Source organism: Candidatus Zixiibacteriota bacterium (genome assembly GCA_035574315.1).
Classification (GTDB): Bacteria; Desulfobacterota; Binatia; order UBA9968; family UBA9968; genus DATLYW01.
This window is the reverse complement of sequence record DATLYW010000009.1, coordinates 1-56,946: the sequence shown is the minus strand read 5'-3', so window position 1 is coordinate 56,946 and position 56,946 is coordinate 1. Positions and strand designations below refer to the sequence as shown.

54 protein-coding genes and 1 tRNA gene (1 of these 55 only partly in view) are annotated in these 56,946 nt (G+C 64.7%); 31 read left to right on the top strand and 24 right to left on the bottom strand.

Annotated features, from left to right (window positions below; all coding sequences use genetic code 11):
• Both VNN77_01945 and VNN77_01940 read right to left on the bottom strand, forming a co-directional pair.
• On the bottom strand, positions 1–503 hold the 5' portion of the coding sequence (locus tag VNN77_01945) for an undecaprenyl-diphosphate phosphatase (protein HXG50154.1). The gene continues 322 nt to the left of window position 1, outside the view; the window shows 503 of its 825 coding nt (coding positions 1–503); the start codon lies at positions 501–503; its stop codon lies beyond the left edge, outside the window.
• Positions 504–540: 37 nt separating this feature from the next.
• A complete protein-coding gene (locus tag VNN77_01940) occupies positions 541–2,283 on the bottom strand; it encodes a glycosyltransferase family 39 protein (protein ID HXG50153.1) in 1,743 nt (580 codons plus the stop codon).
• A 250-nt stretch (positions 2,284–2,533) separates the two neighbouring features.
• On the opposite strand from VNN77_01940, the gene VNN77_01935 reads away from it, so the two are divergent.
• The 5 genes from VNN77_01935 (at position 2,534) to VNN77_01915 (ending at position 7,018) form a co-directional block, all read left to right on the top strand.
• Positions 2,534–3,685, top strand: a complete 1,152-nt coding sequence (locus VNN77_01935) for a hypothetical protein (GenBank protein HXG50152.1) — start codon at positions 2,534–2,536, stop codon at positions 3,683–3,685.
• A gap of 49 nt (positions 3,686–3,734) precedes the next feature.
• Positions 3,735–4,892, top strand: coding sequence for a hypothetical protein (locus VNN77_01930; protein ID HXG50151.1), 1,158 nt, complete (start codon positions 3,735–3,737; stop codon positions 4,890–4,892).
• A gap of 3 nt (positions 4,893–4,895) precedes the next feature.
• The gene (locus VNN77_01925; GenBank protein ID HXG50150.1) at positions 4,896–5,888 is read left to right on the top strand and encodes a TonB family protein; all 993 of its coding nucleotides are present in this window, start codon (positions 4,896–4,898) and stop codon (positions 5,886–5,888) included.
• A gap of 75 nt (positions 5,889–5,963) precedes the next feature.
• Positions 5,964–6,584, top strand: coding sequence for a MotA/TolQ/ExbB proton channel family protein (locus VNN77_01920; GenBank protein HXG50149.1), 621 nt, complete (start codon positions 5,964–5,966; stop codon positions 6,582–6,584).
• A gap of 11 nt (positions 6,585–6,595) precedes the next feature.
• Positions 6,596–7,018 carry a biopolymer transporter ExbD gene (locus VNN77_01915; GenBank protein HXG50148.1) on the top strand — a complete coding sequence of 141 codons (423 nt, stop codon included), beginning with the start codon at positions 6,596–6,598 and terminating at the stop codon, positions 7,016–7,018.
• A gap of 10 nt (positions 7,019–7,028) precedes the next feature.
• Here VNN77_01915 and VNN77_01910 read toward each other — a convergent pair whose 3' ends face one another.
• Positions 7,029–8,297: a VWA domain-containing protein gene (locus tag VNN77_01910; protein ID HXG50147.1), complete on the bottom strand. Its 1,269-nt coding sequence runs from the start codon at positions 8,295–8,297 to the stop codon at positions 7,029–7,031.
• Positions 8,298–8,431: 134 nt separating this feature from the next.
• On the opposite strand from VNN77_01910, the gene VNN77_01905 reads away from it, so the two are divergent.
• Entirely contained in the window at positions 8,432–9,151 is a 720-nt protein-coding gene (locus tag VNN77_01905) for a hypothetical protein (GenBank protein ID HXG50146.1), read from the top strand.
• On the opposite strand, the gene aroQ is transcribed toward VNN77_01905, so the two are convergent.
• From aroQ to VNN77_01855, 10 genes are all read right to left on the bottom strand, one after another.
• A complete protein-coding gene (gene aroQ / locus VNN77_01900; protein ID HXG50145.1) occupies positions 9,148–9,618 on the bottom strand; it encodes a type II 3-dehydroquinate dehydratase in 471 nt (156 codons plus the stop codon). The two genes, VNN77_01905 and aroQ, sit on opposite strands and share 4 nt — an antisense overlap.
• Entirely contained in the window at positions 9,615–10,691 is a 1,077-nt protein-coding gene (gene aroB, locus VNN77_01895) for a 3-dehydroquinate synthase (GenBank protein HXG50144.1), read from the bottom strand. The genes aroQ and aroB overlap by 4 nt, the downstream gene beginning before the upstream one ends.
• Positions 10,692–10,695: 4 nt before the next feature.
• Positions 10,696–11,355 (bottom strand): shikimate kinase, encoded by a 660-nt coding sequence (locus tag VNN77_01890; GenBank protein ID HXG50143.1) that lies wholly within the window; start codon positions 11,353–11,355, stop codon positions 10,696–10,698.
• 71 nt (positions 11,356–11,426) lie between these two features.
• On the bottom strand, positions 11,427–12,623 hold the full coding sequence (gene aroC / locus VNN77_01885) for a chorismate synthase (GenBank protein HXG50142.1): 1,197 nt from the start codon (positions 12,621–12,623) through the stop codon (positions 11,427–11,429).
• A 197-nt stretch (positions 12,624–12,820) separates the two neighbouring features.
• The gene (pilQ, locus tag VNN77_01880) at positions 12,821–14,827 is read right to left on the bottom strand and encodes a type IV pilus secretin PilQ (GenBank protein ID HXG50141.1); all 2,007 of its coding nucleotides are present in this window, start codon (positions 14,825–14,827) and stop codon (positions 12,821–12,823) included.
• A 13-nt stretch (positions 14,828–14,840) separates the two neighbouring features.
• Positions 14,841–15,461 carry a pilus assembly protein PilP gene (locus VNN77_01875; protein HXG50140.1) on the bottom strand — a complete coding sequence of 207 codons (621 nt, stop codon included), beginning with the start codon at positions 15,459–15,461 and terminating at the stop codon, positions 14,841–14,843.
• A 6-nt stretch (positions 15,462–15,467) separates the two neighbouring features.
• On the bottom strand, positions 15,468–16,094 hold the full coding sequence (gene pilO, locus VNN77_01870) for a type 4a pilus biogenesis protein PilO (GenBank protein ID HXG50139.1): 627 nt from the start codon (positions 16,092–16,094) through the stop codon (positions 15,468–15,470).
• Positions 16,091–16,693 (bottom strand): PilN domain-containing protein, encoded by a 603-nt coding sequence (locus VNN77_01865; protein ID HXG50138.1) that lies wholly within the window; start codon positions 16,691–16,693, stop codon positions 16,091–16,093. Before VNN77_01865 ends, pilO begins: the two co-directional genes overlap by 4 nt.
• A complete protein-coding gene (pilM, locus tag VNN77_01860) occupies positions 16,690–17,787 on the bottom strand; it encodes a type IV pilus assembly protein PilM (GenBank protein ID HXG50137.1) in 1,098 nt (365 codons plus the stop codon). The genes VNN77_01865 and pilM overlap by 4 nt, the downstream gene beginning before the upstream one ends.
• Complete coding sequence (locus VNN77_01855) at positions 17,787–17,987, bottom strand: helix-turn-helix transcriptional regulator (protein ID HXG50136.1); 201 nt, start codon at positions 17,985–17,987, stop codon at positions 17,787–17,789. Before VNN77_01855 ends, pilM begins: the two co-directional genes overlap by 1 nt.
• A gap of 511 nt (positions 17,988–18,498) precedes the next feature.
• Between VNN77_01855 and priA the strand changes: the two genes are divergently transcribed.
• The 9 genes from priA (at position 18,499) to VNN77_01810 (ending at position 27,646) form a co-directional block, all read left to right on the top strand.
• Positions 18,499–20,739: a primosomal protein N' gene (gene priA, locus VNN77_01850; GenBank protein ID HXG50135.1), complete on the top strand. Its 2,241-nt coding sequence runs from the start codon at positions 18,499–18,501 to the stop codon at positions 20,737–20,739.
• 12 nt (positions 20,740–20,751) lie between these two features.
• Positions 20,752–21,294 (top strand): peptide deformylase, encoded by a 543-nt coding sequence (def, locus tag VNN77_01845; protein HXG50134.1) that lies wholly within the window; start codon positions 20,752–20,754, stop codon positions 21,292–21,294.
• A gap of 46 nt (positions 21,295–21,340) precedes the next feature.
• Complete coding sequence (gene fmt, locus VNN77_01840; GenBank protein ID HXG50133.1) at positions 21,341–22,276, top strand: methionyl-tRNA formyltransferase; 936 nt, start codon at positions 21,341–21,343, stop codon at positions 22,274–22,276.
• Positions 22,263–23,630 (top strand): 16S rRNA (cytosine(967)-C(5))-methyltransferase RsmB, encoded by a 1,368-nt coding sequence (gene rsmB / locus VNN77_01835; GenBank protein ID HXG50132.1) that lies wholly within the window; start codon positions 22,263–22,265, stop codon positions 23,628–23,630. Before fmt ends, rsmB begins: the two co-directional genes overlap by 14 nt.
• A 1-nt stretch (position 23,631) precedes the next feature.
• Positions 23,632–24,297, top strand: a complete 666-nt coding sequence (gene rpe, locus VNN77_01830) for a ribulose-phosphate 3-epimerase (GenBank protein ID HXG50131.1) — start codon at positions 23,632–23,634, stop codon at positions 24,295–24,297.
• Positions 24,298–24,376: 79 nt separating this feature from the next.
• Positions 24,377–24,453 (top strand) — tRNA-Pro (locus tag VNN77_01825).
• Positions 24,454–24,723: 270 nt separating this feature from the next.
• Positions 24,724–25,152, top strand: coding sequence for a hypothetical protein (locus VNN77_01820; GenBank protein ID HXG50130.1), 429 nt, complete (start codon positions 24,724–24,726; stop codon positions 25,150–25,152).
• A gap of 198 nt (positions 25,153–25,350) precedes the next feature.
• Complete coding sequence (locus VNN77_01815) at positions 25,351–26,001, top strand: hypothetical protein (GenBank protein HXG50129.1); 651 nt, start codon at positions 25,351–25,353, stop codon at positions 25,999–26,001.
• A 25-nt stretch (positions 26,002–26,026) separates the two neighbouring features.
• Positions 26,027–27,646 carry a caspase family protein gene (locus VNN77_01810; GenBank protein HXG50128.1) on the top strand — a complete coding sequence of 540 codons (1,620 nt, stop codon included), beginning with the start codon at positions 26,027–26,029 and terminating at the stop codon, positions 27,644–27,646.
• Positions 27,647–27,763: 117 nt separating this feature from the next.
• On the opposite strand, the gene VNN77_01805 is transcribed toward VNN77_01810, so the two are convergent.
• Entirely contained in the window at positions 27,764–27,976 is a 213-nt protein-coding gene (locus VNN77_01805; protein ID HXG50127.1) for an SPW repeat protein, read from the bottom strand.
• Positions 27,977–28,420: 444 nt separating this feature from the next.
• Here VNN77_01805 and VNN77_01800 point away from each other — a divergent pair, with 444 nt between their 5' ends.
• Positions 28,421–29,089 carry a MarC family protein gene (locus tag VNN77_01800; protein ID HXG50126.1) on the top strand — a complete coding sequence of 223 codons (669 nt, stop codon included), beginning with the start codon at positions 28,421–28,423 and terminating at the stop codon, positions 29,087–29,089.
• 179 nt (positions 29,090–29,268) lie between these two features.
• Positions 29,269–30,120: an ATP-dependent Clp protease proteolytic subunit gene (locus VNN77_01795; protein ID HXG50125.1), complete on the top strand. Its 852-nt coding sequence runs from the start codon at positions 29,269–29,271 to the stop codon at positions 30,118–30,120.
• Here the strand turns inward: VNN77_01795 and VNN77_01790 are convergent.
• Positions 30,066–30,518, bottom strand: a complete 453-nt coding sequence (locus tag VNN77_01790; protein ID HXG50124.1) for an AAA family ATPase — start codon at positions 30,516–30,518, stop codon at positions 30,066–30,068. The genes VNN77_01795 and VNN77_01790 overlap by 55 nt on opposite strands.
• 571 nt (positions 30,519–31,089) lie before the next feature.
• On the opposite strand from VNN77_01790, the gene VNN77_01785 reads away from it, so the two are divergent.
• Positions 31,090–32,373 (top strand): hypothetical protein, encoded by a 1,284-nt coding sequence (locus tag VNN77_01785; GenBank protein ID HXG50123.1) that lies wholly within the window; start codon positions 31,090–31,092, stop codon positions 32,371–32,373.
• Between the two features lie 18 nt (positions 32,374–32,391).
• Here the strand turns inward: VNN77_01785 and VNN77_01780 are convergent, their stop codons facing one another.
• The 3 genes from VNN77_01780 to clpS are packed head-to-tail and all read right to left on the bottom strand — an operon-like array spanning position 32,392 to position 36,298.
• The gene (locus VNN77_01780; protein ID HXG50122.1) at positions 32,392–33,690 is read right to left on the bottom strand and encodes a M48 family metallopeptidase; all 1,299 of its coding nucleotides are present in this window, start codon (positions 33,688–33,690) and stop codon (positions 32,392–32,394) included.
• A 39-nt stretch (positions 33,691–33,729) separates the two neighbouring features.
• Positions 33,730–35,982, bottom strand: a complete 2,253-nt coding sequence (clpA, locus tag VNN77_01775) for an ATP-dependent Clp protease ATP-binding subunit ClpA (GenBank protein ID HXG50121.1) — start codon at positions 35,980–35,982, stop codon at positions 33,730–33,732.
• Between the two features lies 1 nt (position 35,983).
• Positions 35,984–36,298 (bottom strand): ATP-dependent Clp protease adapter ClpS, encoded by a 315-nt coding sequence (gene clpS, locus VNN77_01770; GenBank protein HXG50120.1) that lies wholly within the window; start codon positions 36,296–36,298, stop codon positions 35,984–35,986.
• Between the two features lie 171 nt (positions 36,299–36,469).
• On the opposite strand from clpS, the gene VNN77_01765 reads away from it, so the two are divergent.
• The 3 genes from VNN77_01765 to VNN77_01755 all read left to right on the top strand — a co-directional run bounded on the left by VNN77_01765 (position 36,470) and on the right by VNN77_01755 (position 40,281).
• Complete coding sequence (locus VNN77_01765; GenBank protein HXG50119.1) at positions 36,470–37,327, top strand: CBS domain-containing protein; 858 nt, start codon at positions 36,470–36,472, stop codon at positions 37,325–37,327.
• Between the two features lie 77 nt (positions 37,328–37,404).
• On the top strand, positions 37,405–39,222 hold the full coding sequence (locus VNN77_01760; GenBank protein HXG50118.1) for a 2-oxoacid:acceptor oxidoreductase subunit alpha: 1,818 nt from the start codon (positions 37,405–37,407) through the stop codon (positions 39,220–39,222).
• 30 nt (positions 39,223–39,252) lie between these two features.
• Complete coding sequence (locus tag VNN77_01755) at positions 39,253–40,281, top strand: 2-oxoacid:ferredoxin oxidoreductase subunit beta (GenBank protein ID HXG50117.1); 1,029 nt, start codon at positions 39,253–39,255, stop codon at positions 40,279–40,281.
• A 24-nt stretch (positions 40,282–40,305) separates the two neighbouring features.
• On the opposite strand, the gene VNN77_01750 is transcribed toward VNN77_01755, so the two are convergent.
• Both VNN77_01750 and VNN77_01745 read right to left on the bottom strand, forming a co-directional pair.
• Positions 40,306–40,956, bottom strand: a complete 651-nt coding sequence (locus VNN77_01750) for an isochorismatase family cysteine hydrolase (protein HXG50116.1) — start codon at positions 40,954–40,956, stop codon at positions 40,306–40,308.
• Between the two features lie 14 nt (positions 40,957–40,970).
• Complete coding sequence (locus VNN77_01745) at positions 40,971–41,960, bottom strand: molybdopterin-binding protein (protein ID HXG50115.1); 990 nt, start codon at positions 41,958–41,960, stop codon at positions 40,971–40,973.
• A gap of 192 nt (positions 41,961–42,152) precedes the next feature.
• Between VNN77_01745 and chrA the strand changes: the two genes are divergently transcribed.
• Positions 42,153–43,388 carry a chromate efflux transporter gene (gene chrA, locus VNN77_01740; protein ID HXG50114.1) on the top strand — a complete coding sequence of 412 codons (1,236 nt, stop codon included), beginning with the start codon at positions 42,153–42,155 and terminating at the stop codon, positions 43,386–43,388.
• A 163-nt stretch (positions 43,389–43,551) separates the two neighbouring features.
• On the opposite strand, the gene VNN77_01735 is transcribed toward chrA, so the two are convergent.
• From VNN77_01735 to moaA, 3 genes are all read right to left on the bottom strand, one after another.
• Complete coding sequence (locus VNN77_01735; protein ID HXG50113.1) at positions 43,552–44,778, bottom strand: MFS transporter; 1,227 nt, start codon at positions 44,776–44,778, stop codon at positions 43,552–43,554.
• 14 nt (positions 44,779–44,792) lie between these two features.
• A complete protein-coding gene (locus VNN77_01730) occupies positions 44,793–45,536 on the bottom strand; it encodes an SDR family oxidoreductase (GenBank protein ID HXG50112.1) in 744 nt (247 codons plus the stop codon).
• A gap of 131 nt (positions 45,537–45,667) precedes the next feature.
• The gene (moaA, locus tag VNN77_01725; GenBank protein ID HXG50111.1) at positions 45,668–46,678 is read right to left on the bottom strand and encodes a GTP 3',8-cyclase MoaA; all 1,011 of its coding nucleotides are present in this window, start codon (positions 46,676–46,678) and stop codon (positions 45,668–45,670) included.
• Between the two features lie 105 nt (positions 46,679–46,783).
• On the opposite strand from moaA, the gene VNN77_01720 reads away from it, so the two are divergent.
• From VNN77_01720 to VNN77_01685, 8 genes are all read left to right on the top strand, one after another.
• The gene (locus VNN77_01720) at positions 46,784–48,322 is read left to right on the top strand and encodes a HAMP domain-containing sensor histidine kinase (GenBank protein HXG50110.1); all 1,539 of its coding nucleotides are present in this window, start codon (positions 46,784–46,786) and stop codon (positions 48,320–48,322) included.
• 2 nt (positions 48,323–48,324) lie between these two features.
• Positions 48,325–49,680 (top strand): sigma-54 dependent transcriptional regulator, encoded by a 1,356-nt coding sequence (locus VNN77_01715; protein ID HXG50109.1) that lies wholly within the window; start codon positions 48,325–48,327, stop codon positions 49,678–49,680.
• 176 nt (positions 49,681–49,856) lie between these two features.
• A complete protein-coding gene (locus tag VNN77_01710) occupies positions 49,857–50,165 on the top strand; it encodes a hypothetical protein (protein HXG50108.1) in 309 nt (102 codons plus the stop codon).
• Positions 50,166–50,201: 36 nt separating this feature from the next.
• Complete coding sequence (locus tag VNN77_01705) at positions 50,202–50,426, top strand: hypothetical protein (GenBank protein HXG50107.1); 225 nt, start codon at positions 50,202–50,204, stop codon at positions 50,424–50,426.
• A 32-nt stretch (positions 50,427–50,458) separates the two neighbouring features.
• A complete protein-coding gene (locus tag VNN77_01700) occupies positions 50,459–51,139 on the top strand; it encodes a M48 family metallopeptidase (GenBank protein HXG50106.1) in 681 nt (226 codons plus the stop codon).
• 170 nt (positions 51,140–51,309) lie between these two features.
• Positions 51,310–51,663, top strand: a complete 354-nt coding sequence (locus VNN77_01695; protein HXG50105.1) for a glycine zipper domain-containing protein — start codon at positions 51,310–51,312, stop codon at positions 51,661–51,663.
• Between the two features lie 199 nt (positions 51,664–51,862).
• Positions 51,863–54,100: a bifunctional alpha,alpha-trehalose-phosphate synthase (UDP-forming)/trehalose-phosphatase gene (locus tag VNN77_01690; protein HXG50104.1), complete on the top strand. Its 2,238-nt coding sequence runs from the start codon at positions 51,863–51,865 to the stop codon at positions 54,098–54,100.
• 41 nt (positions 54,101–54,141) lie between these two features.
• Positions 54,142–55,272, top strand: a complete 1,131-nt coding sequence (locus VNN77_01685) for an amidohydrolase family protein (protein HXG50103.1) — start codon at positions 54,142–54,144, stop codon at positions 55,270–55,272.
• Between the two features lie 60 nt (positions 55,273–55,332).
• On the opposite strand, the gene VNN77_01680 is transcribed toward VNN77_01685, so the two are convergent.
• Positions 55,333–55,908 (bottom strand): methyltransferase domain-containing protein, encoded by a 576-nt coding sequence (locus VNN77_01680; protein ID HXG50102.1) that lies wholly within the window; start codon positions 55,906–55,908, stop codon positions 55,333–55,335.
• Positions 55,909–56,059: 151 nt separating this feature from the next.
• Here VNN77_01680 and VNN77_01675 point away from each other — a divergent pair, with 151 nt between their 5' ends.
• Positions 56,060–56,779 (top strand): isochorismatase family protein, encoded by a 720-nt coding sequence (locus VNN77_01675; protein ID HXG50101.1) that lies wholly within the window; start codon positions 56,060–56,062, stop codon positions 56,777–56,779.
• Positions 56,780–56,946 lie beyond the last annotated feature (167 nt).

Here is a 56,946-nt window from a genome sequence, read left to right as displayed (position 1 = left end):
CCCGGCCACAGGGCCAGGACCTGGAAGAGGCCGATTCCCAGTGCCTGCGCCGAAGTGAGCGCATCGAGGGATCCCGCGGCCTTTTTTCCCGCGCAACGTTCCACGATCAGGATCGCTACGCCCCCTGCGACGAGCGCCGAGGTCACGACCCGGGGGGTGAAGAGATTTTCCTGAATCCAATGGCGCCCGAGAAAGCCCACGAGCAGCGTTGGAAAGGTGGCGAGCGCGATCCTCCAGAGCCCTCCCCAGCCGGAGAGCGCCGAAACGGCACCGCCGGCGGCGCCGTGGCTGAACGGCAACAGGCCGACAAAACGCTTCCAGTACAGGAGAACCACCGCGAGAATCGCTCCCGACTGGATCGCGACCTCGAAGCGCGACGCCTTGTCGCCGACGAAGCCCAGCAGATGGCCCACGATGATGAGGTGGCCGGTCGAAGAGACCGGAAGATACTCGGTGACTCCCTCGACGATGCCGAGAACGATCGCAGTTTCCAGATTCCCCATCGGTGTCGTTTGTCCGCTCGCGCGCTTCTCCGCCGGATCAGCGGCGTGTGAGCAACACGTATTCGTCCACCCGCCCCCGGACCTCCCCCCCCGGCCCGAGCTGCTGCCGCATTCTTTGCAGGTTCTTCTCCTTGACGATCACCAGCAGCGGCCGGGCCGACTCCTCCCAGATCTTCTTGAACTCGTCGAAGTCGAGCAGAGCGTCACCGTACCGGGTCGTGGGCCGCGCCCGCTCTTCGAGGGCGTAGAAGTTCCCCAGGATCGTCCTCGTCTTGCGTTCGTGCGTCACGATCCACACCGGCCGCTCCCGCCTGAGGTAATAGGACAGCCCGGCGAGGTAGGTGTCGTACAGGACCGGCTGTCTCCCGCTTTCGAGCCACCTCGCGGCCTCCGCCGCCACGGGCTTTGCGGAGCGGGTCGTCGAGACCACGGCCATGATCTGGACGCCCACGATCAGACAGAGCCCCGCGCTCGCTGCATAACAGCCCCAGACCCGCAGGGGGCGCTTCGCCGCCGGGAGCCCCGTTGACCTGAGAAAAAGGAAGTAAAGGGCCGCCAGCGCTGCCGCCCAGCCTGCGAACCAGCAGATCAGCCGATCCATGCCGTGGCGAAAATAAACGGGCAGGATTTCGGGGACAAACCAGCCCGCGATAAGATAGGCGACGGTGACCGCTTGAAAGATCCAGGGCAGGTGAAAAATCCACCGCCGCTCCCGGCCTTCCCGCGCGGCCTCGGCTGCCGCCTTTCCCGTGAGCAGCGCGAGCGCGGGAAAAATCGGCAGAATGTAATGCGGCAGCTTCGCGCTCGAGAGCGAAAAGAAGACGAACGGCGCCCCGGCCCAGGAGAGCAAGAAGAGCCCGGCGTCGTCCCGCGGCTGTCTGCGCAGGCTCGGCCCGGCGAGTGGCAGCCAGAAAACCCAGGGCGAAAACCCGACGGCGAGAACGCCGACGAAAAAATACCACGGCCGGCTGCGGTCGAATTCAGGGGTGAGAAAGCGTGCTACGTTCTCTTCCCAGAAAAAATACCTGAGATAGCCGGGGCTTCGGAATTCCGCGGCGAGATACCACGGCAGCGCGATGGCGAGCACGATCGCGGCGCCGAGCGGCAGACGCAGCGAGCCGAGCTTCGCCCATTGCTTCGTCGCGAGCAAGTAGGAAACGCCGACCATCGCGGGAATCAGCACCGCGATCGGGCCTTTGACCAGCGTTCCCGCGCCGAGACAGGCGTACATGGAGAGCAGGGAAAGGCGCCGCGGCGCCGCGGGGCCGTGCAGGGCTTCGTAGAAGCAAAACAGCGCGGCCGTCACGAAGAAAGTCAGCGTCATGTCGAAGATCACGACGCGCGCCAGAATAAAGAACTCCAGGCTGGTCGCCAGCACGGTGACGCTCCATACCGCGGCGGCGAAACCCCACTGCTTACATGCAAAGCGGTAGACGAGCGCGAGGCACCCCGCCGCGGCGGCGGCGGAGGGGAGCCGGGAAACCCACTCCGAGACTCCGAACCAGCCGTACGCCGCGGCGATCAACCAGTAAAAAAAGACCGGCTTGTCGAGAACCGGAACGAAGTTTTCGTGCGGGATCACCCAGTCCTTCAGCACCAGAATCTCTCGCGCCTTTTCGGCGTTGCGCCCTTCGTCGGGCTCGAACAGCCCGGGGCCCCCGAGGCGATAGAACAAGAGAGCGAGCGCGAAGAGCCAGAGCAGAGCGAAGAGACGCCGGTCGGCGGCTAGCCGCGGGGCATCGCCAGGATACGTTTCGATCGCTACGGTTGCGTGGTTCACGGCGCCTCGGTTTCGAGTTTAGCTTACCACGTTGACCGTTTCCCGGCCCGATTGCAAGCCGCGCCGGTGCCCGGCTGCGCGAGATTGACAAGCGAAAGACCCGGGCATAAAAAAACAACGGAGGCTGCCATGATCGGAACTGCCGGTGCCGGAGCGATCCGCAGGCTCCTTCGAGCACGCGCGCTGCAGCCCCCTTCCTCGAGCCTGCGCTGCCGATCCCGAGCCGCCGGCCGGCTCTGATATCCGAGCGATGAAACGCCACGTGACGGCAGCCGGCCTGCTTTTCGCCTGCTTCTGGCTCACCGCGTGCATCCAATCCGCCTACGGCCAGCCCGTGGCCAGCTTTTTCTACGATGCCCGGGGCAACGTCACGCGCCAGGCCAGGGACACCAATCGCGACGGAAAGATGGATCGTTGGATTTATTACGACGCCCAGGGGCAGGTCGAGCGCGTCGAGGCCGACCTTAACGCCGACGAGAAGGCCGACCTCTTCGTCTATTACGAGAACGGTCTCCCCAAACGACAGGAATCGTCGAGCCGGCACGACGGCCGAATCGACGAGTGGCTCTTCTTCGACGACAACGGGGATGTCGTACGCAAAGGACAGGACCCGGGCGGCATCGGAAAGCCGACGCTCTGGCTGTCGTATCAGAACGGGCGGCCGCTTCGAAGCGAGGAAAGCGCCGAGGATGGCCGGCTCTTCCGCGTGGTGCACTACCGGGAAGGGAAGGTCAGCCGGATCGACGAGGACACCGACCGAGACGGCCGCATCGACAGCCGCTCGTATTTCGAAAACGGGACGCTGGTCCGAAAAGAGCTGGATCGAAAGAACTCCGGACGAATCGACCTCTGGGGCTATTACAAGGACGGGAATCTCGTCCGCCAGGAAGAAGACCTTCGCGGTGACGGCAAGGTGAGCCGCGTGATCTATTTTCAGGGCGAGGCAGTGGTGCGGCGCGAAGAGGATACCGCCGGACGCGGCCGGATGGACCTCATTGAGATCTTCGAACAGGGAAAACTGAAAAAAAGATTGCGCGACGCCGCGGGCAAAGGCAGCTGGGACACCGCCTACTACTACGAGAACGGCGAGTTGCGGCGCGAGGAGCGGGACACCGACGGCGACGGCTTCTTCGATCTGAGAATCCATTACGAGAACGACCGGATCGTTCGCCAGGAAGCCGACACCAACGGTGACCGCAAGGCGGACGTCTGGGTGCGCTACGAAAACGGCGAGCGTGTCGAGCAGCTCGAGGACCAGAGCTTCTCCGGCAAGGTCACGGCGCGCTACCGGTTCGCGGCCGGAAAGGTCGTGGCCCAGGAAAAAGTCGCCGACACCCCCCCGCCGTGGGCCGCCGCCGAGTTCGACTCGACCGGATCATCGGAGGCAGCCACAGGGGCGTGAGCGGAAGGTGCGGCCTTCCCGCGAACCGGCGCGGGGATGGCGCGGCCTCTTGAAATACAGTAAGATCCTTTTCCGGTTTTTCGGCATGAACCGCTGGCTGAAATTGTCCCCCTGGCTCCTGGCGCTGGCGTGCGCAGCCTGCGACCCCGCTCCCCTGCAATATCCGCCCGGCCCCGGCCAGTACTCCCAGCCCAACGCCGCCGCCCAACCTGCACCGCCACCGCCACAAGTCACCGGATCGCAGCGCTGGCAGCATGCCTGGAACAAGGCAATGGAAGGAGTCGCGATGGGCGGCTCGATCGCCGGCCCCTACGGCGCCGGCGGCGGTCTGGTGCTCGGCCTTTTGATGGGCCTTTTTACGGCCGATTCCTACTACGGGCAGCTTAACGCGCAGATCTATTCCGAGCAGCAAAAAGACCGCCAGCTCGAAGCGGCGATCGAGCAGGAGCTGGAGCGGCAGCGCGAGCTGGAGGGGCAGGTGGCGTCCGCGACCACGTCGAAGCCCTCGGGCGATTCGGCCGGGGCATCCCAGGCGGCCCGGCCTTCCGCGAGCGGTGCGGCGGGAACCGCGCCCGGGCCACGCTCCGCTGCGGCGGAGCAAGTGACGGTCGCGTCACTGAATACGCCAAAACCGGCTCCGCTTCCCTTCAAAAACGTCGAGGTGAAGGACGTCAACGGGGACGGCGTTCCCGACCTCTGGATTTACTACAACCCCGCCAGGCCGGGTGAGGTCGTCCGTCAGGAGGAGTCCGCGAAAGGCGACGGCAGGGTCGATTCGTGGAGCTACTTCAGGGACGGGCATCTCGTGCGGCGCGAGGTCGACACGCGCGGCGAAGGCAGGCCCGACACCGTCTTTTATTACGAGCGTGAAAAAATCGTCCGCGAGGAGCGCGATGAAAACGGCCTCGGGACGGCGAGCTACCGCGCCATTTACCAGGACGGTGAGCTGGTGCGGGTCGAGAAGGACACGCGTCATAGCGGCAGGATGGACCTCTGGATCTTTTACGAGCCGGGAAGCGACGGAAAAAAGGTGGCGAAGGAAGAGAAGGACCTCGACGGGGACGGCGCGGCCGATCTCTGGTCCTACTACGAAGCCGGCCGCCTCGTGCGCCGCGACGTGAACGCGGTGGGCTTGGAGGTCCTCTCCAGACAGGAGCAGCTCCCGTCCGCGGTTCACATCCAGAAGATCAACACACCGGGCGGCTGATTCATGAACGGGGAGACGATCGACCACTGGGAAGATCTGGGCCTGTCCGCTCTCCTGCGCAGTCCGTTTTTGTGGCCTTCGATCGCCATCCACCTGCTGTTGTTCTACCTCGCCGTCAACATACGGACGTTTCCCGAGAGAACCGTGCCCTCCCTCGTCCCGATTCAGCTCCTGGAGGTGCCGCGCGCCGGCTCACCGGACAAGAGCATCGGGCCCGGGCGCGGCCCCGGAGGCCCAAAGAGTCCGCCCAAACTCGGTCAGCCGGTCGCCCCGCGACCGAGCAGCGGCAGCCTTGCACGCGGCCAGACCGAAGCTCCGGCACCCGTTACCGGCCCAACCGCCGAGCCGCAGGCCCCCGTGCTCGCCGCTCCCAAAACGCTGGCCGGGCCGGCCCGCTCGGAGCCCCTCGCCGTGCGGGAAACCGCGCCCGAGTCGCTCGTGCAGCTTCCTACCCGCGCCGCCCCTGGGAGCACACCCGCCGTCGAAGCCGGCCTGAAGAGCGACACGACGCGATACGGGCCCGGAACCGACATTCGCGCGTTGAGAGAAGGCGCACGAATACCGGGAGCGCTCAAGGGGATGGGAAGCGGAGCCGGGTCCTACGGCGTTCCCGGAGGAAGCCGATCGGGCGTCGGCATCGCCGGCTCCGGCACGGGAACAGGGACCGGCGGGGGGAGCCGCACCGGCCTCGGCGGGGCCGCGTCGGCCGACTACAACCAGTACCTCAAACAGGTCGAAAGGCGCGTCAACTCGATGTGGCGGTATCCGGACGGGGTAACCGGAGTCCAGAAGGTGACGGTGCGCTTCACACTCGATCGCGCCGGCAAGCTCGCGCAGGCCGAGGTTCTGGACTCCAGCGACCCCAGGCTCAACGCGAGCGCGCTGGAGGCGATGCGGAAAGCTTCTCCGTTTCCGCCGATTCCCGAAAGCCTGAAAGAGCTCGCCGGAGAGCCGCTCATCATACGGTTCACCGTCGCGATTCGCCTGAGGGGGTAGTTTTCTTCCGCCCGCCGCTTTGTTGATTTAATTCTGTTTTCGAGTAATCTTCAGCCGTTTGAGTAAGGACCCGTCATGCAACATGGATTGGATCTCATCGAGATCATTCATCGCGGAGCGATCGCCACCTACCCTCTGATCCTTTTGTCCGTGGTCAGCGTGGCCGTCGTGTTGGAGCGGCTCTGGTTCCTGCGCAACATGGGTTCGATGACCGTACGGATCGCGGAGTCTATTCTGGATCCGATCAGGAAGGGCGAGCAGGACCTCGCCGCCGCCATGTGCAAACAGAACGCCCACTCGCCGGCGGGCCGGATCTTCCTGCGCATGATTCAGGGGGCGCAGCGAAACGGCAAGGAGTCGGCGAGCGCGTTCGCGGCCGAGGCGATGTTCGAGGAGACGCAGAACCTCAAGAAGCACCTCTGGGTGCTCGGAACGGTTTCCAGCAGTGCGCCGTTTATCGGTCTGCTCGGCACCGTCGTGGGGATCATCAAGTCGTTCGAGGATATGGCCGTGTCGGGAACGGGCGGCTTCAGCGTCGTCGCGGCCGGCATCTCCGAGGCGCTGGTCGCTACGGCGCTGGGTCTCGGCGTCGCCATCGTCGCGGTCATCTTCTACAACTACTTTCAGACGCGGATCGCGAACCTGAACGGGCTGTTCCGCATCCAGGTATCCAAGATCCTGCAAAACATGACCTGACGAGGTCGACCATGGCGCTGACGCCGCTCAACAACGAGGACGACTCCGGAATCCTTTCCGAGATCAACATCACACCTCTGACCGATATCTTTCTCGTGCTCCTGATCATTTTCATGATCACCAGCTCGGCGATGATCGAGTCCGGCGGCAAGGTCAATCTCCCCAAAGCCGCGGTCACGCAGTCGGAACCGCGCGGAACCACCGTTACGCTGACGCCGAAGAAAGAGATCTACGTCAATCAGAAGAAGATCGACGCGGCGAACCTGGAGGCGGAGCTGGGGGCCGCGCTCAGCGCCAGCCCCGACAAGATCGTGATCCTGCGCGGCGACAAGGACGTGCTCCTGGGCGAGGCCGTGAGGGTGATCTCGACGGCGAAGAAGGCGGGCGCCGCCGAGATCGCGATCGCCGCCGAAGCCGAGCTCCGCGGGCGCTGACGGGGCGAGGCTAGCGTGTCGGCCCCTCGGTCCCCGGCGGAAGCTGAGGCGAGCGCTTGAGCCCCTCCTGGCGATCGCGCTCGACTTCCTGCTTGATCTGGCGCTCGTCTTTCCCCAGCCTCTCGATTTCCAGCCGAAGCGAGCGCTCCTTTTCCAGAAAAACCTCCAGGTCGAGCGATCGCTGCCCTCCCGGCTGATAGTGCACCGTGATGCTCTCGCGCGCGGTCGAGCCGTTGTTGCCGCGCGCGATCACCTGGATCCGGTTGGCCCCGGGGTTTACGGGAACCGAGGAGGAAAAGAAGCCGTCTGCGGCGAGCCGTATGAGCGTCGCCTTCTGCCCGAGGGTCTCGTTCACCACCTGGACGTAATCCACGCCGACCACCGAGATGTTCTCGACCACGGCGAGCACGTCCGCCGGACGCGAGACCGGGGTATAGGTGCCGCCGCTTTCCCTGGCCGCCCCGACTGCCGCCCGCGGATATGAGAGCGCCTCCTGCCCGAGAGCAAAGACGTGAACTTTGATTCCTGCCTTGCCCGCGAGACGGGCGGCGTTGATCGTGAGATCGGTGTCCTCGGGCGTCGGCCGCTTGCCCCCGCCGATCGGCAGGGTGGGAAAGCCGTCGGTCAGGAGAAACTGCACCTTGATCGCATCGGCGCGCTTCTCGCTGGCGCCGAGCCCGATCAGCTCCTTGATTCCGGTCCGGATTCCCTCCACCATGTTCGTTCCGCCGTAAGGTCCCGCGCGCAGGACGTCGTCGAGCGCCCGTTCGACCTGGGCGAAATCGTGCGTGAGCGGCTGGCGAAGCTGTGCCCCCTCGCCGAACGTCACCACGCCCAGGCGCGTGGTCTCGGGATTGAGCTGCGCCAGCAGGCGGCGCGCCGCCGCCACCTCGGCTGCGAGAATGGAATTTCTCAGGTTCCTGGGCGAGGGGTTGCCGAAGCCGAAGGCACCGCCGAAGATCGTGATCTGCGGGGCCCCGGTGCCGGAACCGGCGCCTTCGGGCATCCGGTTGTACTCGCCGAAATCGACGCCGGCGTACTGCGCCGTGCTGCCCGAGACGTCGAGGACGAGCATGATGTCGACGGCGGCGGAGCGCACGCCTTCGACCGCCACCTTGCCGCTGACCAGGACCGCGTTCTGCTCGTGAGTGACGCGCGCGCCGTCTTTGGGCGAGAGGATCTGCAGTCGGGGCTCCGCGGCGCGAGCGGGCCCGGACGCGACGGCGACGAGGAGGCAAACCAACCAAAGCCTGCCGGGCTTGACGTACGATGAGCTCACGGCTAGCGGCTCCGAGGGAAGGAACGCTAACACGATTCGCGCCGTCTGTAAATCGGCCGCGCCTGCGCGCGGCGCCGACCGGGATCGCCCGCGCTCCGTGTACGGCGGCGCCTTCAACATGCTATAATCGTGCCGTGAAGTCGCTCCTTACGACGCTCTTCCTGCTCGCCTGCGGGATCGCGGCGCCGACGCGGGCCGAGTACACGATCCTCCTGAAGAACGGCCGGCGCATCGTGGTGCAAAGCTATCGCGAGGAAGGCGGCATGGTCCGCTTCCCGGGTCTCGGCGGTGAAATCGCCATCGGCAGGGACCAGGTGGAAGCGATCCGCAAGGGGGCCGCCCCGGATGCCGCATTCGACGTTTCGCGCCCGGCACCTCCCGTGACCGCGCCCCCGGCGGAGCCGGTGCCCGGGGCCGCTCCACCCGCCGAAAAGCCGGCCGTCCCGCCGGCGACTGCCGAGGAGCAAAGGGCAAAAGAGGAAAAGGAATATCAGGCGCGGGTCAAGGAGCTTACGGCCCGACTGAAGGAGCTCCGGGAACGCTACGCGGCCGTGACCCGCGGAAACGTCGGCGCGGAACCCTCTTTTTTCACGACCGAGGAAGCTTTCCGGGGACACCAGGAAGATCTTCTGTCCCGCCTGCGCGACGCAGAGCACCGCTCGCGCGGCCTCGAGACCGGCGGAGCGGCTCAAAGTCCCCCTTTCACGCTCGATCCCGTCTCGCCTTACTCGGAGGGGCAAAAGCAGCTGAGCGATTTGCGCGGCCAGATCGCCCAGCTCGAGGCCGAGCGAGACCGCCTCATCGCCGAGATGAGGGAAAAGAACTTCGACACCGGCTCGCTGTTTCTGGATTAGCCGACGGTCTGCGAGACGAGCCCCGCGGCAGCCCTCAGCCCGAGCAGATAGCTCTGCGCTCCGAAGCCGGTGATCTGCCCCACCGCGGCCCCCGCCACATAGGAGTGGTGGCGGAACTCTTCGCGTTTGTAGATGTTCGAGATGTGAACCTCCACGGTCGGCACGCCGGCGGCGCCGATCGCGTCCCGCAGCGCCACGCTCGAGTGGGTGTACGCCGCCGGATTGATCACGATCGCGTCGAAGCGGCCCGCCGCTTCCTGAATCCAGCTCACCAGCTCGCCCTCGCTGTTGGACTGGCGGATCTCGACCGCAATCCCGAGCTCCCTTGCCAGCGAGCGGATCTGGCGGTTGATCTGATCCAGGGTGACCCTGCCGTAAACGTGCGGCTCGCGCTTCCCCAGCAGATTCAGGTTGGGGCCGTTGAGAACGAGGATCTTTTTCTTCTTCGCCGCTGCCCGCCGCATCATGCCTCCAGCGCCGCCAGGACCTCTTCCGGGAGCAGGCGGTGGAAGACGGTCTTGCCCAGCCCTGCGCACATCACGAACCGAATGCGCCCGCCCGCGGACTTTTTGTCCACCTCCATCCCGCGAATCAGATCGTGCCTGGCGATATCGGCAGGAACGTCGCATGGCAGCCCGGCCCTCGCGATCAACCGGCGAATCCGATCGCGCGTCGCCGCGTCGCAAAAGCCGTGCTTCGCCGAGATCGCCGCCGCCTGTGCCATTCCGATCCCCACGGCCTCCCCGTGCAGAAAACGGCGATAGCCGGTGGCCGCTTCCAGCGCGTGGCCGAGAGTGTGGCCGAAATTCAGCACTGCGCGGAGGTCTTCCTCGTGCTCGTCCTTCTCGACGACGCGGGCTTTGATGGCGCACGAGGCGGCGACGACCTCCGCGAGAAGCGACCGATCCAGCGCCCGCAGCCGATCGATGCCGTCCTCCAGCCGTTCGAACAACGCCGGGTCCGCGATGATGCCGTACTTCACGACCTCTGCCAGACCCGAGATCAGCTCGCGCTGCGGCAGGGTTTGAAGCACGTCGACGTCGATCACGACCAGGCGCGGCTGGTAAAAGGCCCCGATCAGGTTTTTCCCCTCCTCGTGGTTGATCCCGGTCTTGCCGCCGACGCTCGAATCGACCTGAGCCAGCAGCGTGGTCGGCACCTGGACATAGGGCACGCCCCTGAGGTAGCTCGCCGCGGCAAAGCCCGCGAGATCGCCCACCACGCCGCCGCCCAGCGCCAGGACCGACGATCCGCGCTCGAATCGCCCGCGCACCAGGGCATCATAGACCGTGGAAAGCGACTTCAGGTTCTTGTGCTCCTCGCCGTCCGGAATCAGCACGGCCGTGACCTCGAACCCGGCCCGTCGCAGCCCTTCGTCGACGACGTCGAGATAAAGCTGGGCAACCGTCGGGTTGGTCACCACCGCGACCTTGCCGCGAAGCCCGACCTGCGCGAGGAACTCCCCGACGCGCGGCAGGAGACCCCGGCCCACGTGGATGGGATAAGAGCGTTCTCCGAGATTGACCGTCAGGGTCTGCATCGCCTCAGCGCTTCCCTTCCAGGCATCGCACGATCTCAGCCACGACCTCGTCGACCGTCAGATCGGACGTATCGACGCACAGCTCGGCCCGTCGATACGCGTCCTCCCGCTGCTTCAACAGTTCGGCCATGCGGGACTCACGGTCGGGGCCGGAGAGCAGAGGCCGGTCCTCGGCCTTTCCCAAACGCCGCAAGAGAACTTCGGGCGACGCCGTCAGGCAAACCAGAACGCTTCGCTCGCGGAGCAGCGCGAGATTCCCCGGATCCATGACGGCCCCTCCGCCGGTCGCGATCACCTGGCCGTCCCTGCTCAGCACCTCGGCGAGAGCCCGGCGTTCGGCCTCCCGGAAATAGGCCTCGCCCCTGCGCGCGAAGATCTCGCTCACCCTCATCCCTTCGCTTTCCTCGATGACACGATCGAGATCAACGAAGGGGCGCCGCAGCCGACGGGCGAGCTTGCGGCCCACGGCGCTCTTGCCCGTGGCCATGAATCCCGTCAGCGCGATGTTTCTTTCAGCCGACAGCCCGAGCCCTCCGTTTTCCTCCCGCAGGCTCGGGGAGCGCTGATACTCGCCGTTTCGCCGGGAGAAGCAACTCGACTCACGCCCGTTGAAGGAGTGTCTCCCTTCCGCCCGCCGGCCGTCCCCGAGACTCGAGGGATGCAAAAGAGACCGGCGATTTCTCGCGCGGCAGGCCCTGCCGCTTCTCGCCCCGGCGCGAAAAGCCGCCGGTCCCGCTAAAAATTCTTGATCTGCTCCAGGTAACCCTCGTAGTTTCGCCGGATCTCGCGGAGAGAGTCGCCCCCGAACTTTTCCAGGAAGGCCCGTGCCAGCTCGAAGGCTACCACCGACTCGCCGACCACCGCCGCCGCGGGCGCCGCGCAGACATCCGAGCGCTCCACCGAAGCATCGGCGGGCTTCTTGGTCCGCAGATCGACGGAGTGCAGGGGGCTCATGAGCGTCGAGATCGGCTTCATCGCCGCCCTCACGATCAGCGGCGCCCCGTTGCTCATTCCGCCTTCGGTTCCTCCGGAATTGTTGCTTCCGCGGTAAAAGCCGGTGGGCACGATGCGCGGGGTGCCCTCGCTGACCATCTTCGCCGGGTCGAAGAAAATCTCGTCGTGCACCTGCGACCCGCGCCGCCGCGCCATCTCGAACCCCAGCCCGATCTCCACGCCCTTGATCGCCTGGATGCTCATGACGGCGCGCGCGAGCCGCCCGTCCAGCTTGCGGTCCCACTGGGCGTGGCTGCCGAGGCCCGGGGGAAGCCCCAGCACCACCACCTCGAAGATGCCCCCGAGCGTGTCTCCGTTTTTCTTGCATTCGTCGATCAGCTCGATGATGCGGGCTTCGGCCGTCTTGTCGGCGACCCGCACCGGCGAGTCCTCGGCGCGGGCGTGGATCTCCTCGTACGAAAGCCCTTCGGTCTCGGCGGCGATGCCGCCGATCGACCGGATGTAGCCCATGACGCGGATGCCGAACGGTCCGAGCAGCTGCTTGCAAAACGACCCCGCGGCCGTCCGCGCCACCGTGTCCCGCGCGCTGGCCCGCTCGAGGATATCCCGGATGTCCGCGCGGTCGTATTTCAGTATTCCGGTGAGATCGGCGTGGCCGGGCCGGGGCTTGGTGACCGCGATCGTCTCGTCGCGGTCCTCGGGGGCCGGCGACATTTTCCTGGTCCAGTTCTTCCAGTCGCGGTTCTCGATCCCCAGGGCGACCGGGGAGCCCAAAGTTTCACCCCAGCGGATCCCGGAGCGAATCTGCACCTCGTCTTTTTCGATCAGCATGCGGCCGCCACGGCCGTAACCCTGCTGGCGGCGCCAGAGATCGTGGTTGATCTTTGCGACGTCGATGGGGAAGCCCGCCGGCACCCCGTCGATCATCACCGTGAGGCAGGGTCCGTGGGATTCTCCCGCGGTCAGATAGCGCAGCATAAAAATTTATTTTACTGGAAATCTCCCCGACAGACCAGAGCGACGCGCTTCGGCGCCGGGGGGGCGACATCAAATCAAGGGAGTAACCGGCGCCCCACCCACGGGCTCACCTGCGCAAATCGTCCCCCTGCCGAAGCAGGCGACGGAAACCCGGCGGCGCGCTCCCCGACGCCGGGCATGACCCGTGCTCGGGCGGCTCAGGGGGTCGCTGGCTCCGTGCTGGATGCGGCGCCCTCGGTTTTTTTCATCTGCTCCCGCCAGAGCTCCTCGGCTGTCGGCAGGTTTTCCGAGCCGGCTGAGGCGATCCGCGGCGTGATGAAGACCACGAGCTCTTCGAAGTCCTTCTGGATCCGCCAGTTCTTGAACAGCCATCCCAGCACCGGAATGTCCTTCAGGTAGGGAATGCCGCTTTCGGAGCTGGCGTCGGTGTCCTTGAGGATCCCGCCGATCACGATGGTCTCGCCGTCGCGCACCAGGACGTTCGCCTCGGCTTCACGGTTGAGCTCGTCGAACGGGATCACGCCGGCGGTGCCGCCGGACACCGTCGGCGAGCTGGCTACCGAGCTGGACTTCACCTTGATGTTCATCAGCACGAAGCCGTCGCTGGAAACCTGCGGCACCACCGTGAGGTTGATCCCCACCGGGATCTTCTCGGTGGCGACCGCGGTCCCGGCGGCCGCGCCGGTGCCGCTCGCGATGTTCGTGGAGCTCGGCAGCGCGATGCGCAGGATCCGTTCGCTCTTGATCGTCGACGGCACGTTGTTCAGCGTGACCACGGAAGGCCGGGAGATGATCCTGACCTTGCCTTCGTTTTCGGCGGCGCTCAGGAACGCGTTGACGTTGTGCGGGATGTAGCCGAAGCGGAATCCCGTGCTCGGCACCGGGAACGGAGGTCCGGTGGTGTTGGCGCTGCCGGCGAACGGGGCGCCGGCGAGAAAGCGCGAGCTGGCGACGATCCGGCCGGCCACCAGGTCTAGCTCCATGCCCAGCGCGCGGGAAAACGACGGCGTGGTCTCGATCAAATTCGACTCGATGAGCACCTGAGGAGTGCGGGTGTCGAGCCTTGCCAGCATCGTATGGACGTCCTCGATCGACGACTGGATGTCCTTCACCACGATCGTGTTGCTGCGCTCGTCGCTGGTGATCGTTCCCCGCTTGCTGATCAGCAGCTTCACCTTGGGCTCGAGGTCCTTGACTTTCGCGTAATTGACGCTGAAGTAGGCGGTCTGGAGCGGTTCCAGTTCCTCCTGGGCTTTGTTCGCGGCCGCTCGCTTGTCGCGGTCCGATTTGAGCCGTTCCGCGGTCGAGATGCGGATCACGTTGCCCACCTCTTCCTTGTCGAGGCCGTTGGTATCGATCAACAGCTGCAGCGCCTGATCCCACGGAACCTCCGTGAGCCGGATCGTGACCTTCTTGTTGACGTCGTCGGTCACGATGATGTTCTGCCCGCTCACTTCCGCGAGCAACCGAAAAACGTTCTTGATGTCCGCGTCCTTGAACTCGAGAGAGATTTTCTGGCCGGTGTATTTCTTTTCCGGTGCGCCCCCCGCCTCTCTGGCGGTGCCCGCCGCTTTGGTCTCGCCGGCCCGCCGTCCCGGAGTGTCTGCGGCGAGAATGTCGGCACGCTGGCCGTTACGCACGAGGACGATGTTCCTCTTGGCAGTGGCGGCCGGGTCGGGCGCCCCGACGGTGATTTTCACGCCGCCGTTCTCGGGCACGATCGTGTAGGGCGGAACGGTCGCGGCGGCGATGTCGACGACCAGCCTGGGACGCTCGCCCGCGGAGCTGATCCTCAGGGTGGAGACCCAGTTGGTGTCGACGCGGAAGCTTTCGGCCTGCGCCGGTCCTTTCGCTTCGCCCAGCACGTCCAGGACGATGCGGGCAGGCTGCGGCAGGGGGAAATGGCGATACTGCTGCACGGGTTGGGGCAGCCGAACGGACAGGATCGTCTGGCCGTTCTCCTCGCGCACCATGAGATCCTGAATCACCGGCGCCTTGACAGGCGCCGGTTTCGCCGCGGCTTGGGGTACCCGGGCCGCTGCAGCCTCCGGAGCCTTCGGCGCCGCCCGGTCGGTTCCGAGCGAGCAGCCAGCTACGTGGACCGTGAGAAGGCCCGCAAGCAAAACCCGGGCGGCGATCCAGGGCCGAGCCGCCGACCCCGGCGATGCCGCACCGGGACGGATATCCGTGGTTGCCTTGGTCATCTTTTTCTCCGCTTTACTCCACCGCCAGCTTCATCGGCACCTCTCGTTTCCTGAGGTTGCCGTAGAGGTCCGTGTAATTCTCCTCGACGACGATCTCGGTGCGCCGGATCTCCTTGACCTTGCCGTCATTGTTGCCGATCGGTGTGCCCACCTTGACGACGTAGCCGAGCCCGCCGCTGTCCTCGATCATCGCACGCGGCTCCTTCAGGTCCCAGACGATCCCCACCACCCGCAGCTGGCCCAGCTCGAAACGTTCGAGCGGGGAGAGGGCTTCCCGAGGGCCGCGGCCGGCGGCCTTTACCGTCATGTTGAACGGCCGAAACGGATCCCTCTTCCCGGCGAGGGAAGGCTGCGGCGCGGGACTTTCCACGGCTTTCTTCGGCGGGAGGGTGAAATCGCTCGGCTGCGGTTTCGCCTTTTCGGCGCGCTGATCGCCCAGCATTTCCTTGAGCTTCGCCCTGGCGGCCTCGGTGAGCGTTTCCAGGCTCTTGCCGATGGTGGCGGGCGTCTTGGAGAACTTCTCGATCGCCTCCCGCGTCTTCTGCGAAGGCGTCTCGATCTTTTCCTGTCCGGAAGTCCCCCCGGGGCGCGCGGCGAGCGCCAGCGCGGCGAGCAGAACGATGCGCAGCTTCATCGTCGGTTACTTCTTCTGTTCCTTCGCGGCCTTGGCTTTTTCCTCCGCGATCCGCTTCCGCTCCGCCTCGTCGAGGAACCGGAACGCGGTCGCGACGCTCGCCGTCTCCAGCACCACCCGGTCGCCCGCCACCGTGGGATTCTTGAAGCCGATATTGTCGATGTTGACCAGCCGGTGCATGTGTCCGACCTCGTCGAAGAACGCTACCACGCTTTGAAAGGTTCCCTTGACGTTGATGTCGACCGGCACTTCCGCGTAGAAATCCTTCGGATTTTCCGGACGGGGCCGAAAGAGCAGGATGTCCAGGCCGGCCTCCTGCGCTTTGGTGGAGATGTTGGTCAGCAGATCCGGGATTTCGCGCTTGTCGGGAAGCTGAGCGACGATCTCCTTCAATCTCATGTCGAGATCGCGGAGCTCCTTGCGCAGCCTGGGGAGATTCGCGGCGCGCTGCTGCTTCACCGCCTTGTCGGAGCGCGCGGCCTCGAGCTCCTGCGCGAGGCTGGCGATCTCGGCGGCCTTCGGCGCATACGCGAGGGAGTAGAAGGCCGCGATCAAGAGAAGCGCCAGGACCGCGAGAATGATCAGTTTCTGGCTCGGCGGCCGGTCGAGAATCTGTTCGAGAAACGCATTCACGGCTTGCCGTCCTTGACCGCGGGCACGCTCTTGGTTTCAGCGCGCTCCGGCGGCCGCGCTCGGTAAGAAACCTTTGCGCTGATGGCAAACTTCTTGTACGGGCCGGTCTTCGCGTCCGCCGCCAGGGTTTCCACCAGCTCCACGTCCGAGAAATACGGAAGCTTCGAGAGGTTGCGCATGAAATCCGCGACGCTCTGATTGTCAACCGCAAGGCCGTTGATCGTCACCTTGCCGCCCGTCTCCTTGAACTCCGTCAGCCACAGCGTGGGCGGAACGGCCGCCGAAAGACTCTCCATCACCCGCACGGGCCCGACCTTTTGCCTGTTCAAGTCTTCGATGACCTGGTGTTTGGCCTGAAACTCCTTGATCTTGACCTGGAGCTCGCCGACCTCCTTGACCTTGAGATTGAGCGCCTGGATCTCCCGGCGCAACGCTTCGAGCTCGCCTTGCATTGTGGCGACCCGGCGCCCCTGATAGAGATAAATCCCCGCGAGAACGAGCGCCGTGACGCCGAGCGTGATCCCTGCGATGGCGAGGTCGCGCTTTCGGGTGACCTCCGCTTTGATCTCACGGACCGGAAGCAGGTTGATTCGAATCATTTATCCCCCGGCCGCCGGATCGAGAGCCCTGCCGCCACCGCAAACAGAGGGGCGGATTCGGCCAGCAGGTCGCGGTCGACCTCCCGGCCCATGGAAAAAGCGCGAAACGGCTCGGCCAGCCGCACGGGCACGCCTACGTTCTGCTCCATGATCTCGCGCAGCCCCGGGATTCGCGCGCTGCCCCCGCTCAAATAAACGACTTTCAGCCCTTCGGACTCTTCGGCGCCGACCGTGCCGTAGAGAGTCACCGTCCGCCTGATCTCCTCGGCAAGGTTCTCCGAGATCGGGCTCAGGATCCCGTCCAGCGCCGGCCCCTTTTTGCCGTCCAGCATGCCCGTGATCTTCAGCCTTTCGGCGGCCTCGGGAGCGATTCCGAGCGACCTGCGGATCGCGTCGGTAAAATCTTCGCCGCCGATCGAAAGGTCGCCCGTGAAGGTCGACAGGCCGTTTTGCAGCAGCGTGATGCTGGTATAGCGGGCGCCGATGTTGATCAGCCCCAGAAGTCCCGTCACGGACTCCGCCGCGTAGTTCGCCTCGTACATGTTCTCCATGGCGAAGTAGTCGACGTCCATGACCGCCGGCTCGAGGCCGGCTTCCAGGATCGCTTCCGAGTAGCTGTTGACGATCTCTTTTTTCACCCCCACCAGGAGAACGTCCATCTTCGTGCCGCCCTCCAGCACGTTGAGGACCTGGAAGTCGAGATTGAGATTTTCGACCCTTTCGGGAATGACGTTGTTGGCCTCGAACTCGATGTTGGCCTCGAGCTCGCTTTCCTCCTGCATCGGCATCTGGATCTTTTTCATGATGACCGCCCGCCCCGGAACGGCGGAGATCACTTTGGTCGATTTGACGCCGTGCGCCTGGATGAGCCGCCGAATGCCCTCGCTCACCGCCTTCGTCTCGACCACCAGGTTGTTCTGGACGGCGGCGACCGGAAGCGGCAGGAGCCCGATCTTGAGCAAGCGATAGCCGTTCTTCTCCACTGCGGTCTCGACCATCTTGATCGAGGTGGAACCGATGTCGAGCGCGACGAAGCCGTCGGCGCGGCGCAAAGATCCCAGGAACCCGAGCTGGAGCTTCTTCAACAGTTCCATTAATGCTTGAAAACCCGCTGCTTTTGCGTCGGCTTGACGCCCAAGGCGCTGAGGATTTTTCGCTTCGTCGACATGCGGCACGCCTTTCCTTTCTCCACCCGGTCCAGGGTGAGGGGCGAGATTCCCGCCAGTCGCGCCAGCTCGGCTTTGCTCAGCATCATGGACTCACGGAGCTTCTTCACTCTGTTCGGTTGATCCATAACCGGCCCCTCGGCATCGGGACGTCTGTTGGAGGAGACGCCACTTATCTAGCGCAACAGAACATTCGGAGTCAAATAAATTATGCTTAATTAAGCATAATTATAGGTCGGCAGTTCTTGACGCAGCAAACTCTCTGCCATGTCGGCACGGCGGCGGTAACCCGTTGAGTTTGTTCCGGTCCTTGTGCAGGATCCCGCGCCGAAGCGCCGGAAACCCGAACGCGGGCGAACAATTTCATCTGTTCACGACTGTTTTTGAACATTCCCGGCCGCCGCACGGACCTGCTTTCGGGCGGCCGTCTTTCAAGTAGATCGGGAAGCATGCAACGTCGTGCCACGGGTGCTCGGGCCGGGACCTTGCGACCTCGCTTCGCCGCGGTTCGGTCGTCCAAAAGTTCGATATGAGACCGGAAACTGACTGGAAACCGGGAACCGGAAACTGCTATTGTTCGGTCTCAACCCTCTTTCAGTCGATGTTCTACCCCTCAGAGAGCTCATTGGTGGGACTTTGATGAATCCCCGCGCGGAGTTTGCGCGCATCGTCGTTCCCTCGCCGATCAAGGAGGCGTTGACCTATCGGGTGCCTGCCGGGCTCGAGAGCGCGCTCGTCCCGGGCATGCGCGTTCTCGTCCCGCTCGGGAAGAGGAAAGTTACCGGAATCGTGCTCGAGTTGCTCCATGAGTCGACCGTGCGCGAGGTCAAGGAGGTCTCGGGTCTCCAGGACAACCGCCCGGTGCTCGATCCCTCCCTGCTGCAGCTGGCCCAATGGATCGCCCAGTACTACCTGGCGCCGCTCGGCCAGGTGATCGGCGCCATGCTGCCTCCGGCGATGCGCGCCGAAGCCCGCAGAACGGTGGTCGCCCTGAGCGCTGCCGATGCGGCCTCCGGGACGGAGAGGCGGATTTTCGAGCTGCTTCAACGAAACAGTGGAAGGCTCGAGCTCAAGCGGTTGCGCGACGAGTTGCGGCGCCGAGACCTGAGCCAGGCCCTGGCCCGGCTCCAGGCTTGCGGGGCGATCGAAATCCGCGAGACCGTTCCCGGATCGCGGCGAAGGCAGAAGGAGCCGCCGCACCTCTCCGGGGCGCCGGGCGCCGGGCGCCGCTTGACGCTCAACGCCGAGCAGCAAAAGGCGTTCGAGGCGATCGACCGCCGCCTGCTCGGCGGCGGATTCGAGACCTTTCTCGTTCACGGAGTGACGGGCAGCGGCAAGACCGAAATCTACCTCCGCGCGATGGAACGCGTCCGCGAGCAGGGCCGCCAGAGCGTCATCCTGGTGCCCGAGATCTCGCTTGCGCCGCAGCTCCTCGACCGGCTCGTGGCGCGCTTCCCCGAACGGGTGGGCGTTCTCCACAGCGCCCTCACGGCGGCCGAGCGCTGGAATCACTGGTGGCGGATCGCGCGCGGGGAGGTGGATGTCGTGGTCGGCGCGCGGTCCGCGATTTTCGCTCCGGTGCCGCGCCTCGGCCTGATCGTCGTCGACGAGGAGCACGATCCGTCGTACAAACAGGAAGAAGGACTGTGCTACAACGCCCGCGACGTCGCCGTGGTTCGCGGGAAGATTTCCGGCTGCCCGGTGGTCCTGGGATCGGCCACCCCCGCGATCGAGACCTACGAAAACTGCAGGCAAAAGCGCTTTCGCCTCCTCGAGCTCACGAAGCGGATCCGCGAGCGGCCGCTGCCACGCATCCAGATCGCCGACCTGAGGAGCGCAGGAGCGTCCGAGCCGGCCGGCCCGCCCCCGGAGCACCGGCTGATCTCGCCGCAGCTCGCCGGGCTGCTGGAGAGCAATCTCCGCAGGTCGAAGCAGAGCCTTGTCTTTCTCAACCGCCGCGGCTACGCCAACTTTCTCCAGTGTCGGAGCTGCGGTTACGTCCTGCGTTGCGCCCATTGCAGCGTGACGCTGACCTATCACCAGCAAAAAAACACCGCGCATTGCCATCACTGCGATTTTCGCCTGCCGGCGCCGGATACCTGTCCCGGCTGCGGCTGGCCCACGCTGGCGGGGATCGGCGCGGGCACCGAGCAGGTGGAACAGTGGCTCCGCCGCCTGTTTCCCGAGGCGCGCGTCGAGCGCATGGACCGCGACACCACCGGCCGGCGAGGATCCCACGAGCGGTTGATCAGGAGCTGGGAATCGGGGGAGATCGATATCCTGATCGGCACCCAGATGATCACCAAGGGGCATGACGTGACGGGGGTGACGCTCGTCGCGGCGCTCCTCGCCGATCTATCGCTCAATCTGCCCGACTTTCGCGCCGCCGAGAGGACCTTTCAGCTCCTCAGCCAGGTGGCCGGCCGTGCCGGCCGAGGAGATGACCCCGGGACTGTGATCGTGCAGACCTACGCCCCCGACCATTACGCGATCGAGCACCTGGTCGGGCACGACTACAAGGGCTTCTTCGACGCCGAGCTCGAGTTTCGTCGGGAGCTCAACTACCCGCCTTTTTGCCGGCTGGTGCAGCTCCGGCTCGACGGTCCGAGAGCGGATGCCGTCGAGGCGAAGGCGAGGGAGCTGCGCCGGCAGCTGGATGATTTCCGGCGCCGCAGGCCCGGGCTGCGCGGGCAGATCGAGATTCTCGGCCCGGCTCCGGCCCCGATCGGCAGGCTGCGAGGCCGCTATCGCTGGCAGCTCCTGTTGAAGGGGAAGCAGCCATCCTCGGTGCTCGAGCTGGCCGGACTGGCGCCCCAGGTCCTCGGCTCCTCGCGTTCCGTGCGCCTTCACATTGATGTCGATCCGTACAATATGTTATGAATTTTTCTAGCGATGGCGCTGCTCGAAATCCTCAAATATCCCGATCCTCGACTCAAGCAGGTCGCCAAGCCCGTACGGAACGTCACCGCCGAGACCGTCCGCCTGATCGAGGACATGCTCGAGACGATGTACGCGGCGCCCGGAGTGGGCCTTGCCGCCAATCAGGTGGGCGTGCTCCAGCGTGTCATCGTCCTCGATATCGATCACGAGAACCCCGGCAAAAACGTTCTCAAGCTCGTCAACCCCCAGATCACCCGCGCCGAGGGAGAGCTCGTCTGGGAAGAGGGGTGTCTCAGCGTGGTCGACTTCACCGCCGAGGTGCGCCGCGCCGCCCGGGTCGAGGTAACCGCCCTGAACGACCTGGAAAAGGAAGTGAAAATCGAGGGCGAAGGATTGCTGGCCGTCGCCCTGCAGCACGAGATCGACCACCTGGACGGAAAGCTTTTCATCGACCGGATCAGCTGGCTGAAACGGGATCTCTACACCCGTCGCCGAAAAAAGGCGCTCAGGACGGGCGCCGCGCCGGCGGCGGAAGCGCCGCGCGTCATGATCTGAGCGGAAACCGACCGCTTTCGCCGACGCCCTGGCTCCATCGGCCGCGATGCCCGACTTCTGGCCCATCGTCTTCATGGGGACACCGGAACCGGCTGCTCTCACTCTGGAGCGGCTGTTGGAGGGGCCCGATCCCGTGGTCGGGGTGGTAACCCAGCCCGACCGTCCCGCCGGGCGAGGACAAAAAAGCACCCCGTCTCCCGTTCGAAAGCTCGCCGAAAGCCGCGGCATTCCCGTGATCGCTCCGGAAAAGATCCGCGCGCCGGAGGTCCTCGAGACGCTCAAAAAATGGAATCCCCGCGTCGTGGCCGTGGTGGCCTATGGTCGCATTCTCCCGCGCTCGATTCTCGAGCTGCCTCCCGCCGGCTGTATCAACGTCCATTACTCGCTTCTGCCCAAATACCGCGGCGCCGCCCCGATCGCCTGGACGATCCTCAACGGCGAGAGGGAAGGCGGAGTGACCACGATACGCCTGGTCGAAAAGATGGACGCCGGGCCGATCTATCTCCAGGAGGGGCTGGAGCTGGCGCCGGACGAGACGACCTCCTCGCTCGCCGCCAAGCTCGCGCCGATCGGCGCGAGGCTCCTCCTCGAAACCATCCGCGGCCTCAAGGAAGGCAGGCTCGAGGGTCAACCGCAAGACGAAGCGCAGGCAACGCTGGCGCCGATGATCAAGAAGGAGGACGGTCTCATCGACTGGCGCCAGCCCGCCGTGGCGATCGAGCGTCGCGTGCGCGCTTTCACTCCGTGGCCCTCCGCCTACACCCACCTGCGCGGCAAGCTGATGAAGATTCATCGCGCCCGGGTCCTCACCGGCCCGTCAGCCGCCCCCGGAGAGGTCGTGCGCGCGGACGCGGGCGGCTTTTGGGTGGCGACCGGCGACGGGCTTCTTGCGCTCGAGGAGGTTCAGCTCGAAAACAGGAAGCGCCTGCCCGGCACCGAGTTCGTCAAGGGAGCGAGGATCCGGCCGGGTGAACGCCTCTGACAGCCGGACCGCAAACGTCCGCGAGATCGCAACCCGCATCCTCGTTGCGGTCGATACCCGAAAGGCGTTTGCCGACCGCTTGCTCGACCGTGCGCTTGAAAGCGGAACGCTTCCCGCGCGGGACCGCGCGCTTCTCAGCGAGCTCACCTACGGCACGCTTCGCTGGCGCGGCAGGCTGGACTGGCTCTTGCGCGGGCATCTCAAGCGCGATCTCGCGCGCACCTCGCCGTTCGTAAGAAACCTGCTGCGGCTCACCCTCTACCAGCTGTTCTTTCTCGACCGCGTTCCCGACTACGCCGCCGTGAACGAAGCGGTCGCGCTGGCAAAGACCCGGGGGGGAGTAAAAAGCGGAGGCTTCGTGAACGCGGTCCTGCGCGGCGTGCTCCGTGAAGGGCGGCGCAAGCCCCCGCCCGAGCTGTCGCGGGAAACGCTTTCGGAGTTCGCGAGCTACTGGTCCCACCCCCTGTGGCTCGTCGAGCTCTGGCAGGATTATTTCGCGCCCGAAGAGCTCGTGCCGCTCCTCGAGGCCGACAACCGCGCCGCCCCGCTGGCGCTTCGAGCGCAGCGCCTGAAGACCACAGTCGACGACCTGCTCTCGCTCCTGGCTGAATCCGGGGTCGAGGCGAGACCATCCCTCTGGTCCACCCAGGGGGTCGTGGTTCTTTCCCGAAGACCGCCCGATCAACTGCCCGGTTTCGACGAGGGGCTTTTCTTCGTGCAGGGAGAGGCGTCGCAGCTCATCGGCTTTCTTCTCGATCCCCGCCCCGGCGAGCGCATCCTCGACGCCTGCGCCGCTCCCGGGGGCAAGACGACGCACATCGCCGAGCTGATCGAAGACCGAGGAACGGTTGTCGCCGCCGACCTCTCCGCCGCCGGGCTCGAGCGCGTCCGCCGCAACGCCCGCCGACTCCGTCTTACCTCGATCCGGACCGTTTGCTGCGATATGACCGCCGGTCTCCCCGAAGCGGAGCGCGAGCCCTACGACCGCATCCTGGTCGACGCCCCGTGCAGCGGCCTCGGAACGCTGCGGTCCCACCCGGAGATCAAATGGAACCGTGCGCCGGCGGACATCGCGCGCCTGAGCCGCACGCAGAGAAAAATCTTGAAATGCAGCGCTGGTTATCTCCGCACCGGAGGCGTGCTCGTCTATTCGACCTGCACGCTTGCCCGGCCCGAGAACGAGGACGTGGTCGAGGGCTTTTTGCGCCAGCATCCGGAGTTTGTGTTGGAAGAGGCCGCAGGTTATCTTCCGGAAAAGGCGCGGGCGCTGGTGCGCGGCCCTTATTTTCTCGCCCTGCCGCACCGCCACGATACCGACGGATTCTTCGCCGCACGCATGAGAAAGGCTCGGTGACATGAGAACGATCAAGATCGCCCCCTCGATTCTGTCGGCCGACTTCAGCCGCCTCAAAGAGGAGATCGAGGCGGTGGAAGCGGCCGGTGCCGACTGGCTTCACGTCGACGTGATGGACGGCCATTTCGTTCCCAACCTCACCATCGGCCCGGTCGTGGTCGAGTGCGTGCGCAAGGTCACCCGCATCCCGCTGGACGTACATCTCATGATCACGGATCCCGACAAGTACGCCCCGGAGTTCATCAAGGCGGGGGCCGACTGGGTCTCGATCCATCCGGACACGTGCGCCGATCCGAACGCAACCCTCCGCCGGATTCGCGAGCTGGGCGCGAAGGCTTCGGTGGCGGTCAATCCCGACGTCCCGCTTGCCGCGGTGGAGCGCTATTTTCCCGATGTCGACATGATCCTCATCATGACTGTTTTTCCCGGCTTCGGCGGCCAGGAATTCATCGCCGACGTTTTACCGAAGCTCGAAGAGGCGCGTCGGGCCGTGGACCGGCGCAAGCTTCCGGTCCTGATCGAGGTCGACGGCGGAGTCAAGGCCGATAACATCGAGCGGGTCGTCCGTGCCGGAGCCGAGGTCGTGGTCTCGGGCTCCGGGATCTTCAAGACACCCGATTACGCCGCCACCATCCGCCGCATGCGCGCCGCGGTCGCCGATCTCTGAGCCCGGCCCGGGCGCAGCCTGTCGCCTCCCGGCGCCGGGCTGTTGTTTTTCTCCGGGTCTGTTGTTAGTTTGTCCGCGTCGGGGCGTGGCTCAGCTTGGTAGAGCGCACGGTTCGGGACCGTGAGGTCGGTGGTTCAAATCCACTCGCCCCGACCATTTCCTCGGCCATCCCGTAAATCGCCCAATCGTTGCGGCGTGCTGCGGGTTGTGTGGCCTCGCCGCGGTCTTGCCGCAGCGTGTGAACGACGAGTTTGTCCATCCCGGACCTGGTATGACCGTTTCCTTGCCCGCAAGAACCTCGGGCCGGAAGGATGTATTTGACGACCTAGCCACAATCGGTTTTAATACGCGCCAACCGGCCCACGAGGGAAATTCCGTGATTTGTCGTTCGCTCAAGGAAAGAAGGGGGAGACGAGAAAACTCACCATGATCGCGCGCATCCTGTTGACCGTCGCGCTGGTTTTCATCGAAGGCAGTGCGGGAGCTCAGCCGATACAGTTGATCACCGAGAAAGAAGCGAAGCTGCCCGCGGCGCCGCAGGCGCCGTCGCGGGCCATTACGCGAGGACCTGCTGTCAAGCTGGTGTCGCCGGAAAGCGTTGGCGGCGGCGCCTTTGCGCTGCGAGTCGTCTTCGAGCCTCGCGGGGGGTCGAAGATCGACCCGGACAGCGTTCAGGTCACCTATCTGAAAAATCCGCCGGTGGATCTCACCCGCCGCCTCAAGTCGGCGATCCGTCCCGAGGGAATCGACCTCGCCTCGGTGACCGCCCCAGGGGGCGAGCACCCGATCCGGATCACCGTGCGGGACATCGAGGGCAGGCAGGGAAGCCTCGTCATCAACCTGTCGGTCAAATAAACCCGTCGAATGAATTGCCCCTATTGCGCATCGGAGGTGCCGCAGGCGGCCATCGTCTGCCCGCAGTGCGCTCGTGACTTTTACCTGTTCAAACCCATTCTGCAACGCATTGCTCAGCTCGAATCACGGCTTGCGGAACAGGCCGCGGCAAGTAGCCATGAACCTCGTCTTTCCGCTCTCGAACGCGAATTTCAAGAGTTGAAAGCCGCGCTCTCCGCCGGCCAGGCTGGCGGCTCGCCGGGTCTCGAGACGGCGCCCTACGCCCCCATCTCCGGAGAGGCGACGACCTACCGGACAAGCCTGTTCCGCGCTCTCGGTCTTACGCTGGCGCTTCTCATCGCTGCGCACATCCTGTTGCTCTTCGTCTACGACGCGTCGCCGCTTTATCTCCGCGTCGCGTCGATGCTGATCCCGGTGCCCTTCGGTTTCGCGCTGGCCGCGCGCCATCCGGGACGGTTCGGCCTGTCCGCGGCCTGCGGCTTCACCATGGCCGCCCTGGCAGTCTGGCTCATGCTCGTCACTACCGGATATCTCGATAACGTTCCCGTCTTGCCACAGAGCGTGCGCGACGTTCGCGAAGTCGTTGAATACGCCGCGAGCATCGGCCTGGCGTTTGTCACGGGATTGCTCCTCGGCAAGCTGCGACACCGGCGGCTGCGTGCGGGGGCGGAGCCGGACCGGCTCGCCGTGCTCCTGGCCGAGCTTTTCACCACCGACAGGGACGGCGAGCTCGGAGTGCTGCGCCTTGCAGGCCGCATCCAAAAATTCGTCTCCACCGTGACGCCGGTCGGGACGGGCCTGGCCTCTCTCTACGCTGGCATCAAGGCGCTCATCGGGGATCTCGGGTAGCGTTCTTGACCGAGCACCCGTCGCGATGCCGAAAGGCGAAATCGAAGAGATGATGGAGCGGTGCGGGGCGACAGCCGCCCCGGATTATCGCCGCAGGCTCCTGCTCAAGGCGGGCCTGGCCGCCGGCATGCAGCTCTTGCTGCCGCGCTGGTGCGCGGCGCAATCGACCCTGCTCGCTTTGCCGAAAGTCGCGCTCGTTTTCGGCAACGGGGGGTACAAGGATGCTCCGCTCAAAAACCCCGCGAACGACGCCCGCGCCATGGCCGCGGCGCTCAAGGCGATGGGTTTCGCCGTAACGATGAGACTCGACGCCCGGCGAGCGGAAATGGAGGACCTTGCCCGGGCTTACGTGCAGCAGCTCGCGAAGCGAAAAACCGTGGGCCTGTTTTACTATGCCGGCCACGGAGTGCAGCTCGCGTGGCGCAACTATATGGTGCCCGTGGACGCCGCGATCGAGACCGCCGCCGACATTCAGAAACAGGCCGTCGACGTGAACAGCTTGTTGGAAGGGATCAAGCGCACGAACAACGCGATGAACGTGATCATCCTCGACGCTTGCCGGGACAATCCCTTCGGCAGCCTCAAGGGAGTCGATCAAAAGGGCCTCTCGCAGATGGATGCGCCGCCGAGCACCCTTCTGGCGTACGCGACCAGTCCGGGCAACGTCGCCAGCGACGGCACCGGCGAGCATGGGCTCTATACCGAATACCTGTTGCGCGAGATGAAGGTCCCCGAGGCCAAGGTGGAAGACGTGTTCAAACGAGTGCGGCTCGCCGTGCGGCGCAGGACCAACGGCGCCCAGATTCCGTGGGAGAGCACCTCGCTGGAGGAGGATTTCTATTTTCTGCCGCCGGCGCATCTGAAGAAGCTATCCGAGGAGGAAAAGGAAAGGCAGTTCCAGGAAGAGCTTGCTCTCTGGGAGAAGGTCAAGGACGCGAAGGAGCCCGCTCCGCTCGAAACGTATCTGCAGCGCTATCCCAGCGGCGAGTTCTCGGAGCTGGCGCAACTCAGACTCGACGCCGTTCTCGCCGGGCAGGGTGAAAAACGCATCGACGTCGCCTCCCAGGCCGGAAATCTTTTCAGCCACGGTTTCATCCGTGCCGACACCAATTACAAGGTTGGCGATTTCTACTCGTACCGGCTGATCGACCTCGCGGCTCAAAAAGAAATCCGCACGATCGCCGGCGTGGTGACGGCGGTAAAGGACAACGAGGTGATCATCGGCCACGGGGAGGTCGTCCTGGATCTGATGGGCAACCCCAAAAAGTCCGCCGACGGCTACCGCTACACCGACAACCAGAATGTCCCTGTCGAGTTCTACGTCGGCAGGAAGTGGTCCACGCGATTCCAGACGTTCCCTCCGAATTTGCCGCGGCACGTGCGGCTGACGACGGATATGGAGTACCGAATCGCGGGAAGGGAAACCGTTACGGTTCCGGCCGGCACCTTCGATTGCTTCCGGGTCGAAGGCCGCGGCGTCGCCGTCTCGAGCGTGGGACCGGCTTCGGTGCAGCGAACCGCCTGGTACGCCCCCGAAAGGGTGCGCCGATTCGTCGCGCAGGAACTGATCCGCACGCCGCCGGCCCGCTCTCCCAATCCGCCGGTCGCTGAACGCTACGAGCTCGTCGCGTTCAAACAGACCTGATCGCCGCCGGTCTCGTTCTCCCGCTCATGAAGAGACCTATTTTTAGAACGCGGAACCGGGCGGATCAGGGGAGGAAAGGCGGCAGGGCAGAAACGGCGGGAGCTGACTGCGAGATGCCTAAGCTGCTTTCTTGGCTTCGTGTCGGGCCTGCCGCGTCGCCTGTTCCCGATTCAGGTACATGGCAAGCCCCGAGCTCAGTACCACGACGGCCCCCACCGCGACCGAATTCGCATAGGGCAGGAGCGTGTCCGTAAAGCCCAGCGCGTAGGGAGCAGCAATCAGCCAGAGTCCAAGGACGAAGTGGAATGCGAACCAGTAAAAGCTCGTCATACGCCTTCACCTCCTTCCTTTTTGCTCGCTCGGCTCTTGCCGCCTCCCTCCCTTGATGCGGTGCCAGCACCGGATCTTTGCTGGCTTTCCTTCCAGCCCGGATCGTCAGGCAACTCTCCAGGGCAGAACTGTCCCCGGCCTCGGGATCGCTTCCGGGGAGACCCGCTGACAAGGATTTTCCGCGACAAAATCTAACCATCCCAGGCCGACTGTCAAGAAACAGTCGCCTGCCGTCGTCGCGGCGACTCCCCCCTTCCTTAACGGTCTCCCCCTCTCCGGGACAAACCGAGCCGACCCTCAGAGGGCGGCGCCTGCGCCCAGCTTCGCCGGCAGCCGCAGCGTCACCGCCGACCGCGAAGGGGGAAGGTTTGCGGGATCGCCCCGAGAAGCACAGAAGCCACGGGCGACTTGCGCGCGAAGGTCCGACTGGCATAAAACTGCGGCGTGGAACGCTTCGTCCCCGGCGCTTTTCAAGAATTTTTTCCATTCCTACTCGTATCACTGAGCTCGGTCTTCTTTACCGTCGACCCTTTCGGCTCCATCCCGGCATTTCTGGCGATGGGCGCTAGAGGGGACCGCGCCCGCGCGCGGCGAATCGCGCGCCATGCCGCATGGACCTGCTTTGCGGTGCTGACGCTTTTTGCCTCGGCCGGAACTCTCGTCTTCAAGCTGTTCGGGTTTACCTTGGCGGCCTTCAAGATCGCCGGCGGTCTCATTCTGTTTCAGATCGCGATGGAGATGATGCACGCGCAGCGATCCGAGACGCGCGAGGTGGCGGAAGAGCGTGCCGAGGGAAGCCGCAAAGAAGATTTCGGTATCATTCCGCTGGGCGTCCCGATGCTGGCCGGCCCGGCCGCGATTTCCACCGTCATCGTTCTCATGGGACAATCGAAGCTCTGGTGGCAGACGATCCCCGTTTTTGCGGCGATCGTTGTCACGTCGTCTGCGTCCTTTTACGTACTGATCGCGGGAGCGCAGATCCAACGCTTTCTCGGTGAAAGCGGGGTGCGCATACTGACGCGGCTCATGGGGCTGATCCTCGCGGCGGTGGCGATTCAATTCGTGCTCAACGGAATCAACGATGCGTGGCCCGGCCTGGCACGAGGAGCGTGACTTTCGATTCCGGCTGGATGTTCTCCTGTGAGCGCATGATGCCCGAGCCGGTTCCAGACGTTTTTTACTGTAACCCGCGCCGGCGCGTCACCGGTGCATGCGGCGACTGGAGTCCGCCGCCGGGGGCACGGGAGACGCCGGGCTCACCGGGATGACTCACGAACTCTGGAGGGCAGAAGATGAGTGAAATTTTCTGGACGTTGTTCATGCTCTCGGCGCTTCAACCGATTATCACGCGCCGGCTCCTGGAATACTCCCGGCGGCGATTGATGTGGAGGATCGAGCGCGAGCGCGGCTCGCGCGTGATCCTGCTGGTGCACCGCCAGGAAACCATGAGCTTCCTCGGGTTCCCTTTTTTTCGTTATATCGACGTGAACGACTCCGAAGAAGTCATTCGCGCGATTCACATGACCGATCCCGACGTTCCGCTGGACATTATTCTCCATACTCCCGGCGGCCTGGTTCTGGCGTCACTCCAGATCGCCATGGCGATCAAGAGACACCCCGGCAAGGTGACGGCCTTCGTGCCGCACTATGCAATGTCCGGCGGGACACTGATCGCATTAGCGGCGGACGAAATCGTCATGTGCGAGCACGCGGTGCTCGGCCCGGTCGATCCTCAATTGGGCCACTATCCCGCAGCTTCGATTCTCAAAGCGGCGTCGAAGAAACCGATGGAAGAACTGGAGGACGAAACAATCATCCTGGCAGATCAGGCGGAGAAAGCGGTGGCTCAGCTCTACGACGCGGTAAGGGAGCTGCTGAAAGACAAGTTTCCCGACAGCAAAACCGATGAGCTGGCTCGACTTCTTTCGGAGGGCACATGGACCCACGACTATCCCCTGACCTACGAGCGGGCCAGATCGTTGGGGCTTGCGGTCACGGCCGAGATGCCTGGAGACATCATGAAGCTCATGAGCCTTTTCCCGCAACCCGTACGGCATACACCCTCGGTGGAATATCTGCCGATCCGCCGCTATGCGCCCGCCGAACGGCAAAGGCAAGCTTCTGAGCACTTCATCGGGAGGTAAATCGGAAATGGCCGCGACTCGCTGATATTTCTGGCGGAATCGCGCCGGGCCGGACCGCGCGTACTGCGTTCGCGCGGAAAAGCCCCCTCATAGGCGGCGGTTCGAAGCCGAAAATCGACGCAGGCACCCGATTCCCGCCTCCCGAGAGAGACGAGGCGGCACCGAAGGGCGATCCGCCGCCTGAGCTGCTGCGGGTCCGGCTGGTCCGGCCTCGTTTCGAGGTCGAACTGCCCCGTCAGGACGATCTCGACCCGCTTCTCCTGATCGGTCTCGAGATTCGATAGCAACCTCGGCCCTTCCAGGGCTTCGCCGCTCAGGTTTTGCGCTTCGTCGACGAGCACGGCGGCGACGTGGCGCTGCTTCAGCTGATCGCTCAGGTGCTCCTGGCCGATCGGCATCACCCACGGCCGGACATCGCCGAGTGTGTGTCGATCGGTACTTCGACGAAACCGCGATCTTGTACCCGCCTGGCGCCGGGCGGCCGTCTCATTTTTTGGTTGTTTCCTGGGGATTTCGATTGTATATTAACGCCCGAGGTGAATCGGCCGGGGCGGCCAGCGATTGTTCACCTGCTCGATCCTCTCGTTTTCCCACCGGTACTTCTCGGCGTTCACCTTAGTCCCGCGTTCTTTTTCGCATGGGTTGTCGAGCGATTCCTTACAGGAGTCGATGAACAGAGAGCCCGAAGCGGTTCCGTCTCGCTCGAAAGGTCAACCGAACAGGTTCGAAACCGGCAGTTTCTCGCGTTCCACCCGCGGCCCCCCTTGTTCGCCTGGCCTTTTCTTTCCCAACCGTACGCCGGATCATCCCTCGGCTCCGCAGTTGCTGAGAGAAGGGAGAGACATGACAGACGACTCGAACGTCAAAGGAAATGGATTCGTCGCCCGAGGATCCCGGGCGTCAGGAGCGCCGCCCGCCGCACAAACCCTCCGCCGCGAGCTAAAAGCACTTCGACCGCGGAAGGGCGCGGTGAGGCCGACGAAACGAGAGCGCACCCGCCGCCTGCACGAAGCGGTGGTCAACCTGGTCGGACGGCTCCGCGGCGCCGGCTTTACCGCGGTATCCTCTCCGCCCGGTCCGATCGCCGTCATCGGTACCGAAATCGAAGACCCGAAGACCAAAGGCAGGATCGGCCACGTCCGGGAACCGCTCGGGGCTTACATCCAGCGGTTGTCGGTCGAAGACAATTTTTTCCAGCGCTCGCCTTTCGACCACACGACCGATCCCATTTACCGGCGCCTCATCCGCGACTTTATCGACGGCGCAGTCATGCCCGAGAGCAAGATCGCCGCGCTCACCTGGTCCGGGGGGCCCTGCTCCTTGTCCGACGGCGACCTCCGGTTCTCCATCATCGACGGCCTCCAGAGGCTCCACTGCTTTCTCATCGCGGTCCTGCTGGCCTGGCGCCGCGAAGAGCTGGTCGCCGAGGGGCTCGTCCGGGAGGAGGACTGGAATTTCTTCGCCGAATCCGTCAAGCGGCTGGGCGAGCCGGAAGCCGCCACCGAGACCCTCCTCCAAAGAACGGTCCGCTACGAGATCTTCTACGGGATCAGCCTGGCCGGGCTACTGCACTACATGGTGACGTTCAACTCCAGCCAGCGGCGCATGAGCCTGCGGGTGCAGCTCGAGATCATGAAAAAGCCCTTGATCGAGCACCTGAAAAGCGAAGGCATTCCCATCTGGGAGGACCTCGGCCGGATGCCCGGCGAGCGCCGTCCCGCGGATCGGTTCCTCGCATCGGACATCGTGCTTGCGACGCAGGCGTTCATCACCCACAACCCGCACGTGACGACCGCCTTCGAGACCGAGCGTTTCCTCGACGAAAACCAGCCCTACCTGGACAACATCGGCGATATCGCCGACATCGTGCGGCTGCTGAAACGGACCACGCTTGAAATCCATCGCCGCGTCGCCGAGGTCTACGCGGCGAACCCCGACCGCCGCTTTCTCGTGACCAACGGGGACCCCTTCCTCCTGGGGCTTGCGGCGGCATGCGGCTACATACGGAGCCGGGGCGGCATGGAGATCCTCGACAAGGCGCTCGACAAGCTGCTCGCGGATCTCGATCGCCCGGGCGCGGACCCGCTCGGCATCGACGATTACGAGTCGGCGCTCGCCGCGCTCGGGGTCTCCCGGGGCAGGCAGGCCCGCCGGCTGGTGGACGACACGTTTCGGCGCTTCTTCCTGGGCGTGACGGTGGAGCTCGACTGGCTGGATACCGCCAACCAGATCACCGGAGGCGCCTCGGGCTGAGGCTCAGAGCCGGCGGCGCTAGGCGGAGAGCGGAGCAGTCGCCCCGCGCCGGAGGGTATCCCACCCGCGAATCGCGCGGATCCGCTCCACGGGTGTGGGATGCGAGTAATGATAGGCGGAATACCAGGGGTGAGGCGTCAGGTTGGCGAGGTTTTTCACCGTCAGGTTGACCAGCGCTTCTTCCATCGCACGTCCGTCGCCGAGCGCCAGGGCGGCGAACCGGTCCGCCTCATACTCGTGCCGGCGCGATAGATAATTGAGCAACGGGCCCAGATAAAAAACGGCCGGCCCCGAAACCAGGCTGAAAAGCACCAGTGCCGCATGATTCGACGGCGCGAGACCGAAGGCCGCGTAAAAGGGCGCGTAGTCGAGCAACAGGCTGAGAACGTAGAGCCCGGCGAAGAGCAGCGCTCCTTCCAGCACCAGCATCCGCCGGACGTGCTTCATCTTGTAATGTCCCATCTCATGAGCCAGGACCGCCAGCGTCTGATCGACCGGCATCTGAGCGATCAACGTGTCGAAAAGAACGATGCGTTTGGCCCGTCCGATCCCGGTGAAGTAAGCGTTGGAATGCGCCGAGCGCTTCGACCCGTCCATCGAGTAGATCCCGCCGGTTTTGAATCCCACCCGCGCGGCGAGCGCTTCAATCCGATCGCGCAGCTCCCCTTCCTCCAGCGGCTCGAACCGGTTGAACAAGGGGGCGATCAACGTCGGATAGACCACGATCATCAGCAGCTGAAAGCCGAGAATGAAAGCGAACGCCCAGAGCCACCAGAAACGTCCGGCGATCTCCATGAGCGTGAGCACGACCCACAGGAAAGGCAAGCCGAGAACGATCCCCAGCAGGAGCCCCTTGGCCTTGTCCGCCAGGTAAAGCCCCGGTGTGGTCTTGTTGAATCCGAACCGCGCTTCGATGCCAAAGGTCGCGTAGAGATCGGTGGGTAAACCGGCGAAGACGAGGATCAGCGCGACGGCGAAGCAAAATAGAACTCCGGGCCCCTGCCACGCAGGGTTCCAGCGTCCGGCGAGCGTCCGGGCGAGCTCCTCCACCCGCGGGAGAATGCCCCCGAACAGCACCGCGAGCAGCACCGCCCCGCCGTAGATTTCCGCCCACCGCTGAAAACGCCCTCTGGCGAGCGCGTAATCCACCGACCGGCGGTACTCTTCGGGCGAAAGCCGGCCGCGAAAGTCGTCGGGAATTCCCTCCGGGCCGCAGCGCTCACGGATGTAGCGCAGGTTCAGCTCGTTGAGCACCCCCTCGACGGCCAGCTCGAGAGTGAAAAAGACAAGAAACAGCCCGACCACCCAATGTTCCATCGCGCCGATCGAGAAGACTGAAAAGGGAGGGGGCAGAGCTCAGGCGGCGGAGTCGTAGGCGAAGGTGAGCTTCCCTTCGGTCTCGTCCACCTCGACCTTTCCGCCGCTCTGCAGCCGGCCGAAGAGGATCTCGTCGGCCAGGACGCGCTTGATCTCGTTCTGGATCAGCCGCGCCATGGGCCGCGCGCCGAAAGCCGGATCGTAGCCGCGCTCGGCGAGCCATCGGCGCGCCTTCGGGGTGATCTGGAGGAAGACCTTCTTCTCGTTCAGCTGACGGTCCAGCTCCATGATGAACTTGTCGACCACCCGCTCGATGATGTCCATGCTGAGCGAGTTGAAAACGATCATGGCGTCCAGGCGGTTGCGGAATTCGGGGCTGAACATTCTTTCGATCGCTTCCTTGCCTTTGCCGGCGTTCGACTTCGCCCCGAAACCGAGCGGCGCTCCGCTCATCTCGCGCGCGCCCGCGTTCGTGGTCATGATGAGAATGATGTTGCGGAAGTCCGCCTTCTTGCCGTTGTTGTCCGTGAGCGTGGCGTGGTCCATGACCTGCAGCAGGATGTTGAACAGGTCCGGGTGCGCCTTTTCGATCTCGTCGAGCAGCAGCACCGCGTGCGGATTGCGGTTGACCGCGTCGGTGAGCAACCCGCCCTGGTCGAAACCCACGTAGCCCGGAGGGGCGCCGATGAGGCGGGAAACCGTGTGCTTTTCCATGTACTCGCTCATGTCGAACCGGAGGAACTCGATCCCCATGATCTGGGCGAGTTGCTTGGCCACCTCGGTCTTGCCGACGCCGGTCGGCCCCGAGAACAGGAAACAGCCGATCGGCTTCTCCGGATGACCCAGGCCGGAGCGTGACAGCCGGATGGCGGAGGCGAGCGTCTCGATGGCGGCGTCCTGCCCGAAAACGGTCAGCTTGAGGTCCCGCTCGAGGTTCTGCAGCCGCTCCTTGTCCGAGATCGACACGCTGCGGGGCGGGATCTTGGCCATGGTCGCCACGACCTTCTCGATGTCCTTCGGACCGATCACCTTCTTGCGCTTCTCCGGCGGCTGCAGCTTCACCGCGGCCCCGACCTCGTCGATGACGTCGATCGCCTTGTCCGGCAACCGGCGGTCGTTGATGTGCTTGGCCGAGAGCTCGACGGCGGCGCGCATCGCGGCGGCCGAGTAGCGCACGCCGTGGTGCTTCTCGTAGTGGGCCTTCAGACCCTGGAGAATCTTGTAGCTTTCCTCGACGGTCGGCTCGGCGATCTCGATTTTCTGGAAACGGCGGGCGAGCGCCCGGTCCCTCTCGAAGTAGCTCTTGTAGTCGTGATAGGTGGTCGATCCGATGCACTTGAGCTCACCGGAAGCCAGCGCCGGCTTCAGGATATTGGAGGCGTCCATCGAGCCGCCGCTGGTCGCCCCCGCCCCGACGATCGTGTGGATCTCGTCGATGAAAAGGATGGAGTTGGGATTTTTCTTCAGCCCGGCCAACACTCCCTTGAGCCGCGCCTCGAAATCGCCCCGGAACTTGGTTCCCGCCAGCAGTGCCCCCATGTCGAGCGAGTAGATCACCGCGTTCTTGAGCGCCTCGGGCACCTCGCCCCGTTGAATCTTCAGGGCCAGCCCCTCGGCGATCGCGGTCTTTCCCACGCCGGGATCGCCGACGAAGATCGGGTTGTTCTTGCGGCGCCGGCAGAGCACGTGGATCGTGCGCTCGATCTCCGTCTCGCGTCCGACCAGCGGGTCGATCAAGCCCTGCCTGGCTTTCTCGACGAGATTGATCGTGTAGGCCTGCAGAGGCTTGAGCCGCTGTGCCGGGCGCTCCTCCTCGGCGGCGGCCTCCTGGCCCTCGGAGCCGGATTCTTCGGCCGAGCCGACCTTGGCGATGCCGTGGGAGACGTAATTGACCAGATCGAATCGCGTGATTCCCTGCTCCTCCAGGAGGTAAACCGCGTAGGAGTCGGGCTCCCGGAACATCGCGATCAGAACGTTTCCGCCGTGAATCTCCTTTTTTTCGGCCGACTGCGCGTGAATGACCGCCCGCTGCAGCACGCGGTGGAAGCCGATCGTTTGCTGCGGCTCCTGCTTCCACCCCTCGGGAACGACCTGAAGCTGCGTGTCGAAGAACTCCTCGAGCGCCTTGCGAAGGCGCGCGAGATCGCCCCCGCAGTTGACGATAGCGCTGCTGGCGTCCTTGTCCCGCAGCAACGCGTACAGCAGGTGCTCCAGGCAGACGTACTCGTGGCGCCGCCGCTTGGCTTCCCGGAAGGCTTCATGCAGTGTGCCTTCGAGCTCCTTGCTGATCATCCTAGGCCTCTTCCATCGTGCACTTCAGCGGATACTCGGCCTGGCGCGCCAGACTTTCGACCAGATTGACCTTGGTCTCGGCCACTTCATACGTGTAGACGCCAGCCACGCCGATCCCTTTCCTGTGGACGTGCAGCATGATCTGGACCGCCTCGGTGTGTTCCTTGTGAAACACGTACTGGAGAATCCGGACCACGAACTCCTTGGTGGTGTAGTCGTCGTTGTGAAGCAGAACCTTGTAGAGCGGCGGCCTCTTGAGCTTCTTCTTGGTCTCGGTGACCAGCCCTTGCTCGAATTCGGTTTCCCTCCGGCTCATGGCGGCTCCGACCTCCCTGGGAGGTGGTCTAAATTTAACAACATCTGCGTTCTCAGGCAATCCTGCCGGGGACCCTCAGCAGGCCGGGGCGGCTTGCAAGTCCGGCGCGCAAGAATGCTATACTGGAGGTGCAGGACTCCATGGGCCGAGCGCCTTTTCAGGAGGTGCGCGATGCTTACCAACAAGGTCCGCGAGATCATGACCGGAAACATTACCACGGCGGAGGCTGACTGGACGGTCTCCGCGGTTCTGGCGAAGATGGTCGCCGAGGACGTGGGCCGGATCGTGATTACCGACGGTGAAGTCCCGGTGGGGATTTTCACCGAAAAGGACGTGCTGCGGCGGGTGGTCGACAAGCTGGACCCGGCGGTCGTTCAGGTGCGTGAGGTGATGACCAAGCCGCTCCAGGCTGTCAAGGAGGAGACCCGGATCGTCGACGCCTTCGGCAGGATGTACAAGGGCAAATACCGCCATCTCCTGGTTCGCGGCCGGCGGGGGAAGATCGTGGGCATCGTGTCGATGCGGCGGATTCTGGGACTCGCGGTCGAGCTGGGGCAGGGCATGAGCGACCCGAAAACCGTAGGCAGCATCATGGCGCCCGGCGCGCCGACCGTCGACGAATCCGTTTCCGTGCACGACGTCATCGAGCGGATGGCGCAGGAGGGCCACGGAGCCGTCGTGGTCACGTCAGCCGGCGAGCCGGCCGGGATTTTCACGGAGCGGGACGTTCTCAAGCGCGTGGCGGCGCCGGGCCTCGATACCGCGAAGACCGCCGTTCGGGCGGTCATGACCGCCCCGTTGATCACCATGGAGAGCTCGGCGCTGGTCCGGGACGTCCTGGCCGAGATGTACCGGCGCGACATCCGCAACATGCCGGTGACCGGACCGGACGGAAAGCTCGCCGGGATCGTCGCGATGCCCGAGGTCCTACAGTACGCGAGCGCGTTCGACATCGACGAGCGCGTGCGTCAGGCCTGGAAGGAGGTCCAGGAATACTTCGATTCCGAGGACCAGTACACCCCGGGCTAGGCTCCCTCGGCGGTTGTGATTTGGTGCTCCTGTGTTAAAATCAAAAAGTTCCCCCATAAGCTGAAGGAGGTTCCGTCTTGGAGACACCGTCAATCAATGACCTGAATATCTGCGTCGCCACCGAGAACGGATCGGGCAGTGCGTCCTCGAACAACATTCTGTTCAAGGCCATCTTCAAGATGGGAATCCCTTGCTCCTCGAAGAACATGTTCCCGTCCAACATCCAGGGGCTTCCCACCTGGTACCAGATTCGCGCCTCCGCCGAAGGCTACCTGAGCCGCAAGGACGTGATCGACGTCATGGTCATGTTCAACGACGCCACCGCGGCGAAGGACATCTACCGCGTGCGCGACGGCGGCCTGATCCTGTTCGACGACTCCGCCCCGCTGCCCGCTCACCTCAAGCGCGAAGGAGTCCAGTACATCGGGGTTCCGGCCAACAAGCTCGTGGCCAAGCTCGTCCCCGCCTCGCCGCTGCGCGCCAAGCAGCGCAACATGATCTATGTCGGCGCCCTGGCCTACCTCTTCGGTATCGACATGGATGTCATCAAGGCGGTGTTGCAGGACACCTTCGGCAACAAGCCCGCGGTCATCGAGTCCAACCTCGCCTGCATCGATGCCGGCTATCAATATCTCAAGGAAAAAGGTGCGACCCAGAACATCGCCCGCCTGCAGGTGATTCCGAACGGGAACAAGGGAAAGATCATCACCGACGGCAACACAGCGTGCGCGCTCGGTGCGATCTTCGGCGGCGCCTCCGTGATCTCCTGGTATCCGATCACGCCTTCCAGCTCGCTCGCCGAGGCGCTCGAGCACTATCTGCCCAGGCTGCGAAAAAAGAGGGACGGCAAACGCGCCTATGCGATCGTCCAGGCGGAAGACGAAATCGCCGCCGCGGGCATGGTGGTGGGGGCCGGCTGGGCCGGCGCCCGGGCGATGACCTCCACGTCGGGTCCGGGGCTCTCGTTGATGAACGAGATGATCGGCCTGGCTTACTACGCCGAGATTCCCGGCGTCTTCTTCATCGTCCAGCGCGGGGGGCCATCGACGGGGCTGCCCACCCGCACGCAGCAGGCGGACATCTCGCTCATGTACGGGGCGTCCCACGGCGACACCAGGCACATCATCCTGCTGCCCCATGACATGAATTCGTGCTTCGATCTGGCGCGGCGCAGCTTCGATTTGGCCGACCGTTTCCAGACGCCGGTGTTCGTGGCGCTCGATCTCGATCTCGGGATGAACCTCTGGTCCTCCGAGCCGCTCAAGCTGCAAAAGGAGCCCTTCGATTGGGGCAAGCGGCTGAACGCGCAGCAGCTCGAGGAGTGGGTAAAGGCGGGCAAGAAGTTCCGGCGCTACTTCGATCAGGACGGCGACGGCATTCCGTACCGGACCGTGCCCGGCAATCCGCATCCGATGGCGCCGTACTTCACGCGCGGCTCCGGCCACGACGCGGACGCCAGGTACTCAGAGGACGAGCACGACTACAAGTATATCCTCGACCGGCTGCGCAGAAAGTTCGAAACCGCCAGGAAGTATGTTCCCAAGCCGATCATCGAGAAGGAAAAAGGAGTCCGGACCGGCGTGATCTGCTACGGCTCGAGCTACGAGCCGGTGCGCGAGGCGCGCGACCGCCTGAAGGCCCGCGGGTTGAAGACCAACCACCTGCTGCTCAGGGCGTTGCCGCTCACCAGCGAAGTGCCGGAATTCCTCGCCGAGCACGACGTCGTGTACCTGGTGGAGCAGAACCGGGACGCGCAAATGGCGGCGATCATCAAGGATGAATACCCGGGGCTCGGCGCAAAGATCATCTCCGTGCTGGTCTACAACGGGCTGCCGGTGACGGCGGGCGAGCTGGTGCGGCAGATTCTCGAGGCCCGGGAATCCGCGGCCGCTTAGGGGCGACAACTCAGAAACAGAGGACGGATCATGACAGACGTCAAACGCAACCGTATCAATCTCACGGAAAAGGACTACGAGGGCGCCCCGTCCACGATGTGCCGCGGCTGCGGCCACGACGCGATCTCGGCCTCGGTGATGCGCGCATTTTTCGAGAGCAGCATCGATCCGCGCAAGGTCATCAAGCTGAGCGGCATCGGCTGCTCGTCGAAGACTCCGGCTTACTTTTTGGGCCAGTCCTTCGGGTTCAACGCGGTGCACGGCCGGATGTCGGCCGTCGCCACCGGCGCCAACCTGGCCAACCACAAGCTTCTGCCGATCGGCATCTCCGGCGACGGCGACACCGCGGCCATCGGCCTGGGCAATTTCTGCCACATGATGCGGCGCAACGTGAACATCACCTATATCGTCGAGAACAACGGCGTCTACGGGCTCACCAAGGGACAGTTCTCGGCCACGGCCGACATCGGCTCGGTGATGAAAGGCGGCAAGGTCAACGACATCCCGGCGATCGATCTGGCCGAGCTGGCGATCACCCTGGGCGCGACCTACGTGGCCCGCAGCTTCTCGGGCGACCGCAAGCAGCTCGCCCCCCTGATCCAGGGAGCGCTGGCGCACAGGGGAAGCGCGATTCTCGACGTCATCAGCCCCTGCGTGACCTTCAACAATCACGAGGGCTCGACCAAGAGCCTGAAATACGTCAAGGGCCATCTCGATCCGATCCACGACGTCGACTTCATCCCGCCGTACGAGAACATCGAAGCGGACTACGAGGAGGGTACCGACCACGAGGTGAGGCTGCACGACGGCTCGCGGATCGTCCTTCACAAGCTGAGCAAGGACTACGACCCGACCGACAAGGGGCAGGCGATCACCGCCGTCCATGCGGCGGTTGCGGAAGGAAAATTCCTGACCGGGCTGATCTACTACAACCCGAATCGAATCGACTTCGCCACCGAGCTCGACCTCTGCGACACGCCGCTGGCGGAGCTCGGCCAGGAGGATCTTCAGCCCACGGCCGAGCAGCTCGACGAGATCAACGCCAGCTTCATGAAATAGCGGCGCAGCGAAAGCTCCGTCGCGTCAAAAGCCCCGCGCCTCCCGCGCCGGCAGCTCCCGCCAGGCCGCGGCGATCTCCTCCGACGAGGCGACCAGCCCGAAGTGGCGCCGGATGTTTTCCAGCGTCGCCAGGTGGAGCTTCGGGTCGTAGGCCGCGGAGCAGTCCTCGATCAGCGTCACGTAATAGTCGTACATGTAGGCGTCGCGGGCAGTCGTCTCAACGCAGACGTTGGTGGCCACCCCGGTCACGAGGACGCTCTCGATGCCACGCGCCCTGAGAACCGTGTTCAGGTCGGTGTTGATGAAGGCGCTGTAACGGTGCTTGATGACCACCCGCTCGCTCGGGCGGGGCGCGATCCCGTCGTAGAACTCTGCCCCCCAGGTGCCCTCGCGGCACGTGTTGAGCCCGCTTCTCTGGGAGCTGCGGTAGACCCACGACGGCGTGTCCGTCCACTCGCTGTGCGTGGTCCGGATGTAGACGACCGTCAATCCCACCCGGCGCGCCTCATCGATCAGGCGGATCAGCCTCGGCACCATGGCGAGTGCGGCCGTGACGTCTTCGCCGCGCTTCGCCGCGCTCCCCTCCGGACTGACGAAATCGTTCTGGACGTCGACCACCAGGAGCGCGGCGAGCCTCGGGTCGCAGCGTTCCTTCAGGGTGCGGAGAATCTCCATGGCTCACCTCGTTTCTAATGATCGTGTTTTTGCTGCAACCCGCCGTGGCCCATCGCCAGGATATCGGCGCGGGTGATCTTCTCTCCCGCCAGCAGGCGCGGCAGGAGGATGTCGAACGCCGTGACCCGGTCGTGAAGCACGCAGCCCGAGAGTCCGAGCACCGGAGTTTCGTCGAGATAGGCCATCAGGAACATCGAGCCGGGAAGCACCGGGAAGCCGTGCACCTCGACCCTGGCCCCGCTCAGGCGGATCCCCTCGGGGGTCCGGTCGTCCGGGTCGACCGACATGCCGCCGCTGACGAGAATCACGTCGGCGCCGGCTGCCTTCGCTTCCTTGATGTGACCGGCGATCACCTCGGGATCGTCGGGAGCAAGCTTTATGGATTCGACGCGCGAGCCCAGCTCGCCGACCTTGTCGGTCACCACGGGCCCGAAACCGTCTTTGATCCGGCCGGAGAAAACCTCGCTGCCGGTAACGATCAAATGGACACGCCGGCGCGGCATGGGCAGGAGCGCCACGATGGGCTTTTCCGCGCACAGCGCCTCGGCCTTGCGAACCAGCTCCTCCTTCACGACGACCGGGATCGTCCGGGTGCCCGCCACCACGGTGCCCTGCTTCACATGACGATCACCGCGGAGCGTCGCCAGGATGAGGTCGCCGAGCGCATTGAATCGAAACAACAGCTCCGCGTCGACCTTGAGCAGGCCGTCGATTGCGGCAACGAGATTGACGCGCCCCTCGCTCGGCTCGGTAAGCTTCAGGTTGGGCCCTGCGGCGGCACTGGCTAACCGGCGGGCGGCGTCCTCTTCGTGAAGCTCGTCCTTCTCGAGCTCCATGACGTAGAGGTGGCGTTTTCCCACGTCGAGGAGCTTGGCGATGTCTTCCTTGCGGACGATGTGGCCGCGGCGAAACACCGGTCCTTTGTGCCCCCCCGGCACGATCTCCGTGATATCGTGTGCCAGCGGCAACCCGACCGCCTCTTCCACAGGTATGACCTTCAGCATTGCCGTATCCCTTGAAATACCGTGTAGCAAAAACGAAGCGGTCGCGCCACCGCAACGAGCCGTCGCCTGCGGCCGTCCGGGCCGCTCGCTCTGCGGCCGCTTGACACGGACGGAGCGAACCCCTTACTAAGGGCTCGGCACGTAGACACCGACCGGTTACGAACTCACGAACAGGAAGCGGCGCAGGACCCCATGACGGACGATGTTGCTGAAGCCATTCCCGCCGGCGAGGTGCCGGCTGCGGGGCGAGGCTCGGTCGTCGAGGTTTTCTGGGTCGCGCTCCGGCTCGGGCTCACTTCGTTCGGCGGACCCGTTGCCCATCTCGGTTACTTCCACGAGGAATACGTGAGGCGGAGACAATGGATCGACGACCGGAGCTATGGGGATCTCGTGGCGCTCTGCCAGTTCCTTCCGGGGCCGGCGAGCAGCCAGGTGGGAATCGCCATCGGAATCGCCCGCGCGCGCCTGCTCGGAGGGATCGCCGCCTGGCTCGGTTTCACGCTGCCGTCGGCGCTCGCGCTCACCGCCTTCGCTTACGGTGTCGCCGCATTGGCTCAGGAGACCGACTCCGGCTGGTTGCATGGCTTGAAGATCGTCGCCGTGGCGGTGGTCGCTCAGGCGGTCTGGGGAATGGCCCGCTCGCTGTGTCCCGACCGGGAGCGCGCAACGATCGCGGTTCTCGCGGCGATCGTTGCGCTCACGTGGCCGGGCGCCGCCGGGCAGGTCCTGTCCATGGCCGTTGCAGGGGTAGCTGGCTCGGCCATGTTTCCTGAAACCGCCGTGGCCCCGCCGTCGCCGATGCGCTTTCCGATCGGTAAAAGGACGGCGCTGGCTGCGTGGGTCGTCTTCTTTGCGCTTCTCCTGGGCTTACCATTCGTCCGGCGAGCCGTTCCCGGCCACGCCCTGGAGGTCTTCGACAGCTTTTTCCGCGCGGGCTCTCTCGTTTTCGGCGGCGGCCATGTCGTTCTGCCTCTCCTGCAGGCAGAGGTCGTCGGTCCGGGGTGGGTGACCGATGAACAATTCGTGGCGGGTTACGGAGCCGCGCAAGCGGTGCCGGGACCGCTTTTCACTTTCTCGGCTTACCTGGGGGCCGTCATGGGCCCTGAGCCAAACGGCTGGGCGGGGGCGGCGCTCGCCCTTCTGGCGATTTTTCTCCCTTCGTTTTTGCTGGTCGCGGGCGCGCTCCCTTTCTGGGACCTGCTTCGTTCGGTACCGCTCTTCCAGTCGGCCTTGAAAGGCATCAACGCCGCCGTGGTCGGACTGCTGCTGGCGGCGCTGTATACCCCGGTATGGACGAGCGCGATCCATACCCCGGCAGACTTCGGGCTCGGTCTGGTGGCCTTCGGCCTGCTCTCGTTATGGAAGGCTCCCCCCTGGCTGGTCGTCGTGTCGGCGGCCGCGGCAGGACGGGCGCTGGCTTTCCGCTGAGTTCATCCCGATCTTACGGTCGAGCCGTCGAAGCCACGGCAACCCGGGAGCAGGAAGACGCGCGAACGGTAAATCTCAAAGTTTTGGTGCTCAAGATGCCCGGCGTCTTGCCAACGCCGGCTCATTCGGAGCTCCGGAACCCGGGATCCGGTGGCACGCGGAGTCAGCCGGGGCTCCCTTTACCGTCCGCCCTCTCTTCCGGCGGCTTGATACCCCTGAAGGCCGCAAGGATCCAGAGATCGTAGACGATCTTCAATCCACCCGCCAGAAGAAAAGGCAACCCCAAGGCGGGATTGGAAAGCATCGCCCCGGTGAACAGCGGCGCCGCCGCCGCGCCGGCGTTGCGGGCGACCGAAAGCACCCCCGCGGACGCCGCGCGCTCGGTTGGATCGACGACGGCCATAGTGTACGACTGGCGCGTCGGCACGTCCATCTGCGAGAGCAGGTGGCGGGCCAAAAGAACGGCCGCCGCGGATTCGAAGGTCGGCATGAACGCCACGGCCGCGAGGAGAACGTTGGACGGCAAATGCGTGAAGACCATCGTGTTGAGCAGGCCGAAGCGGCGCGCGAACGGCGGAGCCGCGAGAAAGGAAAGCGCGGCAAGGAAGTTGGTGCCGAAGAAGATCCCGCCGAGGGCGTTCAGGTCGGCCTGGTAGCGGAGGTGGAACCAGTAGGCGACGATGCTCTGGACGACGAAGCCGCCCGCGAACGCATCGAGCGCAAATAAACCGGCGAGCTTGGCCACGATCCCGCGGGATCGCTTCAGGCCGGCCCCGTGCGCCGCGACACTTCGTCGTTGAGCCTCGGCCTCAGGGGAAAGCAGCGCGAACAAGAAAGCGAGCACGAGCCCCGACGCGGCGTAGCATCGGACGAGAAAGCCGTAGCCCGACGCGGCTTCCGGAGAAAACCACGCTGGCAACCCCACCGCCAGCGCCCCCGCCGCGCCCGCCAGTGAGCCCACGAGATTGTATGCGGCAAAGACGGCGGTGCGGTGCTCGTCGCGGGTCGTTTGCGGGAGAATCGCCTGTTCGATCGAAAGGAACGGCCCGACCTCCTTGCCCGAAGGGCTGACGGTGCCGAAGACCGCGGCGGCGGCCAGCAGCAACGGATCATCGTTGGTCGCGAAAATCCAGCCTGCCAGCGACATCAGGAGAGCTCCCACGACCAGGAACGCCCTTCGCCCCCATCGGTCCGCCACGGCGCTAACCGCAATCGTCATCGCCGCGCCTCCCCCGAGAGCCGCCGCAAAGATCCACCCGATTGCGGTCGCGCTCAAGCCGAGAGCGTCGAGATGAAGACCGAGGACGACGGAGAGAAAGCCGTAGGCGAACGACCGCACCGCGCAGGTCGCCAGCAACAACCAGCCGTCGCGCGAGACCGGAAAGCTCACGAGGAGGGAGCCCCTCAGCGCGAGCTACCGCTGCTCATAGAGTTCAACCGCCCGCCGTCGACCGGCAGGATCGCGTTGGTGATGTAGCTCGCCTTGTCGGAGGCAAGGAAAACCGCCGCCTCGGCCACCTCTTCCGGCCGGCCGATTCTCCGCATCGGGATGATGTCGTATTCCGGCTTGCGGTTGCCCATGTCCTTGCGGCCGATAGGTGTGCCGACGAGCCCGGAAATCAACCCGTTGACCCTGACGTCGGGAGCGAGGTCGGCCGCAGCCTGGCGGGTGAGCGAATTGATCGCCCCCTTGGAAACCGAGTAGGCGGCGCCCCCCGGGCTCGACCGCTCACCCGAGCCCGCGGAGATGTTGATGATCGCGCCGCCGCCCTGCTCCTTCATCATCCGGCCCGCGTGCTGGATGCAGAGGAAATAGCCCGTCAGGTTGACCGCCATGATGCGGTTCCATTCCTCGAGCGAGGTCTCCAGGACACCGCCTTTCGAGGAATGGGCCACGCTGTTGACCAGCACGTCGAGACGCCCGTGCGTCCTGCGGATGTGGGCGAAAAGGGCAGCCACCTGCTCGGGGTCGGCCACGTCGGCGGCGAAGGAATCACCGCCGATCTCGCCGGCGACCTTCCGCGCGTCCTCGAGATGGCGGGAGTGGACCACGACGGTTGCGCCTTCGCGGGCAAAGGCCCGTGCGATCGCCAGCCCGATGTTGTGCGTCGACCCTGTCACAAGCGCAATCTTGTCTTTGAGGAGCATTGTTTCCTCCCTCGACCCCTGGTTGCCATGATAGCTGGGGGCTAGGTGCCGCCCGCCGGACGTTCCGAAGAGCAGAGGCGGGAACCCGAGCGCAAGCGATTTTTGCGTCCCGTTCAGATCGGGCGGCGGCCTCAGCCGCCGAGCGAGATCATCTCGATCTTCTTTCGCCGGCGGGGATCGTAGCTCGCGGACCGGAGCGCTTCCAGTCTTTCCTCCGAGTAGCGGTCCCTGCGCCCCTTCCAGATCGCTTCGAGGAACTCGGCGATCCGATGATCGTCAGCGCCCGAGCGCAGGAGCCCTTTGACGTCGTGTCCAACCTGCGAGAACAGGCAGGTGACCACCTTGCCGTCGGCGGTGAGCCTCACCCGGGTGCAGCTCGTGCAGAACGGCTCGGTGACGGAGGCGATCACGCCGATATCGCCGCGGCCGTCGGCGAACTCGTAGTCGACCGCCGGGGCGCTCCCATCGCCGCGGCCTTTCTCCTTCAAAGGGTAACGCGCCTGGACCCTCTCGATGATCTCCTTTTTGCTCACCAGCTTGTCCGAGGTCCAATTGTTGGCGTTGCCCACATCCATGAACTCGATGAAACGAATGGCGAAGCCGTGGGTCCGCGAAAACTCGACCAGTTCCAGGATGTCGTCGTCGTTGACCCCGCGCTCGATCACGGCGTTGAGCTTGACGGGCTCGAGCCCGCACTGTTTTGCGGCAAAGATCCCCTCGAGCACCTTGTTCAGGTCCCCCCGCTTGGTGATGCGGGCGAATTTTTCCGGATCGAGAGAGTCGAGGCTCACGTTGACCCGGCGGAGCCCTGCCCGCCTCAGAGCGGGAGCCTGCGCCGCCAGGAGCGACCCGTTGGTCGTCAAGGAGATGTCCTTCAGCCCTTCGATTGCCGAGAGCCGCTCGATCAGCCGATCGAGGTTCTGGCGAACCAGCGGCTCGCCTCCGGTGAGCCTGATCTTCTCCACGCCCAATCCCACCAGGATGCGAGCGAGCCGGGTGATCTCTTCGAAGGAGAGAATCTCCTTCTTGTCGATCCACTCGTAGCGGTCGAGCGGCATGCAATACGAGCAGCGATAATTGCAACGATCTGTGACCGATATGCGGAGATCACGGATCGCGCGCCGGTAAGTGTCGGCCAGCATTGGGTTTTACTATGCAACAAAGGACTGCCGGGCGCAAGCGCGACGACTTGGCCCGGCGGGTTTCCGCCTTTGCCGCTCCGGGCCGATCTGCTATCTTATGTGGCGATGAGCCTCCGTCAGCAGCAGGTCGCTGTGTTTCTCGGCACCGTGCTTTTGATCTTCGGCCTGTTCGCCGCCGGTGTATGGCTCATCGCACAGCGGCTCACGCGAGAAGCGACTCTCCAGACCGCGCTGGTCATGGCGCGCCAGGTCGAAATCGCCCTCGCCGACAGCTTGCGGCAGCGTCCGGCTGCGCGGCAGCCCCAGGTCGCGCAATCCCAGGGCTCTTCCTTCTGGAGCTTTCTCGGCAACATCTTCCCCGGCCCCAGACCGGCCCCGAGGGCACAGTCCGGCCGCGCCGCCTCGCGCCAGTCGGAAGTCAAGGGGCTCATGCGCGCCTTCGTCGACCGCAGCGGCAGCATCGAGGCAATGTGGGTGCTCAATGCCGAAGGACGGATCCTCTACAGCTCTCTCGGACAGGAAACGGGGGACAAGCTCACGGATCGTGCGATGTACGAGAACCTGCGACGGGGGATCGCCACGGTCAACGCCAGGCAGCAGGGAGGCACGACGTATTACGACGTGCTCGTGCCGCTCCAGATGCCGGAGGGCGTGCGCGGTCCCGGCGGGTTGCGACTGTGGGTGAATCCCGCCGACTGGACCGAGCTGATTTCCGGAATGTGGCGCCAGCTCACGCTCTTGTTCGCGCTCGGGGGCGGAATTGCCCTGCTCAGCGCTTTTCTGACCACGGCTCTTTACACCAAGCGTTTTCGCTTGATCGCCGACACCCTGCGAAGCGCCGAGGCCGGCACCTACAGCGAACGCCCCGCCTATGCGAGCCGCGACGAGGTGGGGACCACGCTCGACTTGATCGACCGTCTGGTCATGAAACAGCGCCAGACGGGTACGGTCCCCGCGACCGCGCAGCGCCTCGCGATGGCGGCCCGCACGCTCGCGCACGAGGTGCGCACCCCGCTCAACGCCCTGGCCATCCATCTCGAGCTCCTCCGCAACGCGGCCCGCGGCGAAAAGGAGTCGGGGGCGCCGGCCGAGCAGCAGGAGCGCTCGCTTGCCGCGCTTGACGCGGGGATTCGCCAGGTGGAGCGGCTGGTACGCGACTTCACCGACTACTCGGCACCCGTTACCATGGAACGCAAGCCGGTGAACCTCGCCGATGTGCTCGCTGCGAGCCTGGAAGCGATCTCGGGCCAGTGCGCGGCGCAAAAAATCGCCCTGATCAAAGAGTTCCCTGCCGGCCCCTGCATCGTCCAGGGGGACGGCACGCGGCTGCGACAATCGTTCGACAACCTGCTGCGAAACGCGATGGAGGCGCAGCCGAACGGCGGCGAGATCCGCGTCAGCGGGGAAAGAGACGGCGCGCGGTTGACGTTGCGCTTCAGCGACGCCGGCCCGGGGGTGCCGCCCGAGCGGCGGTCGCAACTTTTCGAGTTCGGCAAGACCACGAAAATCGGCGGAAGCGGCATCGGGCTACCCTTGAGCCAGCTGATCGTGGAGGCTCACGGCGGATCGCTCCGCTACGAGGACCGCAACGGTGTCGGTCGCGGCGCAACGTTCGTGGTGACCCTGCCGCTGGAGTTATCCTGACCGTGGCCCGACCCAAGCAGACGGTTCTGGTCGTCGAAGACGACGCCTCCACACGCGACGGTCTCGTCGCGCTGCTCGAGAGCTGGGGCTTCTCCGCCCTGGCGGCCGCCGACGGCGCCACCGCCCTGCGGCTTTGCGAACGCGAGCTGCCGCAGGCGATCGTCACGGACCTGATGATGCCGGGCCTGACGGGAATCGATCTCCTCAAGTCGCTCGGGGATCGTATCAAGCAGACGGCCGTCATCATGCTCACCGGCCAGGCCACGATCGAAACGGCGGTGCAAGCGATCAAGCTGGGCGCGTTCGAATACCTCACCAAGCCGCTCGAGCCGCAAAAGCTGCGCACCGTGCTCGAAAACGGCCTCAAGCAGGTGTCGCTGGTACGCGAGGCCGACGCGCTGCGGCAGAAGCTCGAGTCCCCCCTTGGCTCCTACGGCCCGCTGATCGGCAAATCGCCTCCGATGCGCCGGCTCTATCAGCGCATCGGCCAGATCGCGCCGACCGACGCCGCGGTGCTGATCCACGGAGAAAGCGGCACGGGAAAGGAGCTGGTGGCGCGCACGCTTCACGAGCTCTCGCCCCGCCGCGAAGGAACGTTTCTCGCGTTGAACTGCGCCGCGATCTCGCCGACGCTCATGGAAAGCGAGCTTTTCGGCCACGAAAAGGGAGCGTTCACCAACGCGATCGAGCGCCGGCAGGGATGCTTCGAGCAAGCCGACGGGGGTACGCTTTTCCTCGACGAGATCACCGAGATGGCGGTCGAGGTCCAGGCCAAGTTCCTGCGCGTGCTCGAAGAAGGCCGGGTGCGCCGGATCGGCGGCTCCGCCAGCATCCCGGTATCCGTCCGCGTGATTGCGGCCACCAACCGCCCTCCGGCGGCCGCGGTCAGGGAAGGGAAGCTGCGTCAGGATCTCTTCTATAGGCTGAACGTGTTCAACCTCGAGCTGCCGCCGCTGAGGGAGCGCGCCGACGATATCGAGCTGCTCGCCCGCTACTTCCTGGAGTCGTTCGCGGACAAGTACGGCCGCCCGCTGCTGTCGTGGTCGACCGACTTCGTGCCCGCGCTGCAGGCGCACGGCTGGCCGGGCAACGTGCGCGAGCTGCGCAACGGCATGGAACGACTGGCCGTGCTCGCCCCGGGTCCCCAGCTCACCGCCGAAGATGTCCGGCAGTTCTGCCTGAGCCCGGTCCTCAGCGAGGAACCCGAAAGCGAGCCGTTGTCGCTTGCCGAAGCCGAGCGCCAGGCGATCGAGCGCGCGCTGGCGGCGACCGCGGGCAACAAGACCCAGGCGGCCCGTCTCCTGGGAATTACCCCGAAGACTCTGAACGCCAAGCTCGCTCTCTATCGCGCCGAGTAATTTCTCCCCGCGTCCTTACTTTTTCCCGCTCCTTTTTTTCGCTCCACCGCCGTAACTTCCCGATGTTTCGTGGTTCTCCGGCTGGCACAGCGCTTGCGCTGTTGCCGGCTCGCAAGCCACAGCCGACCGGGAGCAGTAACGATCCGGCGGCCACAACGTCCAAAGGAGTGGAAAAAATGGACAGTCGAAGACGCCTCTCGATCATGGTTCTCTTGAGCGTGCTGGCGCTTTGCGCTTCAGGCAGCCACGCCGCCGCCGAGCCGCGCGGGCAGCTCGCGCAGCGGCATCGCGCGGGCTCAAAGATGAGCGGCAAAGCGCTGGAGAACACCAACAGCCAGTGGTCCGCCGATCCCGAGCGCGGGTGGGTGCGAGCCGACGAGCGCCACGATCTCCACGAGCAGCGGTTTGAAGAGCGGGAACGAGCGAAAGGGCCCAAGACGAAAGCCCTCAAAGAGGGGCGCCCTGGAAAAGGATGGAAAAAATAGCGGAGCGCGAAGCTCAGCGCCGAAGAGGAGGAGACGATGAAAACCTTGATGGCCGTGCTGATGTCAGCGACACTGGGGCTGGCCGGGTGCGAGTTCGTCGCCGGAGCGGCGACCGGGGCCCTGGCGACGGGCGCCGGCTACGAGATCAACGCAAAGCGGCAGATGGATCGGCTCGAGGAGGACTACCGTAACGAGCGCATCGGCCGCAGGGAGTACGAGGCTCGCAGGAACCAGATCGAGCGAGGCTCGATCTTCTACTAAAAAGCGCGAGTGGCCATGGGAGACCCTATACCATGGTGCGGATGCGCATGGCTGCCGCAGCGCTGCTGGCCGCCGCTTCTTTGAGCCTGCCCGTGCGCGGCGCGGCCAGGGAGCCGGCGCCGCGCGCTTTTCGGGAATCGTCCTACCCGTCGAGGCAACGCTACGCTGCGCCGCGCTCGCAAGCCGAAAGGCTCAGGCGCATCATGATCCCGCTCCTCCAGGCTGCGGACCATCCCGTCGCGCTCGACGCCGTCCGGGTACAGATCGTCAACGATCCGTCGATCAACGCCGGAAGCGCCGGAAACGGCCGCTTCGTCGTGACCACCGGCCTTCTCCAGAGGGCTTCCGACGATCACCTGCGCGGCGTGCTCGCGCACGAGATCGCTCATGACGATCTCGGACATGCCGCCAGGACACAGATGATCGGAACGGGCGTGGGGCTCGGCATGCTGCTTCTCGAGCAGCTCTTTCCCGGCAGCGGCGCCGTGGCACCTCTCGCCGGCGCGCTCATCACTCGAAGCTACAGCCGGCCTCAGGAATACGAGGCCGACCGCCATGCGATCGAAATCCTGCGGCGCGCGGGACATCCGAAGGAGGTTATGGTCGATACGCTCGCGTGGCTGATGGAGCTGGACGGCGATACCGGGGGTGGGATCCTCTCCACCCATCCCGCAACCTCCGAGCGCATCCGGGCGCTTCGAAGTGTGCGCTGAGACCTGCGCTCCGGCGCGTATTTTCTTCCCGATCACGTCAATTTCTCCCGGCCCGCGGATCTCAGGATGTGCGCAAGTAGCTGTGTTTGAGCGGGTTTTGCTCATGGCACCGCTGTTGCTCCGTGCCTTGACGGAATCCGACACCGCGAATCACAGAAAGGAAGGAATCGATGAAAACCGCTGAAAAACTGTCGAAAATGGCCTCGGCGGGGCTGCTGGCCGCGGCCCTTCTCGCGGCAGGCTGCGCTGGCGGTCCCCTTACGACCCGAGAAAAAGGAGCCGGAATAGGGGCGTTGGGTGGCGCCTTGGCCGGCGGTCTCGTGGGTGCCGCAGTCGGCCACCCTGGAGCGGGAGCCGCAATCGGCGGCGGCCTTGGTCTCGGGGCAGGCGCCTTGATCGGCGACCAGCTTCAGGGACATGAGATAACCAACTATCAGCAGCAACAGCAGATCCAGCGCAACCAGGCCGAGATCAACCGCAACCGCCAGGAGATCGAGCGGCTGCGAAGACAGCAGGAGTACTGATCTTCCCCGGCCGAGGGCTCCCGGCGAGCCCTCGGCTTTCCCTCCTTCCGCGCTCCATACCCCATCCAGACCGGGAAACCCGCCGAACTCCACGTTCGCCGCTGCCTTGGGCAATGTCCTGTTGCCTGGCGGCGAACTCTTGACTATGTTGATTCTTTCGGGTGCCTCGTCTTGCCGGGACGGCTGTCCGGAAAACCCTATGCCTGGCGAAGCTCAAGAAGCGCGAAGAATCGTTGTCGTTTCCAACCGCCTGCCCTTCACCGTCGTTCAGAACGACGGCGCGATCGAGTTCAAGGACAGCGTCGGAGGGGTCGCCACCGGGCTCAAGTCCTTTCTCCATTCCGTAAAGACTCCGGGCTCCTCGAAGCTCGATTACCTCTGGGTGGGCTGGCCGGGCTGCACCATCGAGGAGCCGTTGCGCCAGCAGGTGAGCGCGCGGGCCCTGGCCGAGTTCCGCGCCTATCCCGTATTTCTCTCCGAACGCGAGATCGAGGATTTCTATCAGGGGTTCTGCAACAAGACCATCTGGCCGCTGTTCCACTACTTCCCGCAGTTTGCCGCCTACGATCCCGGCTACTGGCCGCGCTACCAGGCGGTCAATGAGTCTTTCGCCGAGGTCTTGCTCCAGACGGTCCGCCCGGGGGATATCGTCTGGATCCACGACTACCACCTGATGCTCTTGCCTCACCTCCTGCGGAAAGCCGCCCCTTACGTCCGGCTCGGCTTTTTCCTCCATATCCCTTTTCCCCAGCTGGAGATCTTCCGGCTTTTGCCGGGCAACTGGCGGACGGCGATCCTGCAGGGGCTCCTGGGAGCGGATGTCATCGGCTTTCATACGCACGACTACGTGGAGTACTTTCTCCGCTCGGTCCAGCGCATTCTCGGGTTCGACCATCAGATGGGAAGACTCTCGGTCGGCGGCCGCGTCGTCAAGGTGGGCGCCTTCCCGATGGGAATCGACTTCGCAAAGTTTTACGAAGCGGCAGGGCAGCCCGAGGTCCGCGCGGAGCGGGAAGAGCTACGGCGCACGCTGGGCGGATCGAAAATCATTCTCTCCGTCGATCGCCAGGACTATTCCAAGGGGATCATCCACCGCCTGCAGGCCTTCGAGACGTTGCTCGAGAACAGTCCCGAATGGCACGGCAAGGCGACGCTGATCATGATCGTGGTCCCCTCGCGGATCGGCATCGAAGACTACGAGGGGATGAAGAAGCAGATCGAGGAATACGTCGGGCGAATCAACGGTCGCTTCGGAAGGATCGGCTGGGCGCCGATCATCTACCAGTACCGCGCGCTTTCCTTTCCGTCTCTGGTGGCTTTGTACGCCGCAAGCGACGTCGCCCTGGTAACCCCGCTCCGCGACGGGATGAACCTGGTGGCCAAAGAGTATATCGCGAGCCGCCGCGACCAGACGGGAGTCCTGATCATCAGCGAGATGGCCGGGGCCTCGAAGGAGCTGCTGGAGGCGATCACGATCAACCCCAACGACCGCAACGAAACCGCGAACGCCTTGAAGATCGCGCTCGAGATGGACCCCGCGGAACAGATCCGCCGCAACTCGGTGATGCAGGACCGCCTCCGCCGCTATGACCTCTCGCGGTGGGCGGAGGATTTCCTCGGCGAGCTGGTCTCGTCCGAACCGGCCGGCGGGGCGGCGGGCCGCAAAGTCTTCAACGACTCCGCGCGACGCGCCTTTCTCTCGCACTACCGCCGGAGCAACCGGCGCCTGCTGGCCCTCGACTACGACGGCACGCTGGTGCCGTACGCCTTTCCGCCGGAGCTGGCCCGCCCTTCGGAAAAGGTCATCCGGATCCTCCGCCGGCTCGCCGACGATCCGCGAAACGACCTCGCGCTGGTGACCGGTCGCGACCGGGCGTCGCTCGACCGCTGGCTCGGGAGCCTGCCGCTCGCGTTCGCCGCGGAGCACGGCATCTGGATCCGCGGGTGCGACGAAGACTGGACCATGATCAAGCAGCTCGACGCCGAGTGGAAGGCGAGGATCATCCCGACGCTGCAGATGTACGCCGACCGCGTGCCCGGCGCGATGGTGGAAGAAAAAGAGTACTCGCTGGCGTGGCATTACCGAAACGCCGACCCGGAGCAGGGCACCGCGGTGGCGCGGGAGCTCGCCGATTATCTCCTGGCGTTCACGGCCAACATCGATGTGCAGGTGCTGCGCGGCCGCAAGGTGATCGAGATCCGAAACACCGGCGTCCACAAGGGAACCGCCCTGGCCCACTGGCTGGCGAAAAAAGCTTACGACTTCGTCCTGGCGATCGGCGACGACGTCACCGACGAGGACATGTTCGCGGCCCTGCCCGAGGGAGCCTACACGTTTCGTATCGGCTCCTCGCGCACGCTGGCCCGCTTCACGCTCCCCGGCTGCGCGGAGGCGCTGGAGCTTCTCGCCGAGCTTGCGGAAGGGAGCGAAGGCTGAGCCGCGGGCCGGCCCAACGAAAACTTCCGGAAGGGTGATTTATGCGATTCATCGACGCCGACGGCCATCTCGAGGAAAGCCCGGCGACCTTCAGCGACGACTACCTCGACCCGGCGTTCCGTGACCGGCGCCCCAAGGTGATCAACGTCGACGGAATGATCTACTGGATGCTCGAGGAGCAGCTCTTCCCCAGGCGTCTGGGCCCGGGCTGCCACAACCTCGGCACGCCGGCGAGCTTCGAGGGGAAACCCTCGCCGCACGCGCGCAAGAAAGCCGACACGCTCGCGAGCATGGAGCTCAGCGACGTGGGCGAGCGGCTGCGCGCGATGGACGAGGAGGGGATTTCGGTCCAGGTGATCTACCCGACGCTCTTCCTGGCGTACCCGCTCACCCGGAACGTTGGCCTGATGAACGCGCTCTGCAGCGCCTACAACCGCTTTCTCGGGGACCGCCTCGGCCGCCACGACCGGCTCAAGTGGGCCGCCGTCGTGAACCTCGACGACGCCCACGCCGCCGCGCGCGAAACCGCGCGGGCAAAGGAGCTCGGAGCCGCAGCGGTCATGGTGCTCGGGACCGCGGGAGAGCGGATGCTCGACGATCCCGGATTGCTGCCGTTTTACGAGGCGGTCGCGGCCGCCGACCTCGCGCTCGCCGTGCACGTCGGCTGGGCCTGCCCGCCGCTCAGCAATCTTTTCACCCACATCTATCCTTCTTCGGTCAACGCCTTCCTCTTTCCGGTGCTGATGGGATACTCGGCCCTGATCAGCGGCGGCATCCTCGATCGTTTTCCCTCGCTCCGCGTCGCCTTCCTGGAAGCCGGAAGCCAGTGGATCCATTTCATGACCGAGCGCCTGGAGCACCGCTTCAGGCACTCCGGAGGCTATCTGGCGGCGATTCTGAAGGAGACCGTCCCGAAAGCGAAGCTCTCGCCCACCGAGTATCTGCGGCAGGGCAATCTTTATTTCGCCGCGGAAGCCGAGGACGCGCTGTTGCCGCAGGTGATCGAGCTGGTCGGGGATACGCAGGTGGTCTTCGGCTCCGACATGCCCCACGGGGACCGCGAGCGTTTCGCCGGCAGGCTGCTCGCCGGGCGCCCGGACATTCCGGATTCCGCGAAGAAAAAGATGCTGGAGGAAAACGCGCTCCGGCTCTACGGACTTGGCGCGTCCTGACCGGGCCCCGGAAGCGGATCGGCCCCGCCAGCCTTTCGGGTCCGCAATCGCCGGCGCAGGCTAGCGCGGCGGGCTTTCTCCCGGCGAGCCGATCTCGAAGAGCAGCAGGGTATGGTCGTGAAGGAAGGTCCCGCTGACCGTCTCGACCCTGTCGGCCGCCCAGCCCTGTATCTCGTAGTCGTGCGAGACCACCCGTGCTCCCGGCTTGAGCTGCCGTTCGAGCCGGGGCCGCAGCCTGGCGTTGAACTCGGGGAGCATGTAGAGCGTGACCACCGTCGCGCCCGAGAGATCGGCCTCGAGCGCGTCCCCGACGCGGAATTCCACGAGATCCTCGACCTTTTCGCGCCGGGCGTTGGCGCGCGCTTTTTCCGCCAGCTCGGGATCGATCTCGATCCCCACGGCCCGGACGCCGTATTTTTTCGCCGCCCGGATGACGATGGCGCCGTCGCCGCTGCCGACGTCGTAGACGACGTCGCCGGGCCCGACACGCGCCAGCTCCAGCATGCGGTCGATGACATGGGGCGGAGTCGGAACGAAGGGAACCTCGCCGTCGGTCCACGTCGCGATCGCCGAGCAGCCGGCAAGACCGAGAAGGACGAAAGCGCGGAGCGCAAGCCGAAGCGAGAACCGATGCATGCTCGAATTCTTCCAGGATCGTAAACGAAGCCGGTTTATAGGGGTTTTCGATCCAGCCGTCAATCCCGCTCTTGCCCCGGCCTGCGTGCGCCTTGACAAGGCGGCGGAGATGGTATGTTCTGGCCTCGCAAAACAAAACAGGAGGGATGACGTGGCGATATGGGACGATATTCTGACGCCGCGCGATAAAGAGGTTTTTGCCCTGTCCGGTTACGGGAGGAAAGCCGGCTTCGGCCAGCGGCCCGCGATTCTGGTCATCGACGTGAACTACAATTTCGTCGGCGACAAGCCGGAGCCCATCCTCGACTCGATCCGGCGCTTTCGCAACAGCTGTGGGGCCGAAGGATGGGAAAGCGTTCATCGAATCCGCGAGCTGCTCGCCGAGGCGAGGAAAAAGCGGGTACCGACCTTCTATACCACTGGCCACGACGATCCGCTGAACAGCGTCGCTTTCGGGGGCTGGCAGGCCAAGAGCAGCCGGGCGTCCGAAGACATGAGCGCGACCTGGGAGAAGGGCAACCGCATCGTCGAGGAGATCGCGCCGCAAAAGGGCGACATCGTCGTGCGCAAGCAAAAGCCGAGCGCTTTTTTCGGCACGCCGCTCATGAGCATGCTCACCGCGATCCACGCCGACAGCGTCCTGGTGACCAGCACGACCACCAGCGGCTGCGTGCGCGCGAGCGTAATCGACGCCTTTTCCTACAACCTCAAGGTTTCGGTCGTCGAGGAGTGCGTCTTCGACCGCGGCCAGGCATCGCACAAGATCAACCTGTTCGACATGGCCATGAAGTACGCCGACGTGATCCCGCTCAGCGAGGCGATCGACTACCTCCGCCGCCTCCCCGACAATCTCTATGCGCCGGCGCTGTAGGTCGGTGAGCGATCTAAAACGGGAAGGGGGTCACCCATTAGAAGGCTGGTTGTCAAGAGGCGCACCACTCCTTTTGTTTTTTCTTTTTTACCCGACTGAGTCGTGACAAGCTGATACGCGCCCCTGTTTTCAATCATTCGGTGTCGGCGAGGTCCGCACCAGTCACC

Coding starts and splice junctions, on each gene's coding strand:
- VNN77_01935 (HXG50152.1), top strand. CDS start 2,534: ATGAAACGCCACGTGACGGCAGCCGGCCTGCTTTTCGCCTGCTTCTGG.
- VNN77_01925 (HXG50150.1), top strand. CDS start 4,896: ATGAACGGGGAGACGATCGACCACTGGGAAGATCTGGGCCTGTCCGCT.
- VNN77_01920 (HXG50149.1), top strand. CDS start 5,964: ATGCAACATGGATTGGATCTCATCGAGATCATTCATCGCGGAGCGATC.
- VNN77_01915 (HXG50148.1), top strand. CDS start 6,596: ATGGCGCTGACGCCGCTCAACAACGAGGACGACTCCGGAATCCTTTCC.
- aroQ (HXG50145.1), bottom strand. CDS start 9,618: ATGATGCGGCGGGCAGCGGCGAAGAAGAAAAAGATCCTCGTTCTCAAC.
- aroB (HXG50144.1), bottom strand. CDS start 10,691: ATGCAGACCCTGACGGTCAATCTCGGAGAACGCTCTTATCCCATCCAC.
- aroC (HXG50142.1), bottom strand. CDS start 12,623: ATGCTGCGCTATCTGACCGCGGGAGAATCCCACGGACCCTGCCTCACG.
- pilQ (HXG50141.1), bottom strand. CDS start 14,827: ATGACCAAGGCAACCACGGATATCCGTCCCGGTGCGGCATCGCCGGGG.
- VNN77_01875 (HXG50140.1), bottom strand. CDS start 15,461: ATGAAGCTGCGCATCGTTCTGCTCGCCGCGCTGGCGCTCGCCGCGCGC.
- VNN77_01865 (HXG50138.1), bottom strand. CDS start 16,693: ATGATTCGAATCAACCTGCTTCCGGTCCGTGAGATCAAAGCGGAGGTC.
- pilM (HXG50137.1), bottom strand. CDS start 17,787: ATGGAACTGTTGAAGAAGCTCCAGCTCGGGTTCCTGGGATCTTTGCGC.
- VNN77_01855 (HXG50136.1), bottom strand. CDS start 17,987: ATGGATCAACCGAACAGAGTGAAGAAGCTCCGTGAGTCCATGATGCTG.
- priA (HXG50135.1), top strand. CDS start 18,499: ATGAATCCCCGCGCGGAGTTTGCGCGCATCGTCGTTCCCTCGCCGATC.
- def (HXG50134.1), top strand. CDS start 20,752: ATGGCGCTGCTCGAAATCCTCAAATATCCCGATCCTCGACTCAAGCAG.
- fmt (HXG50133.1), top strand. CDS start 21,341: ATGCCCGACTTCTGGCCCATCGTCTTCATGGGGACACCGGAACCGGCT.
- rpe (HXG50131.1), top strand. CDS start 23,632: ATGAGAACGATCAAGATCGCCCCCTCGATTCTGTCGGCCGACTTCAGC.
- VNN77_01820 (HXG50130.1), top strand. CDS start 24,724: ATGATCGCGCGCATCCTGTTGACCGTCGCGCTGGTTTTCATCGAAGGC.
- VNN77_01810 (HXG50128.1), top strand. CDS start 26,027: ATGCCGAAAGGCGAAATCGAAGAGATGATGGAGCGGTGCGGGGCGACA.
- VNN77_01805 (HXG50127.1), bottom strand. CDS start 27,976: ATGACGAGCTTTTACTGGTTCGCATTCCACTTCGTCCTTGGACTCTGG.
- VNN77_01795 (HXG50125.1), top strand. CDS start 29,269: ATGAGTGAAATTTTCTGGACGTTGTTCATGCTCTCGGCGCTTCAACCG.
- VNN77_01790 (HXG50124.1), bottom strand. CDS start 30,518: ATGCCGATCGGCCAGGAGCACCTGAGCGATCAGCTGAAGCAGCGCCAC.
- VNN77_01780 (HXG50122.1), bottom strand. CDS start 33,690: ATGGAACATTGGGTGGTCGGGCTGTTTCTTGTCTTTTTCACTCTCGAG.
- clpA (HXG50121.1), bottom strand. CDS start 35,982: ATGATCAGCAAGGAGCTCGAAGGCACACTGCATGAAGCCTTCCGGGAA.
- clpS (HXG50120.1), bottom strand. CDS start 36,298: ATGAGCCGGAGGGAAACCGAATTCGAGCAAGGGCTGGTCACCGAGACC.
- VNN77_01765 (HXG50119.1), top strand. CDS start 36,470: ATGCTTACCAACAAGGTCCGCGAGATCATGACCGGAAACATTACCACG.
- VNN77_01755 (HXG50117.1), top strand. CDS start 39,253: ATGACAGACGTCAAACGCAACCGTATCAATCTCACGGAAAAGGACTAC.
- VNN77_01750 (HXG50116.1), bottom strand. CDS start 40,956: ATGGAGATTCTCCGCACCCTGAAGGAACGCTGCGACCCGAGGCTCGCC.
- VNN77_01745 (HXG50115.1), bottom strand. CDS start 41,960: ATGCTGAAGGTCATACCTGTGGAAGAGGCGGTCGGGTTGCCGCTGGCA.
- chrA (HXG50114.1), top strand. CDS start 42,153: ATGACGGACGATGTTGCTGAAGCCATTCCCGCCGGCGAGGTGCCGGCT.
- VNN77_01730 (HXG50112.1), bottom strand. CDS start 45,536: ATGCTCCTCAAAGACAAGATTGCGCTTGTGACAGGGTCGACGCACAAC.
- moaA (HXG50111.1), bottom strand. CDS start 46,678: ATGCTGGCCGACACTTACCGGCGCGCGATCCGTGATCTCCGCATATCG.
- VNN77_01720 (HXG50110.1), top strand. CDS start 46,784: ATGAGCCTCCGTCAGCAGCAGGTCGCTGTGTTTCTCGGCACCGTGCTT.
- VNN77_01710 (HXG50108.1), top strand. CDS start 49,857: ATGGACAGTCGAAGACGCCTCTCGATCATGGTTCTCTTGAGCGTGCTG.
- VNN77_01705 (HXG50107.1), top strand. CDS start 50,202: ATGAAAACCTTGATGGCCGTGCTGATGTCAGCGACACTGGGGCTGGCC.
- VNN77_01700 (HXG50106.1), top strand. CDS start 50,459: ATGGTGCGGATGCGCATGGCTGCCGCAGCGCTGCTGGCCGCCGCTTCT.
- VNN77_01695 (HXG50105.1), top strand. CDS start 51,310: ATGAAAACCGCTGAAAAACTGTCGAAAATGGCCTCGGCGGGGCTGCTG.
- VNN77_01690 (HXG50104.1), top strand. CDS start 51,863: ATGCCTGGCGAAGCTCAAGAAGCGCGAAGAATCGTTGTCGTTTCCAAC.
- VNN77_01685 (HXG50103.1), top strand. CDS start 54,142: ATGCGATTCATCGACGCCGACGGCCATCTCGAGGAAAGCCCGGCGACC.
- VNN77_01680 (HXG50102.1), bottom strand. CDS start 55,908: ATGCATCGGTTCTCGCTTCGGCTTGCGCTCCGCGCTTTCGTCCTTCTC.